Below are 56,597 nucleotides of genomic sequence, written 5' to 3'. Positions count from 1 at the left end.
CGGCGGCTCACTGAAAGACTTGCTGGCTGGCGCCTGAGGCCAATCAGGGTATCGCTATGGTCAAAGACAAGCAGACGCCACGCCCAGGCTTTGCGGTCAGTTCCGGCCGGGGGCAGGCAAGCCGCAAGGTGCGTTATGTGGAATACAGCCACAGCGCCGAGGGTTGCAGCCTGTGTCGGCCTAATCCGGGCGATGAGATAAAAAATACCCCTTGCATCAAGCAAGGGGTGAAGGGTGCCGTCCTCACTGAGGATGGGGCTGATGATTCTGCTGTCGATGCGGTAAATGCCGCGGCTTCAAGAAAGGTAGAATAGTAGGACAGTAGACGATTGTGAGGGCGACGACTCGCCCTCAACATAAAACTCAGCCAGCAATCGCCAGTTGGCTGCGCGCCTCGCTCAAACCTTTCTCGGCCGCTTCCGGGCCCATATTCAGTGCTTCGGCGTACACGGCTTCCACCTCAGTAATCCCGATAAAGCCCAGCACAGTTTTCAGATAAGGCACCACGTGGTCAGAAGATGCATCCTTGTGCATACCGCCGCGGGTCGCCACCACCAGGGCTTTTTTACCTGTGATAAGTCCAACCGGACCTTGCTCGGTGTAGCTGAAGGTAACACCGGCGCGGGCAACCAAATCAATCCAGTTTTTCAGCTGGGTAGGAATGCTGAAGTTATACATGGGCGCTGCAATCAGCAGTTGGTCATGGGATTTCAGCTCTTCAATCAATTGATTGGACAGGGCCAGAGCCTCTGACTGACGCGCACTCAATAAATCGCCACCGCGCAGTCCCATGGCTATTTCGCCATCGAGCATTGGCAGAGGCTCAGCGGCCAGATCCCGCACAGTGACTCGAACACCGACAGCGCGCTGCGACGCAACCCATTCATCCACCAGACGCCCCGATTGGGAAAAGTCACCGAGAATGCTGGATTTAAGAACCAATACCTTTGTCATAAAACCTCCGAAACCGGGAACAGCTCCCGCCAATTCATTTGATGACGGCAAGTTTATTGGCCCACAAAAGCGAAAAAAAGCGGATAAAATCAGAGAAAACGTTCTAAAAAATAGAAAAGCCAGTCACTGACTGGCTTGGATGGCATACAAGGTAGACAGGCTCAGTGCCCGGGCAGGCTGACATAAAGCCCGCTGAAGCTGGCGCACAGGGTATCGCCGCAGATAAGCTCGACTGTCAGCGATTGCTTCACCCGCTTACCACTGGCAAGCGCACTGAGATCCCCTCCCGGCCATCGCACCCGCGCAACTGGCGCCGAGGTCACCGGAGCATGGTAGCGAATATTGGCGTCGGCCAGCACTATGCTGCCCTCCACCCCGGCTTCACGCTGCTTAAGCCACATCAGGCCCCAACCGGTCAGTGTCATCAGGGTATAAATACTGCCGGCAAACATGGTCTGATGCAGGTTGATATTGGGCGCGAGCGGCGCTGAGACTTCAAACACATCGTCGGCAAAGCGGCGCGGACAAATCTGCATAAAGTCACTGACGGGAATGGTGCTGTGCCAGGTGTCTTTCAACTCCTGCAGAAGGGTTTGTTCGGGCGTCATGGTTAAACCTGCAAATGGAAGGTCACAGGACCATCGTTGAGCAGCTCCACCTTCATGTCGGCGGCAAAGCGGCCGGTTTGGGTAGGCACGCCCTGCTCACGGCAGTGGGCCACAAATTCCTCGTACAGACGCTCGGCCTGCTCCGGCGTGCCGGCGCCAGAGAAACTTGGGCGCAGACCTCTGCCGGTATCGGCAGCCAGGGTAAATTGCGACACCACCAGCAAAGCGCCTCCAACCTGGGAGACATTGAGATTCATCTTGCCGTTTTCGTCGGAAAAGACGCGGTAGTTCATCACCTTGTGCGCCAGCTTTTCAAGCTTGGCGCGGTCGTCCTGCTGCTCAACCCCCAGCAGCACCAGCAACCCCTGGTCGATGGCACCGGTGATTTCACCCTCCACAGTCACACTGGCGCGGCTCACCCGCTGTATCAAAGCAATCACAGATTAATCCTTAACGATGGAAAACCCGGCGATTGTGCCACAGGGGGACGACCTTTCCCAACGGCTTACTGATGCCAGACCGACAACATCCAGTTGCCTGCCTGCACCACCGCCTGATGCATGCGACTGTCGGCCAGTGAATGGTAGCCACCGTTCACCACCAGCAGTTCAAAGTCCTGCCCAAGGCGGGGCGCCAACGCGGGATAGTCGTTCAGGACCTGCAGTGGGCACACCCAGTCACACTCTCCCTGCAGAATGCGGGTGTCGGCGCGAATGTCAGCTACAGCGCCGGTGAGCAGCGCGTCGGCCTCGAAGTAGTAGGCCTTGGCATAGTGCAGTTCAATCATGGCCAGCACCCGCGAGCGCCAGTCCAGCGGCCCCAGCAATCGATTGCCGGGAAAGGCCAGCGTCAGCTCCCAATCCAGCCAGCGGCGAAACGCCCGCTCAGCCACGGCAGGCTGGCCATGGGAAAACCCTTTGTGGAAATACTCGAACAGCAGCGGCAACCAACCCTTGATGGGGATACCGGCACTGAAGGCATCATATTCCTCGGCAAACAGTTTTGCCGCCCCGTCAGGCCCATAGAGCCATGCCATGCCTGCAAGGGAGGGAATAAACAACCCCCAGTAGCTTTGCGCCACCACCCGCTGAGGATAGAGGCCGCTGTAGATAAGCCCCAGCGTGGCGCCGAAAGAGCCACCGGCAAGGCACCAGGCATCAATGCCCAAGGTTTCGCGCACCCGTTCAATATCGGCCAGAAGCAGGCTTAAGTTGTTGTTTTCCAGTGCGCCTCTTGGGCGGGACAGACCAGCGCCGCGCTGATCCAGCAGCAGAATGCGCCAGTGGCGGGCATCGAACAGCATGGCATCTTCAGGGCTGCAACCTGCGCCCGGACCGCCATGAAGATACAGCAGCGGCACCCCGTTGGGATTACCATATTCCGCCAGATACAGGCTGTGGCCGTTTGCCACTTCAATCCAGCGACTGCCAATCAGCGGCGGTGAGAACTTGTCGTTGAACGGCATCAGACGGCGTCCTGCGCCTTGCTTTTATCGACTGGGCTTTTGTCGACTGGGCTTTTGTCGACTGGGCTTTTGTCGACTTGAGTAAGCACATCCGTTACGTCAGCACCCGATGGGCTCTCAGTGTCGCCTGCCACATCCGTGCTCAGTTCTACGCCCTGGTTGCTTTTGCTGCCATTGCTTTCACTGCCGGCACTTTCGCTAATGTCGCCCTCGTTGTCGTTATCGTCATAGTCGAGATACTCAGGCAACGCCGAGGCAATCACGGCGCCAAACAGCACTATGGTCCAGGACAAATACACCCACACAAACAGGATAGGAATGGTCGCCAGCGCGCCATAAATGGCCTCGTAGCTGGGGAATTGGGTCACGTACAGGGCGAAGCCCTTTTTACCCGCTTCGAACAGCAGCGCAGCGACCAGGGCGCCAAGCAGCGCATGGAGAAACTTCACTTTTTGATTGGGCACGCCCATATACAGCAGCAAGAAGGCCGCCACCGAGAACATCAGTGGCAGCTTCTCCATCAGCATAGGCACCACGCCGTACACATCCGCCTCGCTGAGCACCTTGAGTGACACCACATAGGAGGTCACGGCAATACTCGCGCCCATCAGCACAGGACCGAGGGTGAGCACCATCCAATACATGGAAAAGGCCACCATAAAACGACGCTTCTCGCGAGTGCGCCAGATGGCATTGAGGGCTTTATCGATGGCGGAGATCAGCATGATGGCCACCACCACCAAAAAGCCGATACCCACGGCGGTGCCCTTGGAGGCATTTTTCACAAATTCGTTGATATAGGCCTGCACCGTGTCGCCGGCGGCGGGGATCATATTCTCGTAGACAAAGGTTTCTATGGTGCCGCGAATACCCTGGAACACAGGAAACGCCGACAGCACCGACATGGTCACAGCTACCATGGGCACCAGCGACAACAGGGTAACGTAAGCCAGATGCCCGGCACGGACATTTATCTGGTCTTCTTTGAGCCGGGAGACAAGGTGCAGCACAAAACGCCAAACTCCCAGAAAAAAGCCCTTTATCAGACTCACATCTATCTTATTTTTCACTGTTTTTCTCTTGCCGCGAGCGACCGTAACGGTTTATGTTCGTACAATAAAGCGTACAATACTTGCTTTACAAGTTTTAAGGAGCGAATCCATGTCACAACAGGGATCGGCAGGCAACGTACTTGCCGCAGGGGTGAATCTGTTCTTCCCGGGACTCGGGCAATTGCTGCAGGGGCGCATCATGGCGGCCTTGCTGTTCTTTGTGATCACCGTGGGTGGCTATGCCCTGTGGTGGCTTATCGTTCCTGCCATCATAGGCGCAATCGCGCACCTGTGGTCAATTATTGATGCCGCCAAGTTTAAGGCGGAGTAAATGACAAGGAAGGCAAAATGAAACAGTTTTTCTCTGTGGCACTGCTGGGTGCCGGTTTGATGCTTGGTGGCTGCCAGAGCGCCTATTACGGCGCCATGGAACAAGTGGGCTACCACAAGCGTGACATCATGGTCGACCGGGTAAAAGACGCCAAAGAATCCCAGGAAGAAGCCCAGCAGCAATTCAGCTCGGCACTGGAAGAAATGCAGGCGCTGCTCAATCACGATGGCGGCGATCTGGAGAAAGCCTACAACAAGGCCAAAGACGAGTATGAGTCCGCCCAAAGCGCAGCCGACGATGTGTCCAATCGCATCGACAAAGTCGAAGATGTGGCCGAGGCGCTGTTTGACGAATGGCAGACCGAAATCGGTGAAATCAGCAAGGCCAGTCTGCGCTCAAAAAGCCAGGCCAAGCTGAAAGAGACCCGCCGCAACTACGAATCGCTGATGCGCAGCATGCGCCGCGCCGAAAGCAAGATGCCGCCCATTCTCACCTCGATGAAAGACAATATGCTGTATTTGAAGCATAACCTGAACGCGCAAACCATAGGCGCCATCAAGGGTGAGTTTGCCAGCCTGCAAACCGATATATCAGGGCTTATCAAAGAGATGAACCGCTCTATCGCCGAGTCCAACAAGTTTATTGCCGCCATGGAATCCGCCCAGTAACGGCAGCCGCGCATCCCTTGGATGCGCCCGGCAAATCACAGTGACCAAAGCCCCTTTCGAGGGGCTTTTTGACAGGATGTCAGATGAAATTCAGCCACACTCTCGCCCTGCTGCTGGCAGGCAGCACGCTTTTACCCGGATTATCAGCCGCGGCAGCACTGCCCGATTTCAGCCTCACGCCCCTTAACTGCCCAGACGGCTTTGCAAACTGCAGAATCGAGCAAACCAGCGACGATGCCCAAACCCTCACCTTCAGTGTCCGCCAGGGCGACACCCGCCACAACTTTGTCTGGCAGCAGGGCCGCTTCACCAAGCTGCCACCCTTTGGCACCACAGGGGTCAATATCGTGATGGCATTGAGTCAGGATGGCAGCACCCTGGTTGGCCACAACGCGTCCCGCGGCTTTCGCTGGCACCAGGACAGCGGGCTTGAGCAAGTCACACCGCTTAAAAATAACTTCATCACCAACCTGATTGATGTGTCTGCCGATGGCAGCAGGGCCGTGGGATATGCCGGTTGGCAATCGAACCTGCACGCCTTCGTTCATGAATTTGGCAAACCGCCGCGGGACCTGACCGACAGCCCCAACAGCGATGATTACCGACTGGCCACCCGGATCTCCGGCAACGGTCAGGTGGTTGCAGGCTATACCGGCAAGCAGGTGTTTTTGTGGCGCGACCGGCTTGGTTTTAGTTACCTCAAACCGCCCGCCGATTGCCAGAAACAGCTGCTGAATCCGGAAGCCATTAGCCATGACGGTCAAACCCTGCTGCTGCGCTGCAGCCTCGACAGGGGCTATCTGTGGCAAAAGACCACAGGTTATCAGCCACTTGCACTACCTGAAGGCATAGTGGAAGCACTACCCAGTTTCATGTCGGCGGATGCCGGGGTGATAACCGGCACTGGCGGCACCAGCAAGGACCTGAGCGGCAACGAAAAAGAGCCAATTCTCTGGTTTGGTCCTGGGCAGCCGGTCAGGCTTTTTCAACCTGTTGCCAAAACGCTTGGCCGCAGCGACATCCAGCGGATATCCATTGCTGGCATCAGCGCCAGCGGCCATAGGTTAACCATCAACCTGACCCTGGCCGACGGCAGCAATCAGCCACTGCTGCTGACATTCAGCTCACTGACACCGCTTTAGCGAGCAGCTCGGCGCCTTAAGATCCATTTAAACGCCAAGGGGCAGGCTTTCGGGCCTGTCTTAATGCCTCAACCTGTCTGCACACAGCAGATTTGGCTGCCGACACGGACGATTCCACTCTTAAGCATCAGAAAAATCACGTCAATTTGCGACCATAGCCTACATTCATCTGTTTTAGATAAACAACGAAATTGTTTCTTTTTCGATACACCCTCAGTTGTTAGAGTGATGCTGACGCTTTGATTAAAAAGCGAGCAGTAACGCAGCGTCGACACTCCATGGCCAGGAAGTTGGAGCCGGAGGCCCACTACAACACAGGGAGCAACCCCATGCGAAGAATGTCGTACTCGAAAATCACTGATCTTATCCGCCGTCTTCACGACGTCACCGACACCGCCAAACGCACCGGCATACCGGTTAAAGAAGTGCTGGAGCAGGACAAAGCCTGGCGTCAGCAGGCCGCCGCCGACCACAAACTGGCCCGTGAACGGCGAACCTTCCTGAAAGGCCTGGGCGCTGGTTTAGGCGCCGGACTTGCCGCAGGAGCCATGGCCCCCACCGCCTTCGCCGCGCCGGCCAGTAACAATGGCGAAAAGACCGGCCAGAGCCAGGCGAAAATCGCCGTGATTGGTGCAGGCCCCGGCGGCATGCGGACCGCCCACCGACTCAAGCAGTTCGGTATGACCTGCACTCTCTATGAGGGCAGCGACCGCATTGGTGGCCGCATGTACTCAGACCGCAGTTACTTCAGCGACAACCGGGTAGTGGAGTGGGGCGGCGAGCTGATTTCCACCGAGCACACGGCGCTGCGCAATCTCGCCCACCAGCTGAACCTGGAACTGGTGGATGTGGGCAAAAATACCCTCGGCGAGGAAGAGGTGTACCTGATTGGCGACCAGCTCTACACCGAGCACGACCTGCTGGATGAATGGGTTGGCGGCCTGTACGAACTGATGAAACGGGAGCAGCAGCGCGCCCCCTGGCAGCCCTTCTACAACAACCATAATCAGGCCCATATCGAGCTGGATAACATAACCGCCCAGGATTGGCTGGAAGGCAATGGCTACAGCAGCGGCCACTGGGTGCACAAACTGCTGATGACCGACCTGATAGCCGAATACGGCCGCGTCGACGATAACTCGGCGCTGAACCTCATCTATCTGTTGGGCTGGAGCACCCGCAACTCCGGCGGCCTGCCGCTGGCGGGGACCGACGAGCGCTTCAAAATCAAGACAGGTAACGATTCGGTGATCCACGGCATGGCCGCCGAGCTTGATGATGGCCAAATCCGGATGGGCAAAAAGCTGGTTGCCATTCGCGGCGAGGCCATGGGGCCTTACAGCCTGCATTTTGAGGATGGCAGCAGCGATGACTGCGAGCGTCTGGTGCTGGCCATGCCCTATCATCTGATTAAAAACATCGACATAGACCCTAGAATTTGGGACAGCTTTGCCCCGGCCAAACAGCGCTCGCTGCTGGAAATGCAAGCGGCCGACAACGGCAAGCTGCAGCTGGAATTTGCCAGCAGAGCCTATGCCCAGACCCGGCAGATCCACGGCCGCGAAGTGTCCATGAGCGCCGTGTCCTATTCAGGGCCCGACAGCTTTATCAGCACCTGGGAAGGCGACACCACCTCCCCCAGCGACAAAGGCATTATCGTTAACTACACAGGTGGCTACTGGGGCGAGCACCTTTCCGGGCGCCTATATCACGGCCCAGCCCACAACAGCGATGTCAACCGGCTGCTGGCCGAATATGACAAGATCTGGCCCGGTATCTCGGCCCAGTACACAGGCAAGGCGCTGGTGTCCAACTGGTGGCAAAACCCCTGGTCCAGAGGCGCTTTTGTCAGCCCGGTGGTGGGCACCATGACCGGCTTCTGGGGTGCCCAATTCAGCCGCGAGGGCAATATCCTGTTCGCCGGTGAGGCCTGTGACGTGGATTACTGGTCCTATATGAATGGTGCTATCTCCTCCGGCGAGCGCATCGCCAGGGAACTGGCGCAGGAATAAGCGCCGGGAGACGAAGTTTGGCCAGCAAAAAGCCGCCTCAAAGGCGGCTTTTCATTGGCTTAGGGTTTGGGCATTTACTGCGGCCATCACTGCACCTGATGAGCAATCACCTCATCCTGCAGTTTCAGCACCGCCTGTTCGTCGGCAGTTTGGGGCAACAGCGGATTGCTCAAGTTGATAAGAGTACGCTCTGAAAGCTGTGCCTGTCTGAGCGCTTCCCGGTGAGGTGCAAAACCATAAAACAGCTTATCGAAGCTGCCATCGGCCATGGCGGCCCTGAGACCAAACTCGAGCCGCTCGGCAAGCTGCTGATTGTCTTTGGCGACAAAGAAGTACATCACCGCCGGATAACGCAGCAGCAAGTGCCGTTCATTCGCCAGGTCAAGGTAGCCACCGCTTTCGGTTTCGGCGTACAGCTCGGTCACGGCACGTGGATACAGATATCCCGCGTGGCGGCGGGTAAACTCGTACATGTCGCCTTCGGATACCTCGGTGGACACCTCAAGCCGGTTCAGGCGAAGAATTTGGGTGTCGGGCCAATCCAGCCCCTGAATAAAACTGAATGCCGCCAACTCTGCCTGGCTTTTCACGCCAGCAAGGGTATCGAGATCTCTGGGGTTGCTCGCCAACAGTCGAAGCCCGTACACGCCCTTCATCAGCGGCACCCTCACCGGCAATGCCTCGGTTTCGCGCCGATAATTGGTCATGGTCCAGAAGACGTTGATGATGCCATTATCCAGCTCGCGAAAATGGCGCCGCTGGGAAATATCTATATCGATGGGAGTCAGTTGATAGGGGCCGTATTTGTCGGCCGACTTTTCCAGCGCCAGCTGCAACAACTGGCCAAAATAGGCGTTGTTGGGGTTGTGCTTCATTTGGCTGGCATCCACATAGCGCACCTGCGTGACTTCACCAGCCTGCCCAGAAAAACTCAGCAGCAATGTGCAAGCACAGGTGATAATAAGCGCCAGACCTGGCCAATTCATCAAGATCCCCTTTTCATTGCAACACTGGCTCCGGCCGCCAACAAGCGCACCACCAGACCTGTTGCCCAAAATATGCCAGCCCAGTAATCGGTGGCAACTGCAGCTTTGCGGCCAACAACATACGCCACTTCGAACGCCGTCACCAATAAGTATTACCTAAAGCATATCCACTAATCGCCAGCTTGAGAAACTTAACGGTGTAAATACCGCCAATGGTGCGGTCGGTCAAAGACCTCATCTTTACAATGTAAATCACAATTGAGAATGTTTATCATTTAGTCGTCTTGAATTAGGATCCCCGCCCTGTCACCTGCGCCGGGAAACACCATGCCATTCTTATCCAGCGAAAGTCGTAAACTGCTGAGCCGCAGCCTGCTTGCCATTGTCGGCGGTTATGCGCTGGCCGCCGCCTTTGCCGCCGCCGCGCCGCTCATACTGCCGCGGCTTATGGATATCCAACGCGGCGATGCGGCCGTGCTTGGTATGTTGCTGTCGTTTCTCATTTTTGGCCTGTGGATCCTCTACAGTTACGCCGCCCGCTGCACCCTGCGCGCCAGCGTGAACTGGCTTATTTGGAGCACGCCCTTGCTGCTCTCCCTGCTGCTACTTGAGGCGCCAGCCCCATGAAAGAGACCTTTTTCCGCTCCATGAGCTGGCTGCACACCTGGGCTGGGCTGCTGGTGTGCTGGTTACTGCTGTTGGTGTTCTTTGCCGGAACCTTAAGCTTTTTCCGCCACGAGATAAGCCTGTACAGCAAGCCTGAACTGCATCAAAACGTGCTCAGCAGCGAGCTGCAGCAATCATTGGCGCACAGTCTGCAACAGGGGCAGGCCTTTTTGCAGGCTCGCGCCCCCAAGGCGCCGGACTGGTATATTGAGCTGCCAACCGAGCGGCGACCTTACCTTGTGTTCAGTTGGAGCGAAGCGCGTAAGCCCGGTGAACAGGGCAGACCCAGGATCCACAGCCAGGTGATGGACAAGGACGGCAATCCAGCCCCCGAGAGTCGCGACACCCTGGGGGGTAATTTCTTCTACCGGCTGCACTTTGACTTACACTACCTGCCTGTGCCCCTTGCTCGCTATCTGGTGGGCATCTGCACCATGTTTATGCTGATTGCCCTTATCAGCGGCATCATCATTCACAAACGGATTTTCAAAGACTTTTTCAGCTTTCGCCCCGGTAAGGGCAGCCGCTCCTGGCTCGATGCCCATAACCTGAGTTCAGTGATGGCACTGCCCTTTCATCTGGTGATCACCTACACGGGACTGATTACCCTGATGCTGATGTACATGCCCTGGGCCGCCTACAGTGTGTGGGACGGCGATGCGCGCGCCATGCGTCAGGAACTGTCGCCACGGGCCGAACCCATCAGGGCCAGCGGCCTGGCGCTGGAGCCAATACCCATCAGTCAGTTGCTGCCACAAGTCCAGGCTATATGGGGCGATGAGCTGGCGCTGAAAGAAGTGCGCCTGCAACATCCCGGCGATGCCAATGGCCGGATAAGCTTCACCCGCGACTCTGGCCGCGAAGTCACCGACGAGCGAGACCAGCTGGTTTTCAGCGCCAGCGGCGAGCTGCTGAGCCAACCCAAAGCTCAAAGCACAGTCGGCACTGTCCACGACACCTTGATGGCGCTGCACACCGCCCGCTTCGCCGGCCCCTTGTTGCGCGTGGTGGGCTTTGTGATGGGACTGCTGGGCTGCGTGATGATCGCATCTGGCTGCCTGATGTGGGCGCAGAGGCTCAGAGAAAAACGCAAACAGGGATTTGGACTTACCTTGGTTGAAGGGCTGAATCTGACTGCCATTGTCGGCCTGCCGCTGGGCACACTGCTGTTTTTCTATGCCAACCGTATCCTGCCCACCGACCTGCCTGGGCGAGCCCAGTGGGAAGTACATGCCTTCTTCATCGGGCTTGGGATCTGCGCTTTGGTGGCGCTGTTTCGCCGCGATGCTGCGGCCTGGCGCAGCCTGCTGGCAATCACAGGTTTGCTGGCGCTACTGATGCCGCTGCTAAACAGCCTCACGGCGCCGCTCGGCTTGCTTGGCAATATGGCTGCCGGGCAGTGGCCTTTGGTGGTGGCCGATCTGCTGTTCTTATTCACGGCGCTTGCATGCTTACAGGCGGTGCGCAAGCTGCCAAAGGGCATTCCGGCCAGCGCCAAAGCACTGAGGGAGCAAACCGCATGAACACGCTCGCCCTGTTTGGTCTGCTGCTGGCAGCATTTTGTCTGCTGGCGCTGTCGCAGTTCAGCCACTTTCGTGCCGCCTTCAACCGCCCCCCAAGCGAGCGTCAGGGCCGATGTCTGCAATGTTGCGGCCTGGGGCTGATTATCCTGGCGGTGGTGATTGCCACAGTCATTGGAGGCAGCTACGGCGCTATCGAACTCTTTACCCTACTGACTCCCGCGGCCTTGCTGGTTCTGCTGCTGGTGAAACAGCGGCCCGGTCTGTTGCCGGGGGCAGCCCTGATGGCCGCGCCCGCGCTTTGCTTGCTGTGGCTGTAAACCGCACAGCAACCTGACCACAGGTATGAGTCGGCGCAGGCTAATTTAACCGCTTTTGCCGATGTCGCACGCCTTAGCCCCACGGCAGAATGGAGAGCGCACAGACCGCCTGCGGCACCAACATGGATTGTCGGTCTCGAATAATAACAAGTAAGGATACCGACCCATGAAGCTTCAAAAGAGCCTGCTCACCCTCGCGCTACTCTCACCCCTGTCGGCCATGGCCGGCGACCTGTGGATCATGACTGACAAAGATGCCCAGGCTACCCTCAGCGGCCTGATGCAAAAACACAATCTGCAAACCGGCACCAAGCAAAGCGGCGGTAAGCTTATCACCCGCCTCAACGAAGATAAGCTACTGGAATTAAGTGCCCTGATGCACAAAGAGCACAATCGCTGCGGCGGTTTCAGCGTGCATGCCACCGAGGCCGATGCTCTGGCGGCCAGTCTGGTGCCTGTGAGCCAGGCCGCGTTCAGTTTCCCCGGCGAGCCCAATCAGGCGGCGCGGGTTGCCGACATTCTGCCAAGGCTGATGGCAAGCAATATCAAGGATACAGTCACCAGCCTGGAGGCATTCACCAACCGCTATTACACCACCAGCCACGGTGAAAACGCCGCTCACTGGGTGAAAGACAACTGGGCTGCACTGGCCGCGGGCCAGAGCTGGGCCAATGCTGCTGTGTATGACCATGCCGACTGGCGTCAGGACTCGGTCGTCCTCACCCTCACCGGCAGCGAAGCCCCGGATGAGATTGTCGTTCTTGGCGGCCACCTGGACTCCATCAATGGCTACACCACAGAAACCACCCGTGCTCCCGGCGCCGACGACAATGCCTCGGGCATGGCCACCATCACCGAGGTGATCCGCGCCTTTATGAGCCAGGGTCAGCCCAAGCGCACCATCAAGTTTATCGGCTATGCCGCCGAAGAGGTGGGTCTGCGTGGCAGCGCCGAAATTGCTGCCGAGGCCCGCAGTCAGGGGCAAAATGTGGTAGCGGTTATGCAGCTGGATATGACCGGCTTTAACGGCAGCAACGAAGACATAGTGCTGATGCAGGACTACACAGATTCGGGCCTGAATCAGTTTCTTATCAAGCTGATGGATACCTACCATACCGAGATAAGCTACGGCGTGGATGTGTGTGGCTATGGCTGCTCGGATCATGCCTCCTGGCACAATCAGGGCTACCCGGCTGCCATGCCATTTGAGTCACGCTTCAACGACTACAACCCCCATATCCACACCGCCCAGGACACCCTGGACAAGCTCGACCCCACCATGGAACATGCACTCAACTTTGCCAAGCTGGCCTCGAGCTATCTGGTAGAGCTGGGCTTTAACACAGGTGGCACAGGCCCCGAAACCGGCGAGCTTGAGAATGGCGTGGCCCTCACCGGGCTCAGCGCCGCCAAGGATGCCCAGAGCTATTTCACCCTGGCGGTACCGGCCAATGCCGAGAACCTGCGCTTTGTCACCAGCGCCAACAATGGCGATGCCGACATGTATGTGAAGTTCGGCGCGCCGCCGTCGACCTCAGATTTTGACTGCCGCTCCTGGAACAACGGCAGTAATGAAAGCTGTGACCTGGCTCAGGCCACCGAAGGCACCTGGCATGTGATGCTCAAAGCATACAGCGCTTACTCGGATTTAAGCCTCACCGGCAGCTTTGATGTGTCGACCCCAACCCCCAATCAGCCACCGGTGTCGAACTTCAGCGCCAGCTTCAATGGAGCCACCGGGCAGTTTGTGTCCAGCGCCAGCGACAGTGACGGCCAGTTGGTGAGCTGGCAGTGGAACTTCGGCGATGGCAGCACCGGCAACGGCGCAAACACCAGCCACAGCTACGCCCAATCGGGCAATTACACTGTCACCCTGACCGTGACCGATGATGACGGTGCCAACGCCAGCAGCAGTCAAAGCTTCGATGTGACAGTGCCAGAGCCACCCCAGGGCGATATTGAGTTGCAGGTCGCCAAGGCCTCCAAGTCCCGTCTTGGCAGCGTTTATGTGTCGCTGCGCTGGGATACCGGCACCCCCGGCTTTAAGGTGCTGCGTGATGGCGTCGAAGTGGGTTCAACCAGTCGCACCAGCTTCACCGACAGATTCAAGGTTGGCAAAAACGATCCGGTCAACGTGAGCTATCAGGTCTGTGATAGCACAGGTAGCTGCTCCAATCTGGTGCCGGTCAAGCTGTAATCTCTAGCCCAAGGCGGGTTCTTCCTGCCTTAGGCACACACACCTATCTGAGCCAAAGCCCCGCACTGCGGGGCTTTTTCATGGCATTCAGCAGCCTTTTGCAGTGAACTGTTACCGCAGGAAAAGCGATCAATCCCACAGGATAGAGTGATCACTTTAAATAATTAATGATAACGATTTGCATTTGATTTATCATCCGTGCGTATTGTAACCACGTGAGGAACTGCTAAATCATGTCCAGCACCCGCATTTTTAAACTGGCCGGGCTGACTGTGGCACTGATGTCCGCCATGGCCGCCCATGGCAAGGAAGAGAGCGACATCGGTATCGAACGGATTATCGTGACCACCAAGGCAACGGCGCCATCCACTACCAAGGGCGATTTCAGCCTGATTAAAGCGCCGCAGAATATCCAGATCCTGTCGAAGAATTTCCTCGATGATGTGGGCGCCATCCACCTGGAAGACTCACTCAAACATATCGCCGGCATCCAGCCCGGCGGCTATTTCCAGGGTTACGACTACTTCCGCATTCGCGGCTTTGATGCCTCTCAAAACATCTACCTCGACGGCCTGCGCCTGAACGACAACGGCCTGGGCGCCAACGTGGAACAATCCAACCTCGAAACCCTCGAGGTGATGAAGGGCCCCTCCTCCACCCTCTATGGCGCAGGCGCCATTTCCGGCATGGTCAATCTGGTGAGCAAACGGCCGGGCAAAACCGACCAGAGCAGCCTGACCCTGCACGGCGGCAGCGACGACTACAACGAAGTGAATGCCGATTTTAACCGGGTGCTGAACGATGAGGGTGATATCTACGGCCGCCTTGGCCTGACCTACCGCAATGCCGCCAATTCGGTGGACTATGTGGATGGCCAGGAGCGCCTGTATATAGCGCCGTCCCTCAGTTTTGAATTATCGGACGACGCCAAACTGACTCTGCTTGGCAGTTACACCAAGGACAACAACGAACCCAGCATGCCGCTGCCTGCCATGGGCACAGTGCTGGAATCGCCCCTTGGCCAGCTCGATAAGAACTTGTTTTACGGCAATATCAACGACCCGGGTAATCTGGAAGATGAAACCTTCCGCCTGGGTTATGAGCTGTCCTGGGCGCTTGGCAACAACCTGGAACTGCGGCAGAACATGCGCTATCAGGATGCCTCCAGCAACTGGAATAACCTTTACTATCCCAGCAGCTACAATGCCGACAAAGGCGAGCTGTCGCTGTATAAATTCAGCTACCGCACCCAGTGGAAAACCTGGGCCATAGACACAGGCATCAACGGTACGGTGCAACTTGGCAACAGCGAGCATGTGTTTACCGCCGGGGTCGATGTGTTTATCTCTGACCTCTACACCAGTAGCGCCCTTGGCAGCCAGTACCCCACAATCAACCTGTATCAGCCTGATTACAGCGTGTTTCCAGACAGCGAAACCAACGATTTTGGCCCCGAGTCCAAGGTCGAGAACCGTATTTTCGGCTTCTATGCCCAGGACCAAATCAACTGGGGTGACCACTGGAGTCTTACCCTCGGTGGCCGTATCGACAGATATAAGCAAGCCTACGTGGATGAATACGCAAGTAATTTCAGCCCTCGCGCTGGCCTGAGCTATGCCTTTAACGACAACTGGGTGCTGTATGGCAGCTACTCTGAAGCCTTTACGCCACAATCCTTTGTCGATGCCAATGGGCAGGTGCTGGACCCAGAGCAAGGCAAACAGTGGGAGATTGGCCTCAAGAGCCGTGGCTTCGATGGCGACCTCAGCGCAACCCTATCGCTGTTTGACCTCACCAAAAAGAACATCGCCCTGGCCAATGTGGATGCCGGTGGCAACTTTACCTACTCGGCATCGGGAGAAATCCAAAGCCAGGGCGCCGAGCTGGATTTGCAGTGGCTGCTCACCGACAACCTGCAGCTTATCGGCCATGCCGCTTACACCCATGCGGTGGATGCCGAGCACGACAAGTGGGTTGCCAACGTGCCCAGATACTCCTATGGCGGCTGGCTTAAGTACAATCTGGATGACTATCTGCCGGGCCTCAGTGCTGGTGCCGGGGTAAACCACTATGCCAGGCAGCAGGGCAATGTGCAGGCGGTTCTGAATGAGAGCAGCGAAGGCGACTTCTACCTGCCCGCCTACACCCTGGTTGACCTGAACCTGACCTACAGCTGGGATCTGTACGATGTGCGTCTTATCGTCAGCAATCTCACCGATGAAGACTATTACTCAGGCTCCGACAGCCTGCTCAGGGTCATGCCCGGCAGCGGCCGCGAGGTCAAACTCAGCTTCTCGGCCAACTGGTAATCAGGATGCGCAAACATCTGTGGAAATGGCACGGGCTGGCGGGGCTTATCGTCGCCCTGCCACTGTTTGTGATAGCTCTGAGCGGCAGCCTGCTGGTGTTCAAAGCCGAGCTTGACCGGTGGCTGATGCCCGAGGTGGTCAATGCAGGCAGCGATGAGCGCCTAAGTATGACTGTGCTGCTGCCGCGCGCAGCCAGTGCGCTGCCTGAGCATGAGATCCTCGGCTGGCAGTTTGGCGCACAAGGCGAGGCCGACATGCTGTATGTGGCGCAGCAAGGCAGTTACGACTGGCAAAAGCTGTGGCTGGATCCGGCAACCGGCGAGCTGCTCACAGTGCCCAGATCGCTTACCTGGGCACTGACAGACTGGCTGCTGGAGCTGCACTATCTGCTGCTGATGGACCATGCAGGTTTGCTGCTGGCGGCCATCACGGCGCTGCTGATGCTGTTTTTGGGGATATCAGGGATAGTGCTGCACCGCCAGTTCTGGCGCACCTTCTTTACCCTGCGCTTAGGGAAAGGCCTGCGACTGCTGCTGAGCGATGGCCACAAGATGCTCGGCATCACAGGTGCACCTGTGTTTCTGGTGCTGGGCTTTACCGGCGCCTGGTGGAACCTGGAGCACTTTTACGAAGAAGTGATTGAAGGCCACGATGACAGCGCCTTTGTCATTACTCAGCGCTATTACAATCCCGCCATCGACGTGGAAACCCTGATAACCGAGGCGCAGCGTGAACTGCCCGGCTTTGAGCCTAGCTATATGCGGCTACCTGATGCAAGTTACCCGGGCGTGCACCTGTTTGGTCATCGCGCCGATGATGGCATGCTGCGCAGCCGCTTTGGGTCTATTGTCAGCTTTGATGACAACACTGGCCAGCACACAGTCACCCTCGATGTGGCCGAGGCGCCGTGGCTGTATCAGTTCACCGACAGCTTCAAGCCTCTGCACTATGGCGACTTTGCCGGCCTTACGAGCCGCATCATCTGGTGCATTGTCGGCTTTTTGCCCTGCCTGATGGCGCTCTCCGGCTTTTGGATGTGGCGCGAGCGCAGTCGCAAAGGCGCTCGCCGCAAAAGCCGCGCGTAACGTCAATCACAGCGGAGTCACCCGCACCGCCAGCAAATGTGCATAAACAAAAAACCCCGGCAAGCCGGGGTTTTTTAATCACGCGATGCGGTCAGAATTAATCACCCTGACGGCTGGCGCGCTTACGATCGTTCTCGGTCAGGTGCTTCTTACGCACGCGGATGCTCAGCGGCGTCACTTCTACCAGTTCGTCGTCATCGATAAACTCAAGCGCCTGTTCCAGAGTCATCTGGATGTGCGGAGTCAGTACCTGAGCTTCGTCAGTACCAGAGGCACGCATGTTGGTCAGCTGCTTGCCCTTCAGGCAGTTTACGGTCAGGTCGTTTGAACGGCTGTGGATACCGATCACCTGGCCTTCGTAAACTTCAGCGGCGTGGCCAATCATCAGACGACCACGGTCCTGCAGACCGAACAGGGCGAAGGTCAGCGCCTTACCTGTGGCGTTGGAGATCAGTACACCGTTGTTACGCTGACCGATGTCACCACCCTTGAATGGACCGTAGTGGTCGAAAGTGTGGTACAAAAGACCGGTACCAGAGGTCGCAGTCATAAACTCGGTCTGGAAGCCAATCAGGCCGCGGCTTGGGATAACGAAGTCGATACGCACACGACCCTTGCCGTCCAGCTGCATGTCTTTCATGTCAGCCTTACGGGTACCCAGCTTCTCGATCACAGTGCCCTGATGATCTTCTTCCACGTCCACGGTCAGGGTTTCGAACGGCTCGCACTTCTCACCGTCGATTTCCTTGATGATTACTTCTGGACGGGATACCGCCAGCTCGTAACCTTCACGGCGCATGTTTTCAATCAGGATAGACAGGTGCAGTTCACCACGGCCAGACACGCGGAAGCGGTCAGGGCTGTCGGTTTCTTCAACACGCAGGGCAACGTTGTGAACCAGTTCCTGTTGCAGACGCTCAAGGATGTTACGTGAAGTCACGTACTTACCTTCTTTACCGGCAAACGGAGAGGTGTTTACCTGGAAGGTCATGGTCAGAGTTGGCTCGTCTACGCTCAGTGGTGGCAGGGCTTCGGCACTGCCCACGGCGCAGATGGTGTCAGAGATTTTCAGCTCGCCAAGACCCGTGATAGCAACGATGTCACCGGCGTTGGCGCTGGCCACTTCGTGACGGTCCAGACCCATGTAACCCAGTACCTGGCCGATTTTGCCGTTACGGGTTTTACCATCGGCACCAACAACGGTTACCTGCTGGTTGGTCTTGACGCTGCCGCGCTTGATACGGCCTACACCGATAACGCCCACGTAGCTGTTGTAGTCCAGCTGAGAGATCTGCATCTGGAAGGCGCCTTCGGCGTCTGCATCCGGAGGAGATACTTTCTCAACGATGGTCTGGAACAGTGGGGTCATGTCTTCGCTTGGCTCATCGGGATCCAGAGTGGCAAAGCCATTCAGGGCCGAGGCGTAAACGATTGGGAAGTCCAGCTGTTCGTCGGTGGCACCCAGGTTGTCGAACAGGTCAAATACCTGGTCGATTACCCAATCAGGACGGGCACCCGGACGGTCGATTTTGTTGATAACCACGATGGGCTTGAGGCCCTGGGCAAACGCCTTTTTGGTCACGAAGCGGGTCTGTGGCATTGGGCCGTCAACGGCGTCAACCAGCAGCAATACAGAGTCCACCATAGACAAAACACGCTCTACTTCACCACCGAAGTCGGCGTGGCCAGGGGTGTCTACGATGTTGATACGGTAATCGTTCCACTTGATGGCAGTGTTTTTCGCCAGAATGGTGATGCCACGTTCTTTTTCCAGATCGTTGGAGTCCATCACGCGCTCTGTGGCTTCGCCGCGGCTTTCAAGGGTGCCTGACTGGGAGAGCAGCTTGTCAACCAGGGTGGTTTTACCATGGTCAACGTGAGCAATAATGGCGATGTTACGCAAATTTTCTAACACGGTTAGCCTCTTACCATCTTGTTTCAGTGTGCATTGCCCCGATGTTGTTACGCCTCGGGACGGCCGGACTATCGCCGGCAGGGCGCGGGAATATGACGTATTACTGAACTATTCCCCGGCCCCTTGCGTTAAAAAGCGTGCCATTCTACTCTAGCAGCGTCCTCACGGACAGGATTATTTTTTGGCCGTTTGGGAGATCCCGACCTTGCCCGGCTGCACCAAATTACTGCACAGCATCAGTGCAAGCACCACAATAGTGCATAGGCTGCACCACAATAGTGCAACCGTGAAAATCCTGCGCCCTAAAAATCCAACCACTCTCTATTTAATCAATGACTTAAAATGTTGGCACAGTACTGGCTTTATCTGTGCCACGTTTCGGCGCAGCCGCAAAAGCCGCTACACCGACAAACAAATTATTGATTAAGGGACAACCCTTTACCCTACCCGGAGACTCGAACATGTCAGTTGAAAATGTGTTGAAGCAGTTGAAAGACCTGGAAGTGAAATTCGTGGATCTGCGCTTTACCGATACCAAGGGTAAAGAACAGCACGTATCTATCCCTACTCATCAGGTAGATGCCGACTTCTTTGAAGACGGTAAAATGTTCGACGGCTCATCCATCGCCGGCTGGAAAGGCATCAACGAATCAGACATGGTGCTGATGCCAGACCCAACTACTTTCGTGCTGGATCCTTTCACCGAAGAAACCACCGCGCTGATCCGCTGTGACATCCTCGAGCCTGCCACCATGAGCGGCTACAACCGTGACCCACGCTCTATCGCCAAGAAGGCTGAAGAGTACCTGCGTGCTACCGGCATCGCCGACACAGTACTCGTAGGTCCAGAGCCAGAATTCTTCCTGTTCGACGACGTACGTTTCGGCACCGACATGAGCGGTACCTTCGTGAAGATCGACGCCAAAGAAGCCGCCTGGAACTCAGGCACCAGCTACGAAGAAGGCAACACAGGTCACCGTCCATTCGTGAAAGGCGGTTACTTCCCGGTTGCCCCGGTTGACTCTTCTCAGGACCTGCGCTCTGCCATGTGTCTGGTACTGGAAGAAATGGGTCAGGTAGTTGAAGCTCACCACCACGAAGTGGCCACTGCCGGTCAGAACGAAATTGCTACCCGTTTCAACACCCTGACTGCCAAGGCTGACGAAATCCAGGTACTGAAGTACGTGGTTCACAACATGGCTCACGCCTACGGTAAGACTGCGACCTTTATGCCTAAGCCAATCGTTGGCGACAACGGCTCTGGTATGCACGTTCACCAGTCTCTGGCCAAAGATGGCGTAAACCTGTTTGCCGGCGACAAGTACGGCGGTCTGTCTGAAACTGCCCTGTACTACATCGGCGGTATCATCAAGCACGCCCGTGCCCTGAACGCCTTCACCAACCCAAGCACCAACTCTTACAAGCGTCTGGTACCACACTTCGAAGCCCCGGTAATGCTGGCTTACTCTGCCCGTAACCGCTCTGCTTCTATCCGTATCCCAGTAGTACCAAGCCCTAAAGGTCGTCGTATCGAGACTCGCTTCCCAGACCCAATGGCCAACCCATACCTGGCTTTCGCGGCTCTGCTGATGGCTGGTCTGGACGGTATCCAGAACAAGATCCACCCTGGCGATGCCATGGACAAGGACCTGTACGATCTGCCAGCTGAAGAAGCGGCCGAAATCCCACAGGTTGCCGAGTCTCTGGACGTAGCTCTGGCTGCCCTGGATGCTGACCGTGAGTTCCTGACCAAGGGCGGTGTATTCTGCAACGACTTCATCGATTCCTACATCGGCCTGAAAAAGGCTGAGGCTGAGCGCGTAAACCGCACCACTCACCCAGTAGAATTCGAACTGTATTACAGCCTGTAATACCCTACAGAACGCCGGGTAACCGGCGCATAAAAAAAGCGCCCCGGACTCAGGTTCGGGGCGCTTATTTTTGGGCCTTTATTCGAGCATCAAGGGCTCAGGGTTGAAGGCGTCAGCAGACTGCCTTCACACACGTAATAAAGCGCGCAATATCTTCCACGTCGTTATACAGGTGCGGTGACACCCTGAGTCCGTAGCGGCGTTTATCGACGCTGATATTGGTCTGGGTGAGCGCGGCCATCACCGCCTCATTGTGCTCTCCGAAGTTCAAAATTGCAGTGCCGCTGCGGCTATGGGCCGCGATACCACTCCCCGGCGAACGCACGGCCGAACCGATTGCACCAGCTTGGTGCAACTCATCGTAAAGCTTTGATACCAAAGCCTGATTATGTTGCCGTAGCAGTCCTTTTTCCAACTTGGCAAACCAGTTGATGCTGTGGCCTGCCAGCACAAAGGGCGCTACAGATGGGGTACCGCCCCAAAAGCGCAGCGCCGAGGGATGATATTTGAAGTGATGAATATCAAACTCAAACGGGTTTTCATGGGAAAACCAGCCCACATCCACAGGTTCGCACTCATCAATCCGTTCGGGGTGAACCCACAGATAAGCCGCACCCGGACCACCGCAGAGCCACTTCACCGACGAGCCAATCAGAAAGTCAGGCGCAAGTTCGCCCAGTGACAGAGGCACAACCCCCGCCGACTGGGCCACGTCTACCAGCGACAGCACTCCAAGCTCACGGCAGCGGCCGACTATCTCAGCCACAGGCGCCAGCGCCCCCAGATTGGAAAAGGCATGGCTGATAAACACCAGATCCAGCCCGGCATCGATATGCTGCTGCCACAGATTGGCATCGGTGATGTCTGCTCCCTGGGGGATAAAACTGAGCCTTGCCTGAGGCAGTGCCTGCTGCACCGCAAAGCCCATGGAAGGGAAGTCCTCCTCACACATGAGCACCCGGGCACCGGCCCGATTGAGCCGTGGATGCGACATCAGCAGCTTGGTCAGCGCCGATGACAGGTTGGTCTGCGGGCAGAAATCCTCTTTGTCGGCATCGAACAAACTGGCCAGCGCGGCGCGAAAACCCTCGATGCCACCCAGCCAATCACCCCAGGGCTCGCGGCCACTGTCACACCAGGGTTGCCAGAAATCCTGCTCAAACCCGGCTCGGGCAGCCTTTAGTGGCCGACCCACCGAGTGATTCAGCAGATAGCTGCCGCCCGGCAAATAAAACTGTGATTTGTAGTCCATGGTTCAGTCCAAACTGGCCTTGAGGCGGGCAATTTCCTGCCAGGCGGTGCGAATATCACTGCGCTTGGTGGCGGCACGGCGGTCGCGCAACTTTTCCAGCGCCCCAATCAGCACATGCAGTGGCGGGCCACTGGCGGTGACCTTGGACATATGCTGCTGATCCATGTTGACCGAGGGCTCGGCAATGTATTTTTTCACCAGTTGATCATGGTGCTGAATCGCGGTTTGGCCGTGAAGTTCACACACTTCGAGGAACAGCCGCAGGTTTTCCTGATACCAGCTTTCCTTGTGGCTGCCGGTGGCACGCAGAAAGTATTCCATCAGACTGGTGCGGCGCATGCAGTCGCGCAGAATCGCCTGATCTTCCGGCATCATGTACAGGAACTTATCCACCAGCATCTGCGAGTAAGAAGGTTCGTTGGCGTGGCACAGCCCCAGCAGCATATCGATAACGTTGATACCGGCAAAATCGCCGGCATTGGCGCCGCGATACACCTGACTGCCCACCCGGTACGGCTTGTAGTAGGGCCGTACGCAGTAAAAGAAACGGTCGGTATCCAGTTCATGGAACAGGGTGGTGTTGGAGTCCATCACATCCTGCAGCGCCTGACGGGCCACCTTGAGCAGGTCTGCGGTAATGGGATGGGACACTCCCAACGGCAGGATTTTCAGCAGCGCGTCGGCGGCGCGCTTGTAGGCCAGAATACCCTTGGTGTTGTAGTCGACAAACAGGCGCTCGTCGTGCAAATCGGTAAAACGCTTGTACTGGCCGCCGCGAGCCATATTGTGGGTGGTGAGGTGAGCCGTGGCAAAGCGTGGCGTGACCCCAATGGAAGCGCCGATATGCATTGCCAGCGCCGATGCTTCCACCAGTGGCGAATGGGTTTCCCGCGAAGGCTCGGTAATTTCATGGCGCCGACAGGCCGCCATATACAGGCCCACGTTGCCGAGCAAATCGAAGGCCGCATCAAAACCTTCGTCGGTGTTGCCCTCTTCCAGCAAGGCACTGATATGCCTGCGACCTTCGTTTTCCAACTGCTGCTTGAGGTCTTCGCCAATCCCCTGCACATTGGCGCGATCGGTTTGCAGCCAATAGAGGGATTCAAGCTCGTTGTTGATTTCAACAAAACGGGTACGCAGCCATTCGTCGAAGGCCTCCACGTTCAGCGTCATGTGTTTCATTGTTGTCGTTCTCCAGACACTTACCGCGTTGCAAGGTACAGACGCAGTTGTAAACAGCCTAGCACAGGGGGCGGAGGTTTTTTCACCAAAAGCCTGCGGACAAACCGCCACCATTGAGTGATACTCGATAACAACAAATCCAAAATTGTCGAAATCCACCAATAATGACCCAACTCGATAAGAAAGACACCGCCATCCTTGCCGCCCTGCAGCAAAATGGCCGTCAGAGTGTGACCGAACTTGCCGCCTCTGTAGGCCTGTCGGATACCCCTTGTCTCAGGCGCATCCGTCGCCTGGAGCAGGAAGGCTACATTCAGGGCTATGGCGCCTTGCTGGATCACCGCAAGGCCGGATTTGAAGTGATTGTCTATGCCTCACTGAGGTTGTCGGAGAACTCCGACAAGGCCGCCGAGCGCTTTGAAACCGCAGTGGCTCTGCTGCCGGAAGTGATGGAGTGTTCAGTGATCACCGGCAGCCATGATTATCTGCTGAAAATCGTCGCCCGGGATCTGCTCGCCTACGAGCGTTTTGTGAAGAAGTCCCTTGGCAGCCTGCCCGGGGTGGCGGGCATAGAGTCGACCCTGGTACTCAAACAAACCTTCAGCCGCAATGCCCTGCCGCTGGAGTGACACTTGAGCTGAACTTTAAAATCCCCTAGGCTGAGATCTCCCCGGCGCCCTTTTGTTTTGCCGGGGTTTTATCACAAAGGATTGATGATGCACTGCAGCGCCTGTAAACGCGGAAGCCTGGTTCCCACCCGGCTCGATGACCTCTTCAACGCCCACCGTTGCAATCACTGCGGCGGTCACTGGGTTCTTATCGACGATTTTGTCGCCTGGAAAGCCCAGCACCCCGATACCGATTTTGCCCCGGTAACAGCCATCGAAGAAAGTGAAGACAGCCCGATGGCGCTGTTTTGCCCCATGAGCCACACCCTGATGCGCAAGCTGAAAATCAGCACAGACACAGACCACAGGCTCGACTACAGCGCTGCTGTGGGCGGTGTTTGGCTCGACAAAGGCGAATGGCCGCTGCTCAAATCCATGGGGCTCGCCAGTTGTCTCAATCTGCTGGTAACTCAGGAGTGGCAAAACCGCCTGCGCCAAAGCCAGACCCAACATAATTTTGCCGAGCACTACCGCAACAAGTTTGGCGACGATACCTACGCCGAACTCAAACGCATTCGCGCCTGGCTCAGTGCTCAACCCAATAAAGCCGAATTGAAACAGTATCTGTTGACGGACGACCCCTACAGCGCCAGCCGCTGAGGTCTGCCCTGAAGTTGCAAAAAGGAGTTGCTGATGTCGCTGTTTTTGATGAGTGATACCCAGGCACCTGGGGTGCAGGACAAGCTGAAACAATGGCTTGCCGGCATTGGGCCCAACCCCAGCGTAGGTTACCTCGCCTCAAGCGCCGACCCTACCCGCGAGTACTTTGCCCCGGTGGTGGAGCTCTATGATCAGCTTGGAGCTGAAATCATCGCCTTTGCCGAACCGATTCACGGCCCCGACTGCGAACTCTACGATCCGCTGTTCGAGTGCGACATCATTCATCTGTGCGACGGCAACACTTTTGAGTACCTGCACCATCTTGGTGCAAGCGGTCTAATCTCCCGTCTACAGGCCTTTGTGGTGGCCGGTGGTCATCTCGTTGGTGTCAGTGCCGGCGCCATTCTGATGACACCGGATATAGCCACGGCAGCCTATTGCGGCGACGAAGCCGTGGTGCCGTTCCAAACCACCCGCGGCCTTAATCTGGTGCCGTTTCATTTGCTGGTGCACGTGACCGACAAGGAAGCCATGGCTCAGCGGCTGGAGGTCGACGGCCTGCCGGGCAGCCTGTATCTGATGGACGATAACGACGTTATCGAAGTGGGCGGCGGCGAAATAAAAGAAAGCGGCAGTCCCCGCCTGCTGCTGCCGATGTAAACGGGGTCTGCCAATGCCCATCGCCCTGATGTTACTGCCGATATTGGGTGTGGCTGTCGCCTTCGTCTGGTTTCGCAGTGCCAGCGACCGGCGCCGTGACTATATCGATAGCTTTCGGTTTCCACCGCAGCTGACTGATGCCCTGACGCAGCGCTATCCCCACCTCAACGACGCTCAAAAGCAGCGGGCGCTGGCAGGCTTGAGACAGTATTTCCACATGAGCCGGCTGGCAAAACACAGCCCGCTGGCGATGCCATCACAGGCGGTCGATGTCCTCTGGCATGAGTTTATTCTCTCTACCCGGCAGTATCAGGCGTTTTGCCAAAAGGCGTTTGGCCGATTCCTGCACCACACCCCGGCGGCGGCCATGCCTAGGGCCATTTCGCGGCGCAGTCCCATCAAACGCGCCTGGCGACTGGCCTGCCAGCTCGAAGGGATAAACCCCAAGGCGCCGTCCCACCTGCCGTTGATTTTTGCCCTGGACGGAGAGCTGAACATAGACGATGGCTTTCATTATCAACTCCACTGCGGCCCGCAGGATCGCCACTGCGCCAGTCACATAGGTTGCAGCAGTTACAGCTGCAGCAGCGACTCAGGAAACAGTTGGTTTGACGGCGACGCCGGTGGCGATGGTGGCGGCTGCAGCGGCGGCGACTGAAAGCAAAACCCGGGCGGACGGGTCTGATGCAGTGATCCTGACTCTAATTCCGCCCGTATCATCAGCAGCGCCTATACTGGCCTTCATGCTTCCAGAGGGACAAGACACGCAATGGAACCTTTTACCGCTCTGCCAACGCCAAGCCTTACCGGCACAGACATCCACAGCAAACGCGCTGAAATCAAAGCTTATTTCCAGAACAGCTGGACTCAATATGAGTCGCTGTTTGCGCTGATTTCCAATGACGATGCCTACTTTAAAAAGGCCGAGCCGCTACGCCATCCACTGATTTTCTACTTCGGCCACACCGCCACCTTTTTCATCAATAAGCTCAAGCTGGGCAAATACATAGACGAACGTATCAACGACAATTTCGAGTCCATGTTCGCCATTGGTGTGGACGAGATGTCCTGGGACGATCTGAACGACGCCCATTATGACTGGCCGCAGGTGGATGAGGTGCGCACTTACCGCAATGCGGTGCGAGCCCTGATTGAAAGCCTTATCGATACTATGCCGCTGGAGCTGCCCATCGACCAAAGCAGCCTCGCCTGGGCGATTTTAATGGGCATTGAACACGAGCGCATTCACCTCGAAACCTCCTCGGTGATTATCCGCCAGCTGCCCCTTGAAGACCTGACGCCTTCAATGCAGTGGCCCGAATGCAGGGATTATGGCGAGGCGCCCGATAACCCGCTGATCCAGGTCAAAGGCGGCGATATTAGCCTTGGCAAAGCCGATGAAGATCTAACCTACGGCTGGGATAACGAATACGGCCATCGCCATCACCACATCAGTGATTTTCGCGCCAGCGAAAAACTGGTATCCAACGCTGAGTTTATGGCCTTTGTTAAGGCCGGAGGCTATCAGGAACCCAAGTGGTGGAGCGATGAAGGCAATGCCTGGCGTGAATACACCAACGCCGATATGCCACGCTTTTGGCGCCACATTGACGGTCGCTGGTATCAGCGTAATCTGTGCAGCGAAATTCCGCTGCCGCTCAATTGGCCGGTGGAAGTCAACCAGCTCGAGGCCAAAGCCTTTTGCAACTGGAAGGCGGCGACGACGGAGCGCAGCATTCGTCTGCCCACCGAGGCCGAATGGTATTGGCTCAGACGCGAGCTTGAAGGCGATATGATCGCCATAGGCGCCGCACCTGCCTGGCGCGAAGTTCCGGGTAACCTCAATCTGGCCCACTACGCCTCATCCTGCCCGGTGAACCGCTTCCGTCAGGGACATTTTTACGATCTGGTGGGCAATGTGTGGCAATGGACCGAGACTGCCATCGACGGCTTCCCCGGCTTTGCGGTGCACCCGCTGTACGATGACTTCTCCACCCCCACCTTCGATGGCAAGCATAACCTCATCAAGGGCGGCAGCTGGATTTCCACCGGCAACGAAGCCATCGCCGCCTCGCGCTATGCGTTTCGCCGTCACTTCTATCAGCATGCTGGCTTCCGCTACGTGGAGTCCAGCCAATCACCGGATGAGGGCGTGAAGGTGAACGTGTATGAAACCGATGAACTGATCTCCCAGTACCTCGAATTCCATTACGGCCGCGAGTACTTCGGCGTGGCCAACTTCTGCGTCAAAGGGGTGCAGGAAGCGCTGGCCGAAATCAACCTCGAGCGCCATGCCAAAGCGCTGGACATAGGCTGCTCCGTGGGCCGGGCCAGTTTTGAGCTGGCGCGCTATTTTGATGCCGTGGATGCCATCGATTTCTCTGCCCGGTTTATCCAGCAGGCCTACGCCCTCAAGGAGCAGGGCGAGAAGCGCTACACCATTCGCACCGAAGGCGAACTGGTGGAATACCGCACCGCCTCGCTTGCAAGCCTTGGCTACAACGAGGTGAAGCACAAAATCGACTTCCTGCAGGGCGATGCGCTTAATCTAAAGCCGCGCTTCAGTGGCTATGATTTGGTGTACGCCTCCAACCTTATCGACAGGCTGAATGAGCCCAAGGCCTTCCTTGAGCAAATTCACAGCCGCATCAATACGGGCGGTTATCTGGTGATTGCCTCACCTTACACCTGGCTTGAGGACTACACCCCCAAGGCCAATTGGCTGGGCGGTATCAAGGTGAACGGTGAAAACTTTACTACCCTCGATGGCCTCACCGAGACGCTTATTCCCCACTTCGAACTGGTGGCGGTGAAGGAAGTGCCTTTTGTCATTCGCGAAACCAAACGCAAATTCCAGCACAGCCTGTCAGAGATGAGTATCTGGCGAAAACGCCAGTGATTCTCAGCTGATAAAAAAGCGCCCGCGATTGCGGGCGCTTTTATTAGCTCATGTTGCCTACAGACCGTAGGTGTAGCTCGCCTGCAGGCCAAGCGGGAAGCCCAGGGTCCAGTACAGCAGCAGGAAGGCGGTCCAGCCCACCAGGAACACAACAGAGAACGGCAGCATCATGGCAATCAGGGTGCCAATGCCGGTGTTTTTCACATACTTCTGGCAATACACCACCACCAGCGGGAAGTAAGGCATCAATGGGGTGATGATGTTTGAGCCTGAGTCACCCACCCGGTAGGCCGCCTGGGTCAGGTCGGGGGAGATATTCAGCTGCATCAGCATGGGCACAAAAATGGGGCCCAGCAGCGCCCACTTGGCCGAGCTTGAGCCCACAAACAGGTTCACAAAGGCGGTGAGGAAGATGATGCCGACTATGGTCACCGCACTTGGCAGCGCCAACGCCTTAAGCACCTCGGCCCCTTCAATGGCCAGCAAAGCACCCAGATTGGACTGGCTGAAAGCGGCAATAAAGAGCGCACAGAAGAAGGCCATTACTATGTAATAGGCCATACTGCCCATGGACTTGGACATGGCATCTATCATGTCCTTGCTCTTTTTGAAGGTGCCCACGTAGAAGCCATACACGGCACCGGGGATCCAAAACAGCAGGAAAATCAGCGGCACTATCGATTGCATCAGAGGCGCGCTGAAGTCAGACAAATTACCACTCTTGGCTCTTAACGGAGAGTCCGCCGGGCTTGCCGCCAAATACAGAAGCACCAGTCCAGCCACCATCACGGCTACAGCCAGCAAAAAGCCCTGCTTCTCGCGTGGGCCCGCCTCGTCGAACTTGGGCAGGTTGGAAGTATCTCCATCGATTGGGGTATTAGCCAGACGCGGCTCAATCACCTTGTCGGTGAGATACCAGCCCAGCAGCACAATCAGCAGGCTCGACGCCGAAGCAAAGAACCAGTTATTGAGCGGGTTGATGGCGATTTCCGGGTCGATGATTTGCGCCGCGCTCTGGGTAAAGCTTTGCAGCAAGGGATCCAGCCCTGAGGGCACAAAGTTGGCGCCAAAGCCGCCGGATACCCCGGCGAAGGCCGCGGCAATACCGGCCAGCGGGTGGCGCCCCATGGCGTAAAAAATCACCCCGGCGAGCGGGATCACCAGCACGTAGCCCGCATCGGTGGCGGTGTGGCTGACGATGGCAATCAGAATAATAGACGGGGTGAGCAGCTTGGCCGGTGTCACCTTGAGCATCATCTTAAGGCCAGTGTTAATAAAGCCCGAATGCTCGGCAACCCCAACCCCCAGCATGGCCACCAGCACCACCCCCAGTGGGGCGAACGAGGTAAAGGTTTTCACCATATTGGCGAGGAATCCCGCCAACGCATCGCCGGTCAGCAGGTTATGCACCACTATAGCCTCGCCGGTGCGCGGGTCGATGGCGCTGAACTCGAAGCGGGAAAACACCGCCGACAACACCCAAATCAGCATCATGGCCATTAAAAATATCACCGCCGGATCCGGCAGCTTATTCCCGGCTTTTTCGATGCCATTCAAAAATTTGCCTAGCAGGCCCCCACCATTGGCGGCGCTGGTTGTGTTCATGCCCTTGCTCCCCAGAACTTGTTTTCGTTTTGTTAAACCCGCCATCCTATGCCACGGCGATGAATTACAACTTAAGGAAAGCCTACAGCCCTGCCACACGCCAGCCTTCAGCCCGGCGCCCTTCATAAAATTTTTCATTGGCCCCGGGGCGGCTTCAACTTTATATTCATAAAAAACAACTGACAGGAGACAGCTGATGAAGGTTCTGGAAAACGTAAACGTCGCACTGAAGGCCAACGTGTATTTCGATGGCAAGGTCACCAGCCGGGCCATTTATGTGGGCGGCGAGAAACAAACCATAGGCGTAGTACTGCCTGGCGAATATGAGTTTTCCACCACCCAGCCGGAAAAAATGCAGGTACTGAGCGGTCAATTCGATGTACTGCTGCCAGGCGCAAGCGAGTGGAAGCCCTACGTCGAAGGCAGCACCTTCGACCTGGACGCCGATGTCAGCTTCTCAATTCGCACCCGGGAGGTGTCCGAATACCTGTGTAGCTACCTGTAATAAATCCAGGGCGCGGGGAATCAGAATCCCATGATTTTCCGCGCAAAAAGCGCTATCTTTAGCCAAGACTTACCCAAGGGATACCGACGATGAAACAGCTTTCTCTGCTTGCCCTGCTCGCCCTGTGCCTGACTGCTCAGGCCGCCGTATACAAATGGGTTGATAAGGATGGTAAGGTCCATTACAGCGACAAGCCACAGGAAAATGCCGAAGTGGTTGATCTGAAAGAGACCTCAGCCAATCAAATTCGTATGGAAATTCCCGCCGCCGTCCCCCGCAGCAACGACAAGCCCGAGGCTATCGAGTACCAGATAAGCATACTGTCGCCAGATCCGGACGCCACCATTCGCGACAACGACGGCAACTTTGATGTCAGCGCCAACGTTACCCCCGACAAACCAGCCAATGCCCTGTGGGTGCTGCGCATCGATGGCAAGGTCTGGGAAGACCCGCTGGATGTTCCTCTCTTTAAAGTCAAAGGCATAGACAGAGGCGAGCACAGCATTGAAGTTCAGTTGATAGCCCGAAATGGCAAAGTGATTGCATCCAGTGAACCCAGAACCCTGTTTTTGCACCGCACCAGCGTGCTGCAGCAACCCAAGGCGGTTCCACTTTCGGGCAATTGAAGTAAAAACAATAAAAATAACAAAAAGTTAACCAAAGCCCTCCCATCGCCTCGGGTCCGTACTGCCGCTTGCGGGATGCACCATTTTGGTGCACCATGTTGGTGCAAGCCCTGTCAGGAAAGGCCCGATGGATACACATAACCTGCTCAATCACCTGGTGACCGCTGTAATGGTCATCGACGCTGGCCTCAGGCCCTGCTTTGCCAATGCCGCGGCAGAGCAGTTGCTTGGCACAGGCAGCCACCGCCTGACCGAACAAACCCTTACTGATATCTTCCAGCTTCAGGAGGTACCGGCCAGCGTGCTGACCGATGCCGTGGCCGGCGGCCAGGGGCTGACGGTCAACACCGCCACCCTGATTGGTTTCGACGGTCAACAGCACACGGTGGACCTCACCCTGATCCCGCTGGAAAACCAGCCAGGCCTGAGCCTGCTGGAGCTGCGTCAGGTGGATCAGCAGCGCCGTATTCACCAGCAGCTGAGCCAGGATGCCCAGCAGCAAGCTGCCCAGTTTCTGGTGCGAAACCTCGCCCACGAAATCAAAAACCCCCTCGGCGGCCTGCGCGGCGCAGCCCAGCTGCTTGCCCGCGAACTGGATGACCCGTCGCTGAAAGAATTTACCAACCTCATCATCGAGCAGGCCGACCGCATGCGCACCCTGGTCGACAAGCTGCTGGGACCGCAAAAGCCCACCGCGCACCTGCCGCAAAATATCCACGAAGTGGTGCAAAAGGTGCTGAAACTGGTGGAGCTGTCGGCCCCCGGCAATATTCATGTTCGCCGCGACTACGACCCATCCATACCCGATATCGATATGGATGCAGATCAGTTGCAGCAGGCGCTGCTCAACATAGTGCAAAACGCGGTACAGGCGCTGGAAAAACAGGGCGGCACCATCACGGTGCGCACCCGCACCGATCATCAGGTCACCATAGGCTCGCAGCGGCACAAGCTGGTGCTGACACTGTCGGTCATTGACGATGGCCCGGGTATTCCCCCTGAGCTGATGGATACCCTGTTTTATCCCATGGTCACAGGTCGCGAACAGGGTTCGGGGCTTGGGCTCTCGATTGCCCACAATATTGCCCGGCTGCACGGCGGCCGCATCGACTGCGATTCTGCGCCGGGTCACACCCAGTTTGTGCTCACCCTGCCCATTAAAACCGGCAAATAGGCCAACAAGGAGACGTCATGAGTATCAGTGAACAGGTTTGGATCCTCGACGACGACAGCTCGATTCGTTGGGTGCTGGAAAAGGCCCTCAAGAGCGCCCGCATCACCAGCGCCAGCTTCGCTGCAGCCGAATCGCTGTGGCAGGCGCTGGAGCTGAGCCAGCCGCTGGTGATAGTGTCCGATATCCGCATGCCGGGCACCGATGGCCTGACACTGCTGGAGCGCATCGGCCTGCATTACCCCCACATTCCGGTCATCATAATGACCGCCCACTCGGATCTCGACAGCGCCGTGGCTGCTTATCAGTCCGGTGCCTTTGAGTATCTGCCCAAACCATTCGATATCGACGAAGCCATCGCCCTGGTGGAACGCGCCCTGACCCACGCCAGCGAACAGTCGCCCCAAAGCATTGCCAGCGAGCCCATCAAGGCGCCGGAAATCATTGGCGAAGCACCGGCGATGCAGGAAGTGTTTCGCGCCATCGGTCGCCTGTCGCGCTCCTCTATCAGCGTGCTGATTAACGGCCAGTCGGGCACGGGTAAAGAATTGGTGGCCGGTGCGCTGCACAAGCACAGCCCCCGCAAAGACAAGCCCTTTATCGCCCTGAATATGGCCGCCATTCCCAAGGATTTGATTGAATCCGAACTCTTTGGCCACGAAAAAGGTGCCTTTACCGGCGCCGCCGGCGTACGTCAGGGCCGCTTCGAGCAGGCCAATGGCGGCACCCTGTTTTTGGATGAAATCGGCGACATGCCGCTGGATGTGCAGACCCGTCTTTTACGGGTTCTGGCCGATGGCCAGTTTTACCGGGTAGGGGGCCACTCGCCGGTGCAGGTGGACGTGCGCATTATCGCCGCCACCCACCAGGATCTGGAGCGGCTGGTGCAGCAAGGTCAGTTCCGGGAAGATTTATTCCACCGCCTGAATGTGATCCGGGTGCACCTGCCACCACTTCGGGAACGCCGTGAAGACATCCCCCAACTGGCACGGCACTTTTTGGCGGCCGCCGCCCGGGAGATTGGCGTGGAAGCCAAAATCCTCGCCAAAGACACCGCCGTGAAGCTGCAGCAACTGCCCTGGCCGGGAAACGTGCGTCAGCTCGAAAACACCTGCCGCTGGCTTACAGTCATGGCCTCCGGTCAGGAAATTCTGCCCCAGGACTTACCGCCTGAACTGCTGAAAGAGCCAAGTTCGACAGCGGCCATCGCCGCCGGGGATGGAGACTGGGAAAGTGCGCTGCGTGACATGGTCGACCGCCGTCTGGGCGAAGGCGAGTCGGATTTGCTGGCCGATATGCAGCCCACTTTCGAGCGCATCATGCTGGAAGTGGCGCTCAAGCACACCCAGGGCCATAAACAGGAAGCCGCCCGCCGCCTCGGCTGGGGCCGCAATACCCTCACCCGCAAGCTAAAAGAGCTGGAGATGGAGTAGTCCGTTTGGGCATTAAAAAAAGGACGCATGCAGCGTCCTTTTTTATTACCTGGGAAGCTCGTTTAAAAGCGCCAGTGCAGGCCTACACCATAGTGGTCCATGCGAGTGTTGGCGAAGTAGTTGGTCAGTTCATCGTGCTCGGGCTCGATTTCGCTGAACTCGTAAAACACCCGCAGCGCCATATTTTCGGTCAGGGTCACATCCACCCCGGCGCCCAGCAGATAACCTGTGCCCTGATAATCATCATCGTAACCGCTGTCACTGGTGATCACCTGATACACCAGGCCACCCTTGAGATACACGGTGACCGCATCCGTAAAGGCATGGCGCACTGTGGGCGCAAAAGTCAGACCCACTACCTGCAAATCGGCGCCATCGACAAAGCTGTCGGTGCCGAACACGCTGGTTTCAAGACCAAAGCTTGGATTGAAGTTGTAACCACCGTAGGCGCCAAGGCCCCAGGCCGACTCGTCGAAGGGACCAATTTTGTCATCCAGATTGGTGTTGGCAACATAGCCACCGGCGTAGAAACCGAGATCTTTGGCAGCGAAGGCTGGAGTGGCTGCACCGAGCAGCATGGCGGCAATAAGCAGAGGTTTGAGTTTCATCATGTTCCCTTTGTATATGGTTTTGCTGCTCTGAGCGGCAGTTAGCATAGCCCCGTTTTCCGGCCGATAACTTGATCTCATTGAAAAGCCAGCAACATCCTTGGTTGTAGGACGCTATCTTAACGTCAAACTTTCGTTAACAGAAGTAAGATTAGTGCGCAGTCGACTTGCCGCTGTTAACACCACAATCAAGGCCCGCGAAGGGGCCCATCGGGGAAGGTGCAAATCAGTCCCACGCCTACGCAGGGTGAGCTTACAGCGGATAGAAGCAAGGCACAGTTTGCTTAGGGAAGGTGCGAATCAGTCCCGTGCTTGCACTGCGTGGGCTTAAAGTGGATAGATGCAAGGCACAGTTCGCAGCGAATGGCCCTAGTCCTTCGCAAGAACTGTAACGCAGCAGATACCGCTGTAAGCCACGCCCGGCGGGGCTTTGATAGCCACACCATTTCGGCGCTATTCAACTTCAGCGGGACGGCGGGGGCGCCCAGCCATGCCCTCAGTTGAATGCAGTGAACTATCATTGCTATCAAAGCCAGAGCTGTGCGATGACTTGTTCGCACCTTCCTTAGCCAAGCAGCAGCGCACTGTGGCTTTTGGCAATGATCATCATAAGTACAAAAGACACAGCCGCTGCGCCGGTAAGCACCAGGCGCTGATTATCCGGCGCACCCGGGCGGATAGCAGCAATGCCAAGGCCCACGTAAAGTACAAACAGCACCAGCTTTTCGGTCAGCCAGGCCTGAGCCACAGGATACATGCCCAGCAACAGGCACAGGGCTATGGCACTGAGCAGCATCAGCAAGGTGATGAGTTTATGGGCCTTGAGTGCCAGCGCCTGCTGCAACATGGCGGGCTTTTTCAGCCCCCAGTAGCAACGCAGCAGCAAGCTGGCAAAGGCAACAAAAGCTAAAATAACGTGGGCTTTCAATAAAATGGGGTACATGACTTTCCTTTATTATCAGTGTTGGAAAACGCTCGTTTAAATTAGCTTATGCCGATGTGCACAAGCCTTGATCTGCGTCAAATATTTAAAACACTTGTGAAGAAAATCACATTAAGGAATGCCGGTGGCCAATGAAAATAAAAAAGGACGCCGAAGCGTCCTTTTCATTTCATCCCTGGCCGGGACTTTCACTGCAGCACTGAGATCAGAACTGGCCTGAAATCAGAACTGACCTGAAATCAGAACTGACCTGAAATCAGAACTGGTAGTGCAGACCCAGAGCAATTTGCGAAATGTCGACGTTATCAAGCTTACCGCCGTAGTTTTCGCCTTCGAACCAGTAGGAATCGTCATCCAGATCGCCACGGGTGCGATCGTAGCTCAGACGCAGGTTCAGGTTGTCGGTCAGGGCCGCATTTACGCCCACACCCCAGGTCAGGCCCCAACCGGTGAAGTCACGGTCAAATGGACCATAGTCAACCACAACGGCCATAGAGGCTACACCCACCTTGGCAAAGGCAGAGAAGGTGTCGTTGAAGTGGTAAGTAAACTTAGGGGCAAAGGTCAGGGCACCGGCGCCGATGTCCACGCCATCTTCACCCAGATCGCCACTGGCAAACAGGTTGGCTTCCAGACCAAACCACTCGTTGAAGTTATAACCGCCGTAAGCACCAAAGCCCACACCATCGGTTGAACCGTCACCGTCACCGGAAGCTTTCACCTGGTTCAGGGCGCCACCCACGTAAAAACCGGTTTTGTCGGTTTCAGCCATGGCTGCACCGCTAACCATCATTGCCACCAGGGCAGCTACTTTCAGCTTGTTCATCCTGCGTTCCTTTTCACGACTCAAATGTATGTAAGACAGGAAGCACTATGTGGGGATTTCCCTGAACAAAGGCTGAATGTATCAATAAGTTACCGAAAAACCGGTAAACAAGGGCGCGCAAATGTTAACCTGCGAAACTGCTATTACCACCCAGAGCAAAATCCGGATTACATCGGCAACACTCCGGCTACAGCACGCTGGCTTATACCGGGTCCTGGTGGATGATGATTTCCGCTTCGGGAAAATCGGCACGAATACGGGCCGCGGTGGCATCCGACAGGGTATGGGCTTCCCGCAGCGGCAAATTACCATCCAGCTCCAGATGCAGCTGAATAAAAATCGTCTGACCGGCCTGACGGGTCTTGAGATCATGCACGCCGCGCACCCGGACATCCTGAGTGGCAAGCTTGATGATATTGTCCCGGGTGGCCTCGTCCAGTTCGCGGTCAAGCAGCGACTGAATAGAGCGATAGCCCAGACCAAAAGCCTGCTGCCCTATATAAAGCGCAATCAGCAGTCCAAATAATCCATCAGCCCACCATAGGCCGTACTGGGCCAGCACCAGCGCCAGCAGCACGGCACCATTAAGGAATAGATCCGATTTATAGTGCAGCGAGTCGGCTTCCACCACACTGCTGCCGGTCGCCGCCAAAGCACGCTTTTGCAGCATTACCAACGCCAGGGTCAGCGCAATGGCAATCACAGAGACCCAAATACCCACAGCCGCATGTGCCAGAGGTTCGGGGTTGAGTAACCTATCGCCGCCGTGGAACAGCAGCAAAAAGGCCGAGCCGAGAATAAAGGCCGATTGCGCCAGCGACGCCAGCGGCTCTGCCTTGCCATGGCCGTGCCTGTGCTCATCATCGGCGGGCATCAGCGCATAGCGAATGGCAATAAAATTAATGATGGAGGCCAAGGCATCGGCGAAGGAGTCGGTGAGCGATGCCAGCATACTGGCGGAGCCTGACCACAGCCAGGCGAGCAGCTTAATCAGGATCAGGGTAAATGCGGTGGCCACAGCGGCGCGGCTGGCCAGCTTGACCCAGAAGGCATAGTCTTTTTCGACCTTGGCGTTATCTGATGTTGAAGGGCTGGACATAAAAAAGAACCACTCTGGACAGGTGGTTCTCTTATAACAGATTTTTGTAATCCTTGCCCGTCAGCGGTCGGGAAACGCAACTTGAGTCAAACTCAGGTGCTCAGGGCAAGGGATAGCGCGCCTTAAAACGAATCCTCTCGCTCTTTTCGACGCTCTTCACGTCGCTCTTCGCGCTCTTTACGCTTTTCATCAAAGCGAGTCTGAAATTTGGCCTTTTGCTCCGGCGTCAGCACCTGATAAATCTCGTGCTGCAACTTCATGGCTTCCAGCGCGCGGGCTTCACCCTGAGCCTGACGCTCGGCAATCAGCGCCTTGGCCGCGGCTTCATCAAAACGCTCGGCATTCATCAGGGCCATCATTTTGTCGTGATGGGCGCTGCGGGCCGCATCGTCTTTGCCTTCTCGCTGCGCCTTGCGATCTTCTTTGTGGGCCTTCATCAGCTCACGGATTTGGGTCTTTTGCTCGGCGGTCAAGTCCAGACCACGGAACATGTGGCGCATCTTTTCCATCATCATGGGGCCGCGCTCACCGTGACCTTCATGGTAAGGATTAGCAATGGCAGCAGTACCGCCAAGCAGAGCACCGGATACCATCAGAGCAATAACACCACGCTTCATTAATTTGTTCATAACTCACCTCGCTGTGAATAGTGGGAGTGGCTGTTTCGACGGTTCCCAGTGTACTCAGGTCAATGTCAAGGAGGATGCAAGGCGGGTAAAAGAATGTAAAGATGAGCGTATTTACACAGACTTACAAAGCCACGCCACTGCTTGACGCCCATCGGCGTATACTGAGTCGCAGGCGTACACGGGGGACGTATCCCGGAGGTTTGATGAATCATTTGTTGCTTATCGATGACGATACCGGGCTGTCTGAGCTGCTCAAAGAGCTGCTCGAACTTGAGGGGTTCAACCTGACTCTGGCCCACGACGGCGCAGAGGGGCTGGCCAAGGCCAAAGCCGATGAGTTCGACCTTATTCTGCTGGACGTAATGCTGCCCAAACTCAATGGTTTTGAAGTGCTTAAGCAGCTCAGAATGCACAAACACACACCAGTGCTGATGCTCACAGCCCGCGGGGATGATATTGACCGCGTGGTTGGGCTCGAGATTGGCGCCGATGATTACCTGCCCAAGCCCTTTAACGATCGCGAGCTGATTGCCCGTATTCGCGCCATTCTGCGCCGCAGCCAGTTGGCAGGCGGCCAAACCGCAGCGGCTGAAGGCATTCAGGTGGGTGACCTGCGCCTCGACCCCAGCCGTCAGGAGGCCTGGTGCAGCGACGCACTGATAAGCCTCACCGGCACCGAGTTCGCGCTGTTATTACAGTTAGCCGGCAAGGCCGGCGAGCTGGTCACCAAGGACAGCCTCAGCGAAACCGTGCTTGGCAAACGGCTGATGCCCTTTGACCGCAGCCTGGATATGCACCTGTCGAACCTGCGCAAAAAACTGCCCGAGCGCAGCGACGGTCGCCCACGGGTGAAAACCATTCGCGGCAAAGGATACATCTGGCTCACATGAAGACCGCCACCCTGCCCAATCGCCTCTTTATCAAGTTGCTGCTCGGCTTTTGGCTGTGCAGCTCTGTGGTGCTGGTTGCCGTGGGCAGCCTGCCGCTGCTGCAACAGCGGCAGGAGTCCGCGCCGGTTCCACGGGAGCTGTTTCAGGCGCTCGAACGGGTGGCCCAGGCCATTGAAGCCGACCCTGAACTGATGAATCCGGAGCGGCTGCGACGCTGGGAGCGCTCGCGCCACGCCGATGGTAAACCGATGCGGATTTTCATCACAGGTGAAGAAGGCCGCATTCTTGGGGAGCGACAACCCCGCTCTCTGCGCAAATTTATCCTGCTCGCCGAAGAAGCCGAGCGCCCCATCATGTACCAGTTCCGCGACGAAATGGTGTTCGGCCCCAAAGAGTTCCATGTCGATGGTAAGGAATACCGCCTCTACGGCAGGGTGCCGGGGCAGCATCCTCGGCCACTGTTCCTGTTTTTTATCGAGCACAAGCTGCTGACATTGGGGCTGGCGGTGTTGGTCTCGGGTCTCCTGTGCGGCCTGTTGGCCTGGCACCTTGGCAGGCCGCTTAAAGTATTGAAACAGAGCGCTGATGCCCTGGCGCGGGGAGACCTAGGCAGCCGGGTCGATGCGGCCACCCTGAATCGCCGTGATGAACTCGGCCAGCTTGGGCATGCTTTCAACGCCATGGCAGAAGCCATTGAGCAGCAGGTCAACAATCAGCAGCGGCTGATGGGGGACATCAGCCACGAGCTGCGCACCCCACTGACCCGGCTGCAACTGGCGCTGGCACTGGCGCGCAAGCGCGGTCAGGATAGCAATGAGCTAAGCCGTATTGCCCACGAGGCCGAGCAGCTCGATGCCCTGATAGCCGAGCTGCTGACCCTCTCCCGGGTGACCATGGGCGCCACCGAAGCCAAAGTTGACTGCGAACTTGCCGAGACCCTCGGCCAGGTATTGGATGATGCGGAATTTGAAGCCAGCGAGTGTGGCAAACATCTGGCCATTGAGATGGACGACAATCTGCGCCTGAGCCACTCCCCCAAGTTGCTGGCGCGGGCGGTGGAAAATCTGCTGCGTAACGCCATCCGCTACGCCAAGCTGCAGGTCAGTCTCACGGTGGCAGACTCGCCGGCTCAGGTTGAGATCCAAATCTGTGACGATGGCCCCGGCGTGGCTGAAGCCGAACTCGAAGCCATCTTCCGTCCTTTTTATCGCACCGATAAGTCCCGCGAGCGAGAAAGCGGCGGCTGGGGGCTGGGCCTTGCCATTACCGCGGCGGCCATCGAAGCCCAGGGCGGCAGTATCAGCGCCCACAACAGGCCAACCGGCGGCCTGTGCGTCGCGATTCGCTTACCGCGTTAGCTTGCGAGCGGCTCTGGGCTAACTGTCGGTGCGCTTAAGGCTGCGGTAAATCAGGTTGCGGCTTACCCCAAGGCGGCGAGCCGCTTCACTGATATTGCCGTCGCACTCAGAGAGCGTTGCCTGAATACGGCCATCAAGCTCGGCCTTAAGGCCAAGATCAGAAGCTGGTTGCACCTCCTGGCCCTGCATCAGCGCCCGCCTGTGGGCATCACTCAAATGCGCCTCACTCAGTTCGCGCTCCCCTTCTGCCATGAGGCAAGCCACCTGCATCAGGTTATCCAGCTCCCGAAGGTTCCCCGGCCAGCCATAGGTCTCCAGCAATGCCAGCAACTGTGGACAGACCCGCTGCTCATCCCCCGGCGGATTGACCCGATACTGGCGGTGCAGCTTGTGGATCAGCCGTGATTTATCGGCCCTCTGCCTCAATGGCGGCAGGCTCACCTGCAAACCGTTGAGGCGAAAATACAGGTCTTCACGAAAACGGCCATCGCGCACCATGGCAGCCAAATCCATATGGGTGGCGGCCACCACCTGAATGTCCACCTGATGACTTTTAAGGCCGCCTACCGGGGTCACTTCCCGCTCCTGCAGTACCCGCAGCAATCGGCCCTGGGCCGCCAGCGGCAACTCACCGATTTCATCCAGAAACAAAAAGCCGCCGTCGGCCTGACGTACCTTGCCAAGGTGCCCCTGCCGCGACGCGCCGGTAAAGGCGCCACCCTGATAACCAAAGAGCTCGGCCTCAATCAGCTCGGCAGGCAAGGCGGCACAGTTCACCGCCACCAGCTCGCCATCGAGGCGACTGTCCTGATACAGCTGGCGCACGAAGTGCTCTTTACCCACACCGGTTTCGCCCTGCACCAGCAAAGGTATTTTACGGCTGATAACCTTGCGCGCCTGCTGCCAGGCAGTTTCCAGCTGTGGGTCGTGGAATCGCAGCGGCTTGATGCCATGCACGCTACTGGCTTTATTGGTTTGAATCGACAAGGCGCCCTCGCCAATCGCCGAGGTGGCCAGATGCAGCTCACCGCGGGGGCACAGCGCCTGCTGCGCCTGCCAGTCATCGCCGAGCAGCTCACCCAGCGCCATGCCGGGCGATGCGCCGCCCAGATACTGGCGTGCCATGGGGTTAAGCCCAAGCAGACGGCCATCATCATCGGCAATCAAAATGCCCTGCCAGCCAGAGCTGAGCAGTTGACGACTGGCGGCCAAATCCACCCGAAAACGGCCACCGGGCAGGGCGCACAGAAGCGCAGTTTCCACCTGCTGCGCCAAACTGGAGATAAGCAATAAGGTTTGCTGGTTGTGCTTGAGTCGCTCGGAGGTGATATCGAGGGCGCCAATCAGCTCGCCGGACGGCGAAAAAATCGGACTGGCGGTGCAACTCATAAAGCGGTGCGGGCGGCAAAAGTGTTGCTCACCCACCACAGAGAGGGCTTCTTTGGCCTTAAGCGCCGTGCCTATGGCATTGGTGCCCTTGTGCTCTTCCAGCCAATTCACGCCGCAGTCCAGCGCCACATTGGCCAGCCTGTCTGAGTAACGCGACAGCCCCCAGTGGCGCAGCACAAAACCCTCGGCGTCCGACAAAATCAGCCTGCTGTCGGTGTGGGCCATCAGACGGGTAAACAGCGGCAGGGCTTCGGATTCGACCAGCGCTATCAACTGACGGTGGCGCTCACAGCGCTCATCCAGTTCGACCCGGGAGAGCTTAAGTTCTCCCGGACGGGTTTCACTGAGACCGGCGCCTTCACTGCGGCGCCACGAATCGGCAAGCCAGGGCTGAATGGCAGATTTCATCTGTGTGCTCCTGTGTTCCGTTTCGGCACAATCACTTACAACAACTGTACCAAGGCGCAACAATACGACTTCGGTCGCCACGCCAATCCCTCGGCCGACCCGCAGCTGCGTATATTCGAAAATAAGATTTTCATCATACTGTTAGGGCGAACTGGCGACAAGTTGAACAATTCTGGCCCGTCCTTTGCCATAAAGATGGTTCACCGACTGGCGAATTGCATGGTCGGAACAATCACAACAACAAGACACTCTCAACAGCAAAAAGGACAAGCAGATGATTTACAGCGCTCCGGGCACAGCGGGTGCCATCGCTTCATTCAAGGCCAGATACGACAACTTTATTGGTGGCAAGTGGGTGCCTCCCGTGGGCGGAGAGTACTTCGACAATGTCTCGCCTGTGGATGGCAATGTATTTTGTCAGGCGGCCCGATCTGACTATCGCGACATCGAGCTCGCCCTCGATGCCGCCCATGCCGCCAAAGACAGCTGGGGCAAAACCTCGGTGACCGAGCGCAGCAATTTGCTTTTGAAAATCGCCGACCGGGTCGAGCAGCATCTGGAGCGCCTCGCCGTGGTAGAAACCTGGGAAAACGGCAAAGCGGTGCGCGAAACCCTGAACGCCGACCTGCCGCTGTTTGTTGACCACTTCCGTTATTTCGCCGGTTGTATCCGCGCTCAGGAAGGCAGCGCAGCAGACCTTGATGCCAATACCGTGAGCTACCACTTCCCCGAGCCTTTGGGAGTGGTCGGGCAAATTATTCCCTGGAACTTCCCGCTGCTGATGGCGGCCTGGAAAATCGCACCTGCGCTGGCTGCGGGTAACTGCGTCGTACTCAAGCCTGCCGAACAAACGCCGGCCTCCATCATGGTGCTTTTGGAAACCATCGAAGATCTGCTGCCACCCGGTGTACTTAACGTGGTCAATGGCTTTGGCGCCGAAGCAGGCGCAGCCCTCGCCACCAGCAAACGCATCGCCAAACTGGCCTTCACCGGCTCTACCGAAGTGGGCAACCATATCCTCAAATGCGCCGCCGAAAACCTTATTCCGTCAACGGTCGAGCTTGGCGGCAAGTCGCCCAACATCTACTTTGCCGATGTGATGAGCCACGAAGACAACTACCTCGACAAGGCCATCGAGGGCATGTTGCTGGCCTTCTTCAACCAGGGCGAAGTATGCACCTGCCCAAGCCGGGTGCTGGTGCAGGAATCCATTTACGATGCCTTTATCGAGAAGGTGATTGCACGGGCCAAAACGATTCGTCAGGGCAGCCCGCTGGATACCGATACTCAGGTGGGCGCTCAGGCATCCCGCGAACAGTACGACAAGATCCTGGGCTATCTGGACATTGGCCGCGCCGAAGGCGCCAAGGTGCTGATGGGCGGCGAATTCAAGCTGCAGGACGGCCCAGAAAAAGGCGGCTACTACATCCAGCCCACCATCCTCAAGGGCCACAACAAGATGCGGGTGTTCCAGGAAGAAATCTTTGGCCCCGTGGTATCGGTCACCACCTTCAAAGACGAAGCCGAAGCTCTGGCCATTGCCAACGACACCCAATATGGCCTTGGCGCCGGTGTCTGGACCCGCGATATGAATCTGGCCCAGCGCATGGGCCGCGGCATTCAGGCCGGACGGGTGTGGATTAACTGCTACCACGCCTACCCTGCCCACGCCGCCTTTGGTGGCTATAAAAAGTCGGGCATAGGCCGCGAGACCCACAAGATGATGTTGTCGCACTACCAGAACACCAAAAACCTGCTGGTGAGCTTCGACACCAATCCGCTGGGCTTCTTCTGACCTTACCCCACCCGTCGAAACCCCGGCCTAGGTCGGGGTTTTGTTTATGGGCAGCGGCAACAGCGAAACATTTGGCAAAACTTAAGCGCCTTCTAAATTGGGGCACCTTTTGCTAGGTTAAGTCTTTACGCCAACAGGATACAGGGACAGATGGCCAACCGTTTGGATTCACTCTTGGATGCCTGGCGCAGCGACCCGGATGCCAACTGGGTGCTGGCGGTGATTGCCTCGGTGGAAGGCAGCGCCTACCGCAAATCCGGCGCCATGATGTTGTTTCACCCCTCGGGCCCGAGCCTTGGCATGTTAAGCGGCGGCTGCCTTGAGGCTGACCTGCGCCGTCAGGCTCAAAAAGCGCTGGCCGGACACTGCGCCGTGCTTGGCCGTTACGATGCCAGAGACGAAACCGACGCCAGCTACCGCCTCGGCTGCGGCGGCCTGGTGGATATCTTGCTGCTGCCGTTAACCGCTGCCAATCAGCAATTGCAATTCGCCGCCATGAGCGATGCCCTCGCCAGCGGCAAACCCGGGTTTTGGTGCCTGGAGCTGCCGCAAAACCGCGCCTCAGCCGACAATCTTCGCGCCCACTTTTATCCTGACGCAGAGGCACCTTTTCCTGCAGCCGATTTCAACCGTCCCGGCCGCTTAATGCTCAATCTGCAAACCGGCAGTCATCAATCAGAGCTGCTGATCGTGCCGGTTCGCCCAAGGCCACATCTGGCCATCTTCGGTGGCGGCATGGATGCACGGCCACTGGCACAAATGGCGCGCCAACTTGAGTGGCGCATCAGCGTTGTTGACCCGCGCACCAGCTACGCCCGCCCCTGCGACTTCGATGGCTGTGAGCTTATTAAAACCCCAGCCGATGGGCTGACGCCTGACTTTCTTGCCAGTATCGATATGGCGGTGGTGATGCACCACAGCCTCGAACTCGATGCGGCCGTTCTGCCCAATCTTGGCCAATTGCCGCTTAAGTATCTGGCACTGCTTGGACCGCGCCACCGGGGCGAGAAGCTGCTGAACACGGCAGGCATGAGCTGGGACGATTTTTACTGCCCACCGGCAAGCCCAGCCGGAATCGATTTAGGCGGCGAGCTGCCCGCCGACATCGCTCTGTCGATACTCGCCGCCTGCCAGGCAAGCCTGCATGGCAAGCTCACGCATGACAAAAACGGCCATCAGAAAAACGGTAGCGGGGGGCTGCGATGAAACTCTTGCCCGTGCTCCTGGCCGCAGGCGGCTCACGCCGCTTCGAAGGAGTCAAACTTGCCATGCCGCTGCCTGGCGGTACGACCTTGCTCGGCCGCAGTGTCGATGCGTTAAGTAAGGTGCGCGGCAGCTGCGACACTCAAATACTGCCGCTCAGGGTATGCCTTGGCGGCCACGCAGGCACCTTAAAACCGCTGCTGCCCAAAGGCACCGCCATTATTCCCTCCCCCGACTGGCAGCTCGGCCTTGGCCACAGCATTGCCGCAGCCGCCAACGCGGCGCAGAGCACAGACGCCGACGCCTTGCTGCTGGCGCTTGCGGATCACGCGCTGCTCTGCACGCAGGACTATGAATCCCTTATTCAAAGCTGGCAGGAGTCAGGTAAAACCACCGCCGCCTGGTATCTGGATGCCCCCGGCGCACCGGCCATTTTCAACCGCGCCGACTTTGGTGAGCTGACCCGGCTTTGTGGCGACAGAGGCGCCAAGGGGCTTTTGAAATCTTTGCAAAAACAACAACAACTGGGATGGATGGCGCTACCCGGCGCCAGCATCGATATAGACACCCGCGCCGATTTCGGGCGCTTTGTGAGCACAAGGAGCGAGTGACGCATGACATCACTTAAAATCAACGGCCGTTTGTTTACCCTGGACGCCGACCCCAAGATGCCACTCTTATGGGCGCTGCGGGATCTGATGGGCTTAACCGGCACCAAATATGGCTGCGGCGCGGGGCTTTGCGGCGCCTGCACTGTGCACGTGGACGGCGAGCCAATGCGCGCCTGCCTCACCAGCATCCAAAGCCTGGAAGGCAAGTCGGTGACCACCATCGAGGGCCTTGCAGACGATAAGCTCAAAGACAGTTGGCGCCGCCACAAGGTACCCCAGTGCGGTTTTTGTCAGGCGGGACAGTTGATGTCGGCGGCCGCACTGGTGAGCAAGCATCCAGCCCCCAGCGACAGCCAGATTGACGAAGCCATGGCAGGTAATATTTGCCGCTGCGGCACCTATACCCGCATCCGCACCGCCATCAAGGACTATCAGGGCAAGCAGGAGGCAAAGTCATGAGCAAGTTTACTGCCATTGAAAACTTCAGCCGCCGCGATGTGCTCAAACTCTTTGGTGCCTCGGGCGGTGCCCTGATGCTGGGGGCTTCAGGCCTCGGCTGGAGCCCCATGCTGGCGGCGCAAACCGCCGCCTTTGGCGAAGAGCAGCGCCTCAACCTCTTTATCGCTATCGGCGAAGACAACCGGGTCTATCTCACCTGCCACCGCTCGGAAATGGGCCAGGGCATACGCACAGGTATTGTGCAGGTTCTGGCCGACGAGCTGGAAGCCGACTGGGACAAGGTGGTGGTCGTGCAGGGCCTGGCCGACAAGCGCTACGGCAGCCAGAACACCGACGGCAGCCGCAGTATCCGCAAGGGCTTCGACAAGATGCGCGAGATGGGCGCCATGGCAAGACAGATGCTGGAGCAAGCCGCCGCCGAGCGCTGGCAGGTGCCCGTGAGTGAGGTCTATGCCAAGGCCAACGCCGTACATCACAAAGGCAGCGACAAGCGCTTAAGCTATGGCGAGCTCGCCATGGCCGCCGCCAAACTGCCACTGCCGGATGCCAAAACCCTTACCCTTAAAACCCCGGATAAATTCACCCAAATCGGCAAGGGCCACACCATTGTCGATATGGACGATATGCTGGGCGGCCGCGCCATCTATGGCGCCGACAACCGTCCCGAGGGCTTGGTTTATGCGGTGATTGCCCGCCCGCCGGTGTTTGGCAGTCAGCTCGAGTCCATGGATGACAGCGCCGCCCGCAAGGTGGCGGGTGTGCTGGATATTGTCACCCTGCCAGTACCCAAGGGCGCACCGGCGTTTCAGCCGCTGGGCGGCGTTGCCGTGGTGGCCAGCAATACCTGGAGCGCGCTGGAAGGCAGAAAGGCGCTCAAGCTCAGCTGGAGTAAAAGCACCAACGACAGCCATAACAGCAAGACGTATCTCGACACCCTCAAGCAAAGGGTGCTTGAGCCCGGCAAAGTCGCCCGTGAGCTTGGCAGTCAGCCTGCAAGCTGGCCAGAAGACAAGATGGTCAGCGCCACTTACACAGTGCCCTATCTGGCCCATGCGCCCATGGAGCCGCCGGCGGTGATTGCCAGCGTCGATAAAAATGGCTGCGAACTGTGGGCCAGCAGCCAAACGCCCCAAAGCACCCAACAGAATGTAGCTGGCATGCTGGGTATCGAAGAAGACAAGGTGAAGGTAAACGTGACCTTGCTCGGCGGCGGTTTTGGTCGCAAGTCCAAGCCGGATTTCAGCGTCGAAGCCGCATTTATTTCCAGCAAAATCAACAAACCTGTGCTGTTGCAGTGGAGCCGTGAAGATGAGCTCAGAAACGGTTATCTGCACGCCATCAGCGCCCAGTACTATCAGGCCTGTATTGATGATAAAGGCAAGGTGCAGGCGATATTGTCGCGTACCGCCTTCCCCTCTATCGGCAGCACCTTCGACAGTGCTGTGGATACCCCGCAGCCATTCGAGCTGGACCTGGGCTTTACCGATATTCCCTGGGATATCAGCGCCGTGCGCTGCGAAGCCGTCAAGGCTGAAAGCCATACCCGCATCGGCTGGTTAAGGTCGGTCAGTAACATTCAGCACGGCTTTGGGGTGGGCAGCTTTGTGGACGAGCTCGCCATTGCCAACGGTAAATCCTGCACCACCCAATGGCGGGAACTGCTCGGCAAGGCGCGGGTTGAAAACTTTGCCAATCAAGGCTTTGAATATGGCAACTATGGTGAAGATCAGAGCCGTCATCCGGTGGATGTGGGCCGCTACCTTAAGCTGATTGACCGCGCCGAGGTCTTGATGGCGCAAAAGCCCGTCGGCAAAAACGAAGGTTGGGGCTTTGCCATTCACCGCAGCTTTGTTGCCTATGCCGCCGTGGCCATCAAGGTACGGCTCGAAGGTGACAAGCTTACTGTGGTGGACGCCATCGCGCTGTTGGATGCCGGTACAGTAGTCAACCCAGACCGGGTAGCCGCGCAGATGGAAGGCGCGGTGATGTTTGGCTTGAGCCTTGCGCTCTTTGGCGAAATCGATTTCGACCAGGGCGCCGTGACCCAGTCAAACTTCCACGACTACCCGCTGCTCAGGCTGCCACAGTGCCCGTCGATTGCGACTGAGATCATCGCCTCCAGTGCTGTGCCGGGCGGTGTGGGGGAACCCGGCGTGCCGCCGGTGGCCCCGGCCCTTGCCAATGCCATAGTGGCCGCTGGCGGCGCACGTTACCGCGAACTGCCGCTGTCGAAGCATCTTAAAATCTAAGTCATTTCGACTTTATCCTGGCCCTCGGCAACGCTGAGGGCCTGTTTTTTTGGGCGCGGCACTTTGGCTTTGTTATACTCCAGCCCAACTCAGACCTGATGCCTGCTGCTATGTTCAACATCGCCCTCTATGAACCCGAAATCGCCCCCAACACGGGCAATATTATTCGCCTGTGCGCCAACAACGGCTGCGAGCTGCACCTGATTGAACCCTTGGGTTTTGATTTGGAAGAGAAAAAGCTGCGAAGAGCCGGGCTGGATTACAGCGATATGACCCGGGTGACCCGCCATAAAGACTTTGCCAGCTTTCTTGAAGCCATGGCCGGGCGACGCATTCTGGCCTGCACCACCAAGGGCAGCCGCCCCCACTCAGAGCTGGAATATCAAGCAGGTGATGTGCTCTTGTTCGGCCCAGAGAGCCGTGGTCTGCCGATGGACATTATCAACTCGGTACCCACCGAGCAGCGCCTGCGCATACCCATGGTGGAGTCGAGCCGCAGCCTGAATCTGTCCAACGCAGTGGCCATTATCAGTTACGAAGCCTGGCGTCAGCAGGGCTTTGGCGGCGCCCGCTAAGCCACCACCCTCACTGGGGCTGCGTGGCGCCTGCTTGCCGTGGGTGCATCGACAATCCACGGTACAGGCGGTACTGGGCGATGTCGTCATCGAGAAACTGCGACTGCTGTAGCCATTGCCAGCCCTGCTCCTGGGGCTCAAAAAGCAACTGGATCAGCGCAGGCCGGTCGGCCACTACACCTTCCCCCAGCAGTGAATAGCTGTCGCCGCGCCGATAAAGGCTGAATAGCTGCCCCTTGTCTTCGGTCACGCCATCAAAATAGGTCAACATGGCTTTGTCGCCCTGACGGCGAAACCACCAGGTTTCGCTGCTGGCATAGCGCACGCCGCGACTGACGCTGATGATCAGCTGATGGCGGTCGGCACTGCAGATTACATCGATGGAGAGGGATTTGGGCGCTTCACCGGGGCGGGCGCCGGTGCCCTGCCATTGCCCGGCGAGACTGGTACACCACTGGTCAAAAGGCATCTCTGCCGCCGCCAGTGGCAGCAACAGAGACAATGCACAAAGGGCAGAGTTAAAAGAGTTCGATATCGTCTTTGCGGTAAAGATGTTCATCCCGATACAGCGCCAAGGCTTCATGAAGTGGCATACCCTGGAGCACAAGATCGAACATTTTACGTTCACAATCAAGGGAGTAAGTAGATTTTATCTGCTTTTGAATTTTTGACCACTCATCGCCATTTAGGCGCTTTTCTTCGTTGCACAGCAATTCTTCCGTCAACGCCAGCCCTGTGACCACATGTTGCAGGCGCTGGCTCAGGCGATCGTAGAACTGAAATGCCACCACGCCCTTGTCGATTTCGGTTTCGAGCATGATGCCGTGTTTAATGATCTCTTTCGGGGTATCCGGTTGATTGGCAAGGTGAAGATTCACCTGACGCAGGTGAGAAGCCATATCGGTAAACTGCTGCCCAAGGCCGGTCACATTGTAGTCGCCGTCGGTGAGGGTGAGTTCAATTTGTGCCATCGACAGCAGCAGGAGCTTAACGGTCTCCTGCACGTGCAGCCAGTCGACTTTATTCAGAAAGGCCTCCTCCAGCATGTCCATAGACAGGGAGTCCCCTTCTTCCTGTGTGTGCTTGTCGTTCGTCATGGCTCTTTCCCTTCGATTCGCCCGAGATCGGGCGGCGGTGTGGCAGGCGCGGACTCCTGTCCCAGACTGCCGCCATGGAAATAAGTGTAGAACAAATAGGAAAATGTGCGCCGCCGGGCGTAAAAATGAAACGGGGTCTGACAATGCAGACCCCGCTTAAGAAGGCGCAGGCTTAGTTACCGAAACCCACGTCCTTGATGTTCACCTGAGTCACTTCACCATATTTGGCTGCCACAGGCGCCACCTTGGCGGCATTGCCAATCAGCACAAATTGCAGCTTGTCTTTGGGGAAGTAGGTGTTGATCAAACGCTGGGTTTCTTCCAGGGTCAGGCTGTCGACTTTACGCTCGAAGTCATTGATATAGCTGTTATCAAAGCCGTAGAGGTACATGTCAGACAAGAGACCGGCCAGCTGGCCGCTGGTTTCGAACTTGGGCGGGAACTGGCCCTTCACGTAGGCCTTGGCCGAATCCAGCGTGGCCTGGTCGATCCCCTGTTGCCACAGACGATCGTAGGTCTTGAGCGCCAAATCGATGGCCGCTTCTGTGGTATCGGTTTTGGTGAAGGTGCTTATCTGGAACAGACCGCTGTCGGCGTAGGAGGTAAAGCCGGAGCGGGCACCATAGGTCAGACCGGCATTCACCCGCAGCTCATCGTTGAGCCAGGAAGTAAAACGGCCACCCAGAATGGTGTTGACCACGGTCAGACCCACAGCATCGGGGTTATCCTCGGAAATGCCCATGCCACCAATCACAAAGGTGGTTTCCATGGCATCGGGCTTGTCCACCAGCAGCACCCGGCTCTTGCCAAGCACCGGCAGGCCTTCTTCGAGGGAGCGCATCTTGGTCACAGAGCCATTGTGCCAATCGCCGAAGCGGGCATTGAGCTTGGCTTTCATCTCGGCTACATCAAAGTCACCCACCACAGAAATGGCGGTGTTGATTGGCTGATAGAAACCGCTGTAGAAGGCACGCACCTGCGCCAGTGTCAGGCTGTCTACCGACTCGCTGTTGCCGCTGCTGGCATTGCCATAGGGATGCTCGCCATACACCAGCTTACCGAAGTAGTTGCCAATCACGGCTCTCGGGCTTTCCTTGGCCTGAATAAGGCCGCCCACTTCACGCTGTTTGAGTTTATCGAACTCGGCGGCATCAAAGTCAGGACGGCGCAGCACGTCGGCAAACAGCGGCAGCATGGTGTCCAGATCCTTGGCCATAAACTTGGCGCTGACATAGCTGCCTTCTTTGCCGGCATTGGCACTTAAACTGGCGCCGAGAAAATCGACCTGATTCTCAATGTCGCGCTTGGACTTGCCACCGGCGCCCAGCATCAGGCTCTCGGCGGTAATGGCAGATACGCCCGAGACACTGTCGTTCACCGCACCGGCGCGCACCACGGCGCTTAAGGTGATAAGTGGCACTTCTTTTTGCTGCATCAGGAACACAGTCAAACCGTTATCCAGCGTCACGCGCTCGTAGGCGGGCAGCTGGAATGCGGCATTTGCCGGCGCCTCGACACCCTTGTTGCCCTCGGTGGCGGCACAACCGGCCAGTGCCAGTGCTGCCGCTATCATCAGGGGTTTACACTTTTTCATTTATCCATCTCCTCTTCGGCAGCAAGCACGGCCACACTGCGGTTGGCACGTTTCAGGTAGGTCTGGGCCACGCGCTGAATGTCGGCGGTGCTGACCTTGTTGTATGCCTCAGGGGCATTGAACAGCTTGTCGAAGCTGCCAAAGAAGAGTTCGTATGTGCCCAGGGTGTTGGCCTTGCCATTGATGGTTTCCATGCTGCGATAGAATTCCATCAGCTTGATATTTTTGATTTTCTCAAGCTCTTGCTCGGTCACACCTTCGGCGGCGATACGGTTGGTTTGGGCAATCAGTTCCTGCTCCAGCGCGGCGGCAGTCACGCCGGGAGCGCCCACGGCGTAAACGTAGAACAGGTTGGGATCGAAGGACATGGGGAAGTAGGTATCTGCTTCCAGTGCCAGCTGGCTATCGACCATCGACTGATACAGGCGTGAGCTGTTACCGGCACTCAAAATGCCCGCCAGCAATTCCAGCGCATAATAGTCTTCGTGTGAGGTCGCAGGCACGTGGTAAGCCATCATCACGTTAGGCGTGCTGGCCGAAGCCTTGTGCACAAAGGTGCGACGTTCGCCCTTTTGCAGCGGTTCAACAGTCTTCACTTCCCGCGGCGGCTCCTGAGCAGGAATAGGCCCGAAATACTTACCCGCCAGCGACTTCACTTCGTCCAGTTTCACATCACCGGCAATCACCACCACCGCATTGTTGGGGGCGTAGTAGGTCTTGTGGTACTGCACCAAATCTTCCAGCGTCCAGGCGGCGATATCTGACTCGTGACCAATCACAGACCAGCTATAAGGATGGGCTCGAAAGGCAATGCCTTTGAGCTCTTCCATCAGGGCACGGATATTGGAGTTTTCAAGGCCAGTGCTGCGCTCTGAGGTCACCACGCCACGCTCGCTTTCCACCATCTTGGCGTTGATATCCAAATTGGCGATACGGTCGGCTTCGAGGTCGAAAATAGTTTCCAGCGCGGTGGCCGGGAACCAGTCGGTGTACACGGTCAGGTTTTCGGTGGTGTAGGCGTTGTTGGCGCCACCGGCCGCTTCCATGGTGCGGTCAAACATCTTCGGACCGTACTTTTTGGAGCCGTTGAACATCATGTGCTCGAAGAAATGGGAAATACCGGTAATGCCCGGGGCCTCGTTTCGCGAGCCCACTTTCCAGAACAGATACATGTTGGCGTTGGGGATGGAGGCATCTTCCAGCACCATGATTTTCATACCGTTATCCAAGGTAAAGCTCTTGATATCGGCGGCAGTGGTGGCCTGACTGGCAAAGGGGGCCAAAGCCAGGCCCATTGCCAGAGTCAGGGCTGACAGCGTACGTTTCATTTCGCTTCCTGCTTCTGAATTAAAAAATTGTGTAAATACCAATCCGCCATTTAAAGCAATCCCTTCGCCGCCAGCAAGTGCGGCGAAGGCGAATATGCGGAAAAAAGTGTAAATGAAAGTGATACCGGCTGACCGCCGCTTACTGCGGCTTCAGGGCCGCCAGCGCCACCGCCGTCATGGCTTCAACGCCAATTTTCAGCGCTTTTTCATCCACATAAAATTCAGGCGAGTGGTTACTGGCCACGGTGGCCGGATCTTTACCCGCAGGCGTGACCCCAAGGAAGAAGAACATCCCCGGCACCTCCTGGGCATAAAAGGAGAAATCCTCAGCACCGGTGATCAGCCCCGGCTCCAGCACCTTGGCGCTGCCCACCACAGCCTCGAGCACCGGGCGCATCTCGGCCACCAGCTGCGGGCTGTTCACCGTCACAGGGTAACCCTGCTTAATCTGGGTCTCAGCGCTGGCGCCCACTGCCGCGGCCGCATCGGCGGCGGTTTGCGACAGCAGCTTTTTGATGTCGGCACGCATTGCCTGATCGAAAGTACGGATAGTGCCAATCAGCTCCACCTCATCGGGGATGATATTGGAGCGAATGCCGCCATTGATGGCGCCAAAACTGACCACGGCGGGCGCCTTGGTCACATCCACCCGGCGCGACACTATGGTTTGTACCGCGCTGACCACCTGAGCCGAGGCGACTATGGGGTCAATGCCATTCCAGGGGCGGGAGCCGTGGGTCTGGCGGCCGCTCACCTTGATACTGAAAGAATCTTCACTGGCCATGGCCGGGCCCGGACGCACACCTATCATGCCCACCGGCAGATTGGAGGTCACATGCAATCCAAACACAGCATCGGGCTTGTGTTTGCCAAATAGCCCCTGCTTGAGCATCAACTCGGCGCCACCTTCTTCACCGTCCGGGGCACCTTCTTCGGCGGGCTGAAACACAAACATTACTTCACCGGCCAGAGAGTCTCTGATGCTGGCAAGGCTCTCGGCCACCCCCATCAACATGGCCACATGGGTGTCGTGGCCACAGGCGTGCATCACCCCAACCGTCTGACCACGGTAGGTATCTGTGGCTTTGGAGGCAAAGGGAATATCCACTCGCTCTGTCACCGGCAGCGCATCCATATCGGCACGCAGGGCAATCAGCGGCCCGGGTTTGGCGCCTTTGAGCCTGGCCACCACGCCTGTGTGTGCTATGCCGGTCTGCACCTCGAGCCCAAGGGATTTCAGGTGTTTGGCAACCACCTCGGCAGTGCGAAACTCGCGGTTGGACAGCTCAGGATGCTGATGCAGATCGCGGCGCCATTCGATGACTTTTTGCTCCACAGCCGCCGCGAGCTGGGCCGGGGTTTGAGCCTGGGCAGGCAAGGTACACAGAGCCGCAAGGGCCAGGGAAAGTTTGGCAACAGGAAAGGAGCGCATAGGGAATCCGTTATTCTGATTTTATTATCCGAATAACCAAACTACATGCAAATGGATTAATTGTTAACCAATTATTCGGGAACGCGGAAAAACACCACGTCCTTGTCCACCAGTTCCAGTTGCCAGCCGCGCTCGGCAGCTATCCAGGCGAAGGTGTCGTCGCTGTAGAAGTTGATGTGGGTGGGGTCGTTTTTGTAGTGCCAGCGGCTGAAGGCATCAGCCGACAGCACCCGCTTGGTCATGATGGCGAGCAGACCACCGGGTGCCAACAAACCCGCCAGCTCATCCAGCAGGCCTCGGGCATCGGCCACGTGCTCAATCACTTCGGTGAGGATCACACACTGGTATTGGCGCGTCAGCACACTGCGGTCGGGAAAGTAATAGAGATCGTATGGCGCAAACTCATAGCCTTGCTCGGCGGCCATTTTGGTCAGCAAAGCACCGGCGCCGCAGCCAAAATCGAGGCCCTTATCGCCAGGCTGCAGCCGCGGCAACACAGGCGCCAGGGTCCGGCTCAGAAAGCTGCGATAGCCTGGGCTGTCTTCGCCATTATCGTGCTTGTCGTATTCGGCCTTCTCGTCGGCGGCGTTTAAGTGGAACGGTGCCGGTACCTGCACCAGGGCACAGTGGCGGCAACGATAATAGGGGCGACGACAGTCTTCGGCGAACAGGTAAAGTGTGGCTTCACCGCACAGGCAACAGGGAAAACTCATGGTTTGGGGATCTTGCGCTCTTTCCTGGCCGCTTCCTTGGCTTCCCGCAGATACTTTTGCTCGCGGCTTTCGCGGTCGTTGAACTGGGCGGCAGCCTTGTCACGCTGGGCATCTTCCCAGCCATCGTGCTGCTGACGTTTCAGCACATCGGCTTCACGGGTGGCGGTATCGGCTGCGGCAGCACGGGCTTTCTCGAGCTGCTCTGCCTCGGTTTTCTGAGCCTGTTCCCGGGCCTTGTCGGCTTTCATCACCAACCGGGGCTTAGTGTCGTCGGCAGACATAACCGCAAAGCTCAGGGCTGCGCTCAGCATGGCAACGAACAGGGGCAATTTTTTCATGGCTTGGTTCCTTCAAGCGCGGCGCTTGGGACAAAAACACTATTGCGGCTGTAACTGCCTGGGCCGCATCTCCCCATATTGTGGCTGCCAGTTGCGATACAGCGCAACAAAATCTGCCGCAGGTAAGGGTTTGGCAAACAGGAACCCCTGCTGCAAATGCACGCCTCTGGCGATCAGCGCCTGCGACTGCGCCAGGGTTTCCACCCCTTCGGCAATGACCTTGAGCCCCAGGCTCTGCCCCAGACGGATATAGGCATCCAGCACAGGCGTGTTGTCCGGTGAAATCAGCAGGGTATCCACAAACAGCTTATCGATTTTCAGCACATCGATACTGAGTTCCTGCAAATACGCGGCGCCGCCGTAACCTGTACCGGCATCATCGAGCTTGATTTCGATACCCAGTGCCTTGAATCGCTTAAGTTCGGCGCGGGCGGCTGGCATATCGGTCACTGGCAGACGCTCGGTGATCTCCAGCGCCAGATGGTTACAGCCAATGGCATCGCAATTGGCGCTGAGCCAGTCGGCCAGCTCCGGAGATTCGAGCTGCGCCGGTACCAGATTCACGCCGCAGCGAAATGCCTTGTCGGCCTCAAGCACCTCGCCGATTTGCTTTGGCAGCGACAACAGCAGCCGTTGGGTCACTTCCTGAATAAGCTCGCTCTGCTCCAGCTGCGGAATAAAACGCCCCGGCGGGATCACTGAGCCATCGGCCCTGACCCAGCGCAGCAAGACTTCACAGCCGGTGATACGCCCGGCACTGGCATCCACAATCGGCTGAAAATAGCCGACAAACTCATCACGCTCCAAGGCGCGGTGGAACCGAAACAGGGTTTCATCTACCCGCGCCCGCATCCGTGAAATGTACACCAGCAGAAAGACCCCCAGGGCCGCAAAGGGCAGCAGCAACGGAATAAGCAGCCGCGCCTCGGCCAGCACCCGGCGGCCACTGATGGCAGCCTCCATCGACAGCGGCCAAATGGCGCTGCCCGCCTTCATGCTGCCCCAGTCGTCCTTGTCCCTGAGACTGCCAAGCTGGGTGATTTGGTATTGGTTGTTGAGCAATATCGTGAGGCGCCGCTGGGATTCTTTATCGGCCTCGAGGAAGGCATAGCTGTCGGAGAGGGGGATTTGCACCGAGTTGTATTGGCGCTCGCCATGGTAGTCGAGAAACAGATTGCGACGCGGCTTTCCGGACCAGAGGTGCTCAACAATAATCAGCTCGAAGCCGGGCTTGTCAGGCACCTGTGCCCTTGCCAGTACTGTGCTGTGCTGGGTGGGGGCCACCTGACCGTGGATGGTGCAAAACACCCTGGAAGTATCGCCCACTGGGCGGGTAAGAAAGATGCCGGCG

Annotated in this window: 54 protein-coding genes (2 of these 54 running past the window's edge); 30 read left to right on the top strand and 24 right to left on the bottom strand. The window is 57.3% G+C overall.

Going from position 1 to position 56,597, the window contains the following annotated elements; genetic code table 11:
• Both MJ923_RS13260 and MJ923_RS13255 read left to right on the top strand, forming a co-directional pair.
• Positions 1-37: the 3' portion of a rhodanese-like domain-containing protein gene (locus tag MJ923_RS13260; RefSeq protein WP_240591508.1), read on the top strand. Its footprint begins 281 nt before the window's first position; 37 of the gene's 318 nt are visible here — the last part of the coding sequence; its start codon lies beyond the left edge, outside the window; the stop codon is at positions 35-37.
• A gap of 19 nt (positions 38-56) precedes the next feature.
• Positions 57-314 carry a hypothetical protein gene (locus MJ923_RS13255; RefSeq protein WP_240591507.1) on the top strand — a complete coding sequence of 86 codons (258 nt, stop codon included), beginning with the start codon at positions 57-59 and terminating at the stop codon, positions 312-314.
• Positions 315-363: 49 nt separating this feature from the next.
• Here the strand turns inward: MJ923_RS13255 and MJ923_RS13250 are convergent, their stop codons facing one another.
• The 5 genes from MJ923_RS13250 to MJ923_RS13230 form a co-directional block, all read right to left on the bottom strand.
• On the bottom strand, positions 364-954 hold the full coding sequence (locus MJ923_RS13250) for an FMN-dependent NADH-azoreductase (protein ID WP_240591506.1): 591 nt from the start codon (positions 952-954) through the stop codon (positions 364-366).
• A gap of 161 nt (positions 955-1,115) precedes the next feature.
• Entirely contained in the window at positions 1,116-1,562 is a 447-nt protein-coding gene (locus MJ923_RS13245) for a thioesterase domain-containing protein (protein WP_240591505.1), read from the bottom strand.
• Positions 1,563-1,564: 2 nt separating this feature from the next.
• Positions 1,565-2,002 carry a D-aminoacyl-tRNA deacylase gene (dtd, locus tag MJ923_RS13240; RefSeq protein WP_126168576.1) on the bottom strand — a complete coding sequence of 146 codons (438 nt, stop codon included), beginning with the start codon at positions 2,000-2,002 and terminating at the stop codon, positions 1,565-1,567.
• 65 nt (positions 2,003-2,067) lie between these two features.
• Positions 2,068-3,027 carry an alpha/beta fold hydrolase gene (locus MJ923_RS13235; protein WP_240591504.1) on the bottom strand — a complete coding sequence of 320 codons (960 nt, stop codon included), beginning with the start codon at positions 3,025-3,027 and terminating at the stop codon, positions 2,068-2,070.
• Positions 3,027-4,097 (bottom strand): virulence factor BrkB family protein, encoded by a 1,071-nt coding sequence (locus MJ923_RS13230; RefSeq protein WP_240591503.1) that lies wholly within the window; start codon positions 4,095-4,097, stop codon positions 3,027-3,029. Before MJ923_RS13230 ends, MJ923_RS13235 begins: the two co-directional genes overlap by 1 nt.
• Before the next feature lie 91 nt (positions 4,098-4,188).
• Between MJ923_RS13230 and MJ923_RS13225 the strand changes: the two genes are divergently transcribed.
• The 4 genes from MJ923_RS13225 to MJ923_RS13210 all read left to right on the top strand — a co-directional run bounded on the left by MJ923_RS13225 (position 4,189) and on the right by MJ923_RS13210 (position 8,232).
• Positions 4,189-4,410 carry a hypothetical protein gene (locus tag MJ923_RS13225; RefSeq protein ID WP_126168578.1) on the top strand — a complete coding sequence of 74 codons (222 nt, stop codon included), beginning with the start codon at positions 4,189-4,191 and terminating at the stop codon, positions 4,408-4,410.
• A 17-nt stretch (positions 4,411-4,427) separates the two neighbouring features.
• Positions 4,428-5,078, top strand: a complete 651-nt coding sequence (locus MJ923_RS13220; protein WP_126168579.1) for a DUF2959 domain-containing protein — start codon at positions 4,428-4,430, stop codon at positions 5,076-5,078.
• Between the two features lie 83 nt (positions 5,079-5,161).
• Positions 5,162-6,220, top strand: coding sequence for a hypothetical protein (locus MJ923_RS13215; protein ID WP_240591502.1), 1,059 nt, complete (start codon positions 5,162-5,164; stop codon positions 6,218-6,220).
• A gap of 329 nt (positions 6,221-6,549) precedes the next feature.
• Positions 6,550-8,232, top strand: a complete 1,683-nt coding sequence (locus MJ923_RS13210) for a flavin monoamine oxidase family protein (protein ID WP_240591501.1) — start codon at positions 6,550-6,552, stop codon at positions 8,230-8,232.
• Between the two features lie 86 nt (positions 8,233-8,318).
• On the opposite strand, the gene MJ923_RS13205 is transcribed toward MJ923_RS13210, so the two are convergent.
• Complete coding sequence (locus MJ923_RS13205; RefSeq protein ID WP_240591500.1) at positions 8,319-9,218, bottom strand: hypothetical protein; 900 nt, start codon at positions 9,216-9,218, stop codon at positions 8,319-8,321.
• A 327-nt stretch (positions 9,219-9,545) separates the two neighbouring features.
• On the opposite strand from MJ923_RS13205, the gene MJ923_RS13200 reads away from it, so the two are divergent.
• The 6 genes from MJ923_RS13200 (at position 9,546) to MJ923_RS13175 (ending at position 17,315) form a co-directional block, all read left to right on the top strand.
• Positions 9,546-9,845, top strand: a complete 300-nt coding sequence (locus tag MJ923_RS13200) for a hypothetical protein (protein WP_240591499.1) — start codon at positions 9,546-9,548, stop codon at positions 9,843-9,845.
• Positions 9,842-11,407: a PepSY-associated TM helix domain-containing protein gene (locus MJ923_RS13195; protein ID WP_240591498.1), complete on the top strand. Its 1,566-nt coding sequence runs from the start codon at positions 9,842-9,844 to the stop codon at positions 11,405-11,407. Before MJ923_RS13200 ends, MJ923_RS13195 begins: the two co-directional genes overlap by 4 nt.
• Positions 11,404-11,724, top strand: coding sequence for a DUF3325 family protein (locus MJ923_RS13190; RefSeq protein ID WP_240591497.1), 321 nt, complete (start codon positions 11,404-11,406; stop codon positions 11,722-11,724). The genes MJ923_RS13195 and MJ923_RS13190 overlap by 4 nt, the downstream gene beginning before the upstream one ends.
• A gap of 166 nt (positions 11,725-11,890) precedes the next feature.
• A complete protein-coding gene (locus MJ923_RS13185) occupies positions 11,891-13,921 on the top strand; it encodes a M20/M25/M40 family metallo-hydrolase (RefSeq protein ID WP_240591496.1) in 2,031 nt (676 codons plus the stop codon).
• A 233-nt stretch (positions 13,922-14,154) separates the two neighbouring features.
• A complete protein-coding gene (locus MJ923_RS13180; protein ID WP_240591495.1) occupies positions 14,155-16,230 on the top strand; it encodes a TonB-dependent siderophore receptor in 2,076 nt (691 codons plus the stop codon).
• Between the two features lie 5 nt (positions 16,231-16,235).
• The gene (locus MJ923_RS13175; protein WP_240591494.1) at positions 16,236-17,315 is read left to right on the top strand and encodes a PepSY-associated TM helix domain-containing protein; all 1,080 of its coding nucleotides are present in this window, start codon (positions 16,236-16,238) and stop codon (positions 17,313-17,315) included.
• 97 nt (positions 17,316-17,412) lie between these two features.
• Here the strand turns inward: MJ923_RS13175 and typA are convergent, their stop codons facing one another.
• A complete protein-coding gene (gene typA / locus MJ923_RS13170; RefSeq protein WP_240591493.1) occupies positions 17,413-19,230 on the bottom strand; it encodes a translational GTPase TypA in 1,818 nt (605 codons plus the stop codon).
• A gap of 461 nt (positions 19,231-19,691) precedes the next feature.
• Here typA and glnA point away from each other — a divergent pair, with 461 nt between their 5' ends.
• Entirely contained in the window at positions 19,692-21,101 is a 1,410-nt protein-coding gene (gene glnA, locus MJ923_RS13165) for a glutamate--ammonia ligase (protein ID WP_240591492.1), read from the top strand.
• Between the two features lie 112 nt (positions 21,102-21,213).
• On the opposite strand, the gene MJ923_RS13160 is transcribed toward glnA, so the two are convergent.
• Positions 21,214-22,353: an aminotransferase class V-fold PLP-dependent enzyme gene (locus MJ923_RS13160; protein WP_240591491.1), complete on the bottom strand. Its 1,140-nt coding sequence runs from the start codon at positions 22,351-22,353 to the stop codon at positions 21,214-21,216.
• Positions 22,354-22,356: 3 nt separating this feature from the next.
• A complete protein-coding gene (locus MJ923_RS13155; RefSeq protein ID WP_240591490.1) occupies positions 22,357-23,535 on the bottom strand; it encodes a PrnB family protein in 1,179 nt (392 codons plus the stop codon).
• A gap of 164 nt (positions 23,536-23,699) precedes the next feature.
• On the opposite strand from MJ923_RS13155, the gene MJ923_RS13150 reads away from it, so the two are divergent.
• From MJ923_RS13150 to ovoA, 5 genes are all read left to right on the top strand, one after another.
• On the top strand, positions 23,700-24,164 hold the full coding sequence (locus MJ923_RS13150; RefSeq protein ID WP_240591489.1) for an Lrp/AsnC family transcriptional regulator: 465 nt from the start codon (positions 23,700-23,702) through the stop codon (positions 24,162-24,164).
• Between the two features lie 87 nt (positions 24,165-24,251).
• Positions 24,252-24,803 carry a TFIIB-type zinc ribbon-containing protein gene (locus MJ923_RS13145; RefSeq protein ID WP_126169566.1) on the top strand — a complete coding sequence of 184 codons (552 nt, stop codon included), beginning with the start codon at positions 24,252-24,254 and terminating at the stop codon, positions 24,801-24,803.
• A 33-nt stretch (positions 24,804-24,836) separates the two neighbouring features.
• Entirely contained in the window at positions 24,837-25,463 is a 627-nt protein-coding gene (locus tag MJ923_RS13140) for a Type 1 glutamine amidotransferase-like domain-containing protein (RefSeq protein ID WP_240591488.1), read from the top strand.
• Between the two features lie 13 nt (positions 25,464-25,476).
• Positions 25,477-26,121, top strand: coding sequence for a glycine-rich domain-containing protein (locus tag MJ923_RS13135; protein ID WP_240591487.1), 645 nt, complete (start codon positions 25,477-25,479; stop codon positions 26,119-26,121).
• Positions 26,122-26,232: 111 nt separating this feature from the next.
• The gene (gene ovoA / locus MJ923_RS13130; RefSeq protein ID WP_240591486.1) at positions 26,233-28,362 is read left to right on the top strand and encodes a 5-histidylcysteine sulfoxide synthase; all 2,130 of its coding nucleotides are present in this window, start codon (positions 26,233-26,235) and stop codon (positions 28,360-28,362) included.
• Positions 28,363-28,419: 57 nt separating this feature from the next.
• Here ovoA and MJ923_RS13125 read toward each other — a convergent pair whose 3' ends face one another.
• The gene (locus MJ923_RS13125; RefSeq protein ID WP_126168597.1) at positions 28,420-29,967 is read right to left on the bottom strand and encodes an AbgT family transporter; all 1,548 of its coding nucleotides are present in this window, start codon (positions 29,965-29,967) and stop codon (positions 28,420-28,422) included.
• Positions 29,968-30,163: 196 nt separating this feature from the next.
• On the opposite strand from MJ923_RS13125, the gene ppnP reads away from it, so the two are divergent.
• The 4 genes from ppnP to glnG all read left to right on the top strand — a co-directional run bounded on the left by ppnP (position 30,164) and on the right by glnG (position 33,702).
• Entirely contained in the window at positions 30,164-30,472 is a 309-nt protein-coding gene (ppnP, locus tag MJ923_RS13120; RefSeq protein WP_240591485.1) for a pyrimidine/purine nucleoside phosphorylase, read from the top strand.
• An 89-nt stretch (positions 30,473-30,561) separates the two neighbouring features.
• Positions 30,562-31,098, top strand: coding sequence for a DUF4124 domain-containing protein (locus MJ923_RS13115; protein WP_240591484.1), 537 nt, complete (start codon positions 30,562-30,564; stop codon positions 31,096-31,098).
• Positions 31,099-31,225: 127 nt separating this feature from the next.
• Positions 31,226-32,272, top strand: a complete 1,047-nt coding sequence (glnL, locus tag MJ923_RS13110) for a nitrogen regulation protein NR(II) (protein WP_240591483.1) — start codon at positions 31,226-31,228, stop codon at positions 32,270-32,272.
• Between the two features lie 17 nt (positions 32,273-32,289).
• On the top strand, positions 32,290-33,702 hold the full coding sequence (gene glnG / locus MJ923_RS13105; protein ID WP_240591482.1) for a nitrogen regulation protein NR(I): 1,413 nt from the start codon (positions 32,290-32,292) through the stop codon (positions 33,700-33,702).
• Between the two features lie 62 nt (positions 33,703-33,764).
• On the opposite strand, the gene MJ923_RS13100 is transcribed toward glnG, so the two are convergent.
• The 5 genes from MJ923_RS13100 to MJ923_RS13080 form a co-directional block, all read right to left on the bottom strand.
• Positions 33,765-34,310, bottom strand: a complete 546-nt coding sequence (locus MJ923_RS13100) for a porin family protein (RefSeq protein WP_126168602.1) — start codon at positions 34,308-34,310, stop codon at positions 33,765-33,767.
• Between the two features lie 565 nt (positions 34,311-34,875).
• Entirely contained in the window at positions 34,876-35,253 is a 378-nt protein-coding gene (locus tag MJ923_RS13095) for a SirB2 family protein (RefSeq protein ID WP_240591481.1), read from the bottom strand.
• Positions 35,254-35,509: 256 nt separating this feature from the next.
• A complete protein-coding gene (locus tag MJ923_RS13090; protein WP_240591480.1) occupies positions 35,510-36,079 on the bottom strand; it encodes a porin family protein in 570 nt (189 codons plus the stop codon).
• Positions 36,080-36,281: 202 nt separating this feature from the next.
• The gene (gene fieF / locus MJ923_RS13085; RefSeq protein WP_240591479.1) at positions 36,282-37,178 is read right to left on the bottom strand and encodes a cation efflux pump FieF; all 897 of its coding nucleotides are present in this window, start codon (positions 37,176-37,178) and stop codon (positions 36,282-36,284) included.
• Between the two features lie 122 nt (positions 37,179-37,300).
• Positions 37,301-37,807, bottom strand: coding sequence for a Spy/CpxP family protein refolding chaperone (locus MJ923_RS13080; RefSeq protein ID WP_240591478.1), 507 nt, complete (start codon positions 37,805-37,807; stop codon positions 37,301-37,303).
• Positions 37,808-38,010: 203 nt separating this feature from the next.
• Here MJ923_RS13080 and MJ923_RS13075 point away from each other — a divergent pair, with 203 nt between their 5' ends.
• Entirely contained in the window at positions 38,011-38,697 is a 687-nt protein-coding gene (locus MJ923_RS13075) for a response regulator (protein WP_126168607.1), read from the top strand.
• Positions 38,694-40,055: an ATP-binding protein gene (locus tag MJ923_RS13070; RefSeq protein WP_240591477.1), complete on the top strand. Its 1,362-nt coding sequence runs from the start codon at positions 38,694-38,696 to the stop codon at positions 40,053-40,055. The genes MJ923_RS13075 and MJ923_RS13070 overlap by 4 nt, the downstream gene beginning before the upstream one ends.
• Positions 40,056-40,073: 18 nt before the next feature.
• Here MJ923_RS13070 and MJ923_RS13065 read toward each other — a convergent pair whose 3' ends face one another.
• Positions 40,074-41,852: a sigma-54-dependent Fis family transcriptional regulator gene (locus MJ923_RS13065; protein WP_240591476.1), complete on the bottom strand. Its 1,779-nt coding sequence runs from the start codon at positions 41,850-41,852 to the stop codon at positions 40,074-40,076.
• A gap of 274 nt (positions 41,853-42,126) precedes the next feature.
• Here MJ923_RS13065 and exaC point away from each other — a divergent pair, with 274 nt between their 5' ends.
• The 6 genes from exaC (at position 42,127) to trmL (ending at position 48,744) form a co-directional block, all read left to right on the top strand.
• Entirely contained in the window at positions 42,127-43,647 is a 1,521-nt protein-coding gene (gene exaC, locus MJ923_RS13060) for an acetaldehyde dehydrogenase ExaC (RefSeq protein WP_240591475.1), read from the top strand.
• 150 nt (positions 43,648-43,797) lie between these two features.
• Positions 43,798-44,853 (top strand): XdhC family protein, encoded by a 1,056-nt coding sequence (locus MJ923_RS13055; RefSeq protein WP_240591474.1) that lies wholly within the window; start codon positions 43,798-43,800, stop codon positions 44,851-44,853.
• Positions 44,850-45,461, top strand: a complete 612-nt coding sequence (locus tag MJ923_RS13050) for an NTP transferase domain-containing protein (RefSeq protein WP_240591473.1) — start codon at positions 44,850-44,852, stop codon at positions 45,459-45,461. The genes MJ923_RS13055 and MJ923_RS13050 overlap by 4 nt, the downstream gene beginning before the upstream one ends.
• Before the next feature lie 3 nt (positions 45,462-45,464).
• Entirely contained in the window at positions 45,465-45,920 is a 456-nt protein-coding gene (locus tag MJ923_RS13045; protein ID WP_240591472.1) for a (2Fe-2S)-binding protein, read from the top strand.
• Positions 45,917-48,169 (top strand): xanthine dehydrogenase family protein molybdopterin-binding subunit, encoded by a 2,253-nt coding sequence (locus MJ923_RS13040; protein WP_240591471.1) that lies wholly within the window; start codon positions 45,917-45,919, stop codon positions 48,167-48,169. The genes MJ923_RS13045 and MJ923_RS13040 overlap by 4 nt, the downstream gene beginning before the upstream one ends.
• A gap of 110 nt (positions 48,170-48,279) precedes the next feature.
• Complete coding sequence (trmL, locus tag MJ923_RS13035) at positions 48,280-48,744, top strand: tRNA (uridine(34)/cytosine(34)/5-carboxymethylaminomethyluridine(34)-2'-O)-methyltransferase TrmL (RefSeq protein WP_240591631.1); 465 nt, start codon at positions 48,280-48,282, stop codon at positions 48,742-48,744.
• A gap of 10 nt (positions 48,745-48,754) precedes the next feature.
• Here the strand turns inward: trmL and MJ923_RS13030 are convergent, their stop codons facing one another.
• From MJ923_RS13030 to MJ923_RS12995, 8 genes are all read right to left on the bottom strand, one after another.
• The gene (locus tag MJ923_RS13030) at positions 48,755-49,213 is read right to left on the bottom strand and encodes a hypothetical protein (protein WP_240591470.1); all 459 of its coding nucleotides are present in this window, start codon (positions 49,211-49,213) and stop codon (positions 48,755-48,757) included.
• A gap of 49 nt (positions 49,214-49,262) precedes the next feature.
• A complete protein-coding gene (locus MJ923_RS13025) occupies positions 49,263-49,841 on the bottom strand; it encodes a hypothetical protein (RefSeq protein WP_240591469.1) in 579 nt (192 codons plus the stop codon).
• Positions 49,842-50,013: 172 nt separating this feature from the next.
• On the bottom strand, positions 50,014-51,435 hold the full coding sequence (locus MJ923_RS13020) for a M16 family metallopeptidase (RefSeq protein WP_240591468.1): 1,422 nt from the start codon (positions 51,433-51,435) through the stop codon (positions 50,014-50,016).
• The gene (locus MJ923_RS13015) at positions 51,432-52,763 is read right to left on the bottom strand and encodes a M16 family metallopeptidase (RefSeq protein WP_240591467.1); all 1,332 of its coding nucleotides are present in this window, start codon (positions 52,761-52,763) and stop codon (positions 51,432-51,434) included. Before MJ923_RS13015 ends, MJ923_RS13020 begins: the two co-directional genes overlap by 4 nt.
• 139 nt (positions 52,764-52,902) lie before the next feature.
• Positions 52,903-54,195, bottom strand: coding sequence for an amidohydrolase (locus MJ923_RS13010; protein ID WP_240591466.1), 1,293 nt, complete (start codon positions 54,193-54,195; stop codon positions 52,903-52,905).
• Between the two features lie 71 nt (positions 54,196-54,266).
• Entirely contained in the window at positions 54,267-54,908 is a 642-nt protein-coding gene (locus MJ923_RS13005; RefSeq protein ID WP_240591465.1) for a class I SAM-dependent methyltransferase, read from the bottom strand.
• Positions 54,905-55,246 (bottom strand): hypothetical protein, encoded by a 342-nt coding sequence (locus tag MJ923_RS13000; RefSeq protein WP_126168621.1) that lies wholly within the window; start codon positions 55,244-55,246, stop codon positions 54,905-54,907. The genes MJ923_RS13005 and MJ923_RS13000 overlap by 4 nt, the downstream gene beginning before the upstream one ends.
• Positions 55,247-55,285: 39 nt before the next feature.
• Positions 55,286-56,597, bottom strand: partial view of an EAL domain-containing protein gene (locus MJ923_RS12995; RefSeq protein WP_240591464.1) — the 3' portion only. Its footprint extends 317 nt past the window's final position; the window shows 1,312 of its 1,629 coding nt (coding positions 318-1,629); its start codon lies off the right edge, out of view; it ends in the stop codon at positions 55,286-55,288.

The sequence above is a fragment of the Shewanella zhuhaiensis genome, assembly GCF_022484835.1.
Taxonomy (GTDB): domain Bacteria; phylum Pseudomonadota; class Gammaproteobacteria; order Enterobacterales; family Shewanellaceae; genus Shewanella; species Shewanella khirikhana.
Note: the sequence above shows the minus strand (reverse complement) of the source record. Positions and strands in the feature narration are given on the sequence as shown.

Bases quoted from the DNA above. Each gene is read 5' to 3' on its own strand.
- MJ923_RS13255 (WP_240591507.1), top strand. From the start codon at position 57: ATGGTCAAAGACAAGCAGACGCCACGCCCAGGCTTTGCGGTCAGTTCC.
- MJ923_RS13250 (WP_240591506.1), bottom strand. From the start codon at position 954: ATGACAAAGGTATTGGTTCTTAAATCCAGCATTCTCGGTGACTTTTCC.
- MJ923_RS13245 (WP_240591505.1), bottom strand. From the start codon at position 1,562: ATGACGCCCGAACAAACCCTTCTGCAGGAGTTGAAAGACACCTGGCAC.
- MJ923_RS13235 (WP_240591504.1), bottom strand. From the start codon at position 3,027: ATGCCGTTCAACGACAAGTTCTCACCGCCGCTGATTGGCAGTCGCTGG.
- MJ923_RS13225 (WP_126168578.1), top strand. From the start codon at position 4,189: ATGTCACAACAGGGATCGGCAGGCAACGTACTTGCCGCAGGGGTGAAT.
- MJ923_RS13220 (WP_126168579.1), top strand. From the start codon at position 4,428: ATGAAACAGTTTTTCTCTGTGGCACTGCTGGGTGCCGGTTTGATGCTT.
- MJ923_RS13215 (WP_240591502.1), top strand. From the start codon at position 5,162: ATGAAATTCAGCCACACTCTCGCCCTGCTGCTGGCAGGCAGCACGCTT.
- MJ923_RS13210 (WP_240591501.1), top strand. From the start codon at position 6,550: ATGCGAAGAATGTCGTACTCGAAAATCACTGATCTTATCCGCCGTCTT.
- MJ923_RS13205 (WP_240591500.1), bottom strand. From the start codon at position 9,218: ATGAATTGGCCAGGTCTGGCGCTTATTATCACCTGTGCTTGCACATTG.
- MJ923_RS13200 (WP_240591499.1), top strand. From the start codon at position 9,546: ATGCCATTCTTATCCAGCGAAAGTCGTAAACTGCTGAGCCGCAGCCTG.
- MJ923_RS13195 (WP_240591498.1), top strand. From the start codon at position 9,842: ATGAAAGAGACCTTTTTCCGCTCCATGAGCTGGCTGCACACCTGGGCT.
- MJ923_RS13190 (WP_240591497.1), top strand. From the start codon at position 11,404: ATGAACACGCTCGCCCTGTTTGGTCTGCTGCTGGCAGCATTTTGTCTG.
- MJ923_RS13185 (WP_240591496.1), top strand. From the start codon at position 11,891: ATGAAGCTTCAAAAGAGCCTGCTCACCCTCGCGCTACTCTCACCCCTG.
- MJ923_RS13180 (WP_240591495.1), top strand. From the start codon at position 14,155: ATGTCCAGCACCCGCATTTTTAAACTGGCCGGGCTGACTGTGGCACTG.
- MJ923_RS13175 (WP_240591494.1), top strand. From the start codon at position 16,236: ATGCGCAAACATCTGTGGAAATGGCACGGGCTGGCGGGGCTTATCGTC.
- glnA (WP_240591492.1), top strand. From the start codon at position 19,692: ATGTCAGTTGAAAATGTGTTGAAGCAGTTGAAAGACCTGGAAGTGAAA.
- MJ923_RS13160 (WP_240591491.1), bottom strand. From the start codon at position 22,353: ATGGACTACAAATCACAGTTTTATTTGCCGGGCGGCAGCTATCTGCTG.
- MJ923_RS13155 (WP_240591490.1), bottom strand. From the start codon at position 23,535: ATGAAACACATGACGCTGAACGTGGAGGCCTTCGACGAATGGCTGCGT.
- MJ923_RS13150 (WP_240591489.1), top strand. From the start codon at position 23,700: ATGACCCAACTCGATAAGAAAGACACCGCCATCCTTGCCGCCCTGCAG.
- MJ923_RS13145 (WP_126169566.1), top strand. From the start codon at position 24,252: ATGCACTGCAGCGCCTGTAAACGCGGAAGCCTGGTTCCCACCCGGCTC.
- MJ923_RS13140 (WP_240591488.1), top strand. From the start codon at position 24,837: ATGTCGCTGTTTTTGATGAGTGATACCCAGGCACCTGGGGTGCAGGAC.
- MJ923_RS13135 (WP_240591487.1), top strand. From the start codon at position 25,477: ATGCCCATCGCCCTGATGTTACTGCCGATATTGGGTGTGGCTGTCGCC.
- ovoA (WP_240591486.1), top strand. From the start codon at position 26,233: ATGGAACCTTTTACCGCTCTGCCAACGCCAAGCCTTACCGGCACAGAC.
- MJ923_RS13125 (WP_126168597.1), bottom strand. From the start codon at position 29,967: ATGAACACAACCAGCGCCGCCAATGGTGGGGGCCTGCTAGGCAAATTT.
- ppnP (WP_240591485.1), top strand. From the start codon at position 30,164: ATGAAGGTTCTGGAAAACGTAAACGTCGCACTGAAGGCCAACGTGTAT.
- MJ923_RS13115 (WP_240591484.1), top strand. From the start codon at position 30,562: ATGAAACAGCTTTCTCTGCTTGCCCTGCTCGCCCTGTGCCTGACTGCT.
- glnL (WP_240591483.1), top strand. From the start codon at position 31,226: ATGGATACACATAACCTGCTCAATCACCTGGTGACCGCTGTAATGGTC.
- glnG (WP_240591482.1), top strand. From the start codon at position 32,290: ATGAGTATCAGTGAACAGGTTTGGATCCTCGACGACGACAGCTCGATT.
- MJ923_RS13100 (WP_126168602.1), bottom strand. From the start codon at position 34,310: ATGAAACTCAAACCTCTGCTTATTGCCGCCATGCTGCTCGGTGCAGCC.
- MJ923_RS13095 (WP_240591481.1), bottom strand. From the start codon at position 35,253: ATGTACCCCATTTTATTGAAAGCCCACGTTATTTTAGCTTTTGTTGCC.
- MJ923_RS13090 (WP_240591480.1), bottom strand. From the start codon at position 36,079: ATGAACAAGCTGAAAGTAGCTGCCCTGGTGGCAATGATGGTTAGCGGT.
- fieF (WP_240591479.1), bottom strand. From the start codon at position 37,178: ATGTCCAGCCCTTCAACATCAGATAACGCCAAGGTCGAAAAAGACTAT.
- MJ923_RS13080 (WP_240591478.1), bottom strand. From the start codon at position 37,807: ATGAACAAATTAATGAAGCGTGGTGTTATTGCTCTGATGGTATCCGGT.
- MJ923_RS13075 (WP_126168607.1), top strand. From the start codon at position 38,011: ATGAATCATTTGTTGCTTATCGATGACGATACCGGGCTGTCTGAGCTG.
- MJ923_RS13070 (WP_240591477.1), top strand. From the start codon at position 38,694: ATGAAGACCGCCACCCTGCCCAATCGCCTCTTTATCAAGTTGCTGCTC.
- MJ923_RS13065 (WP_240591476.1), bottom strand. From the start codon at position 41,852: ATGAAATCTGCCATTCAGCCCTGGCTTGCCGATTCGTGGCGCCGCAGT.
- exaC (WP_240591475.1), top strand. From the start codon at position 42,127: ATGATTTACAGCGCTCCGGGCACAGCGGGTGCCATCGCTTCATTCAAG.
- MJ923_RS13055 (WP_240591474.1), top strand. From the start codon at position 43,798: ATGGCCAACCGTTTGGATTCACTCTTGGATGCCTGGCGCAGCGACCCG.
- MJ923_RS13050 (WP_240591473.1), top strand. From the start codon at position 44,850: ATGAAACTCTTGCCCGTGCTCCTGGCCGCAGGCGGCTCACGCCGCTTC.
- MJ923_RS13045 (WP_240591472.1), top strand. From the start codon at position 45,465: ATGACATCACTTAAAATCAACGGCCGTTTGTTTACCCTGGACGCCGAC.
- MJ923_RS13040 (WP_240591471.1), top strand. From the start codon at position 45,917: ATGAGCAAGTTTACTGCCATTGAAAACTTCAGCCGCCGCGATGTGCTC.
- trmL (WP_240591631.1), top strand. From the start codon at position 48,280: ATGTTCAACATCGCCCTCTATGAACCCGAAATCGCCCCCAACACGGGC.
- MJ923_RS13030 (WP_240591470.1), bottom strand. From the start codon at position 49,213: ATGCCTTTTGACCAGTGGTGTACCAGTCTCGCCGGGCAATGGCAGGGC.
- MJ923_RS13025 (WP_240591469.1), bottom strand. From the start codon at position 49,841: ATGACGAACGACAAGCACACACAGGAAGAAGGGGACTCCCTGTCTATG.
- MJ923_RS13020 (WP_240591468.1), bottom strand. From the start codon at position 51,435: ATGAAAAAGTGTAAACCCCTGATGATAGCGGCAGCACTGGCACTGGCC.
- MJ923_RS13015 (WP_240591467.1), bottom strand. From the start codon at position 52,763: ATGAAACGTACGCTGTCAGCCCTGACTCTGGCAATGGGCCTGGCTTTG.
- MJ923_RS13010 (WP_240591466.1), bottom strand. From the start codon at position 54,195: ATGCGCTCCTTTCCTGTTGCCAAACTTTCCCTGGCCCTTGCGGCTCTG.
- MJ923_RS13005 (WP_240591465.1), bottom strand. From the start codon at position 54,908: ATGAGTTTTCCCTGTTGCCTGTGCGGTGAAGCCACACTTTACCTGTTC.
- MJ923_RS13000 (WP_126168621.1), bottom strand. From the start codon at position 55,246: ATGAAAAAATTGCCCCTGTTCGTTGCCATGCTGAGCGCAGCCCTGAGC.